The organism is Binatus sp. (SeqCode), assembly GCF_035272065.1.
In the GTDB taxonomy this organism is placed as follows: Bacteria; Desulfobacterota; Binatia; order Binatales; family Binataceae; genus Binatus.
Window position 1 is genome coordinate 1 of the sequence record NZ_DATEQZ010000009.1, and the last position, 49,795, is coordinate 49,795.

At 61.3% G+C, this 49,795-nt stretch carries 46 protein-coding genes, 1 tRNA gene and 1 pseudogene; 29 read left to right on the plus strand and 19 right to left on the minus strand.

Annotation, left to right across the window (positions count from 1 at the left end):
* From VJX68_RS01200 to VJX68_RS01230, 7 genes are all read right to left on the minus strand, one after another.
* A partial coding sequence (locus VJX68_RS01200) for an iron-sulfur cluster assembly scaffold protein (protein WP_324093810.1) occupies positions 1-327 on the minus strand: 327 nt, incomplete at its 3' end.
* Positions 328-406: 79 nt separating this feature from the next.
* Positions 407-1,624: an IscS subfamily cysteine desulfurase gene (locus VJX68_RS01205; protein WP_324093811.1), complete on the minus strand. Its 1,218-nt coding sequence runs from the start codon at positions 1,622-1,624 to the stop codon at positions 407-409.
* 191 nt (positions 1,625-1,815) lie between these two features.
* Complete coding sequence (locus VJX68_RS01210; RefSeq protein WP_324093812.1) at positions 1,816-2,301, minus strand: GNAT family N-acetyltransferase; 486 nt, start codon at positions 2,299-2,301, stop codon at positions 1,816-1,818.
* Between the two features lie 180 nt (positions 2,302-2,481).
* Positions 2,482-2,787 (minus strand): hypothetical protein, encoded by a 306-nt coding sequence (locus tag VJX68_RS01215; protein ID WP_324093813.1) that lies wholly within the window; start codon positions 2,785-2,787, stop codon positions 2,482-2,484.
* A 6-nt stretch (positions 2,788-2,793) separates the two neighbouring features.
* Positions 2,794-3,735 (minus strand): protein translocase subunit SecF, encoded by a 942-nt coding sequence (gene secF / locus VJX68_RS01220; RefSeq protein ID WP_324093814.1) that lies wholly within the window; start codon positions 3,733-3,735, stop codon positions 2,794-2,796.
* Positions 3,736-3,776: 41 nt separating this feature from the next.
* The gene (locus VJX68_RS01225) at positions 3,777-4,211 is read right to left on the minus strand and encodes a hypothetical protein (protein ID WP_324093815.1); all 435 of its coding nucleotides are present in this window, start codon (positions 4,209-4,211) and stop codon (positions 3,777-3,779) included.
* 23 nt (positions 4,212-4,234) lie between these two features.
* Complete coding sequence (locus VJX68_RS01230; RefSeq protein WP_324093816.1) at positions 4,235-4,405, minus strand: hypothetical protein; 171 nt, start codon at positions 4,403-4,405, stop codon at positions 4,235-4,237.
* 276 nt (positions 4,406-4,681) lie between these two features.
* On the opposite strand from VJX68_RS01230, the gene VJX68_RS01235 reads away from it, so the two are divergent.
* Complete coding sequence (locus VJX68_RS01235; RefSeq protein ID WP_324093817.1) at positions 4,682-5,545, plus strand: tRNA (adenine-N1)-methyltransferase; 864 nt, start codon at positions 4,682-4,684, stop codon at positions 5,543-5,545.
* On the opposite strand, the gene VJX68_RS01240 is transcribed toward VJX68_RS01235, so the two are convergent.
* From VJX68_RS01240 to VJX68_RS01250, 3 genes are all read right to left on the minus strand, one after another.
* On the minus strand, positions 5,542-6,903 hold the full coding sequence (locus tag VJX68_RS01240; protein WP_324093818.1) for a Kelch repeat-containing protein: 1,362 nt from the start codon (positions 6,901-6,903) through the stop codon (positions 5,542-5,544). The genes VJX68_RS01235 and VJX68_RS01240 overlap by 4 nt on opposite strands.
* 153 nt (positions 6,904-7,056) lie before the next feature.
* Positions 7,057-9,435, minus strand: coding sequence for a PBP1A family penicillin-binding protein (locus VJX68_RS01245; protein ID WP_324093819.1), 2,379 nt, complete (start codon positions 9,433-9,435; stop codon positions 7,057-7,059).
* Positions 9,436-9,579: 144 nt separating this feature from the next.
* Positions 9,580-10,062 (minus strand): adenosine-specific kinase, encoded by a 483-nt coding sequence (locus VJX68_RS01250; protein ID WP_324093820.1) that lies wholly within the window; start codon positions 10,060-10,062, stop codon positions 9,580-9,582.
* Between the two features lie 84 nt (positions 10,063-10,146).
* Here VJX68_RS01250 and VJX68_RS01255 point away from each other — a divergent pair, with 84 nt between their 5' ends.
* Together VJX68_RS01255 and VJX68_RS01260 are read left to right on the plus strand one after the other, a co-directional pair.
* Complete coding sequence (locus tag VJX68_RS01255; RefSeq protein WP_324093821.1) at positions 10,147-10,686, plus strand: hypothetical protein; 540 nt, start codon at positions 10,147-10,149, stop codon at positions 10,684-10,686.
* Between the two features lie 92 nt (positions 10,687-10,778).
* Complete coding sequence (locus VJX68_RS01260; protein WP_324093822.1) at positions 10,779-11,246, plus strand: hypothetical protein; 468 nt, start codon at positions 10,779-10,781, stop codon at positions 11,244-11,246.
* Here VJX68_RS01260 and VJX68_RS01265 read toward each other — a convergent pair whose 3' ends face one another.
* The 3 genes and pseudogenes from VJX68_RS01265 to VJX68_RS01275 all read right to left on the minus strand — a co-directional run bounded on the left by VJX68_RS01265 (position 11,247) and on the right by VJX68_RS01275 (position 13,672).
* The gene (locus VJX68_RS01265) at positions 11,247-11,555 is read right to left on the minus strand and encodes a hypothetical protein (protein WP_324093823.1); all 309 of its coding nucleotides are present in this window, start codon (positions 11,553-11,555) and stop codon (positions 11,247-11,249) included.
* Between the two features lie 2 nt (positions 11,556-11,557).
* Positions 11,558-12,313: a sugar phosphate nucleotidyltransferase gene (locus tag VJX68_RS01270; RefSeq protein ID WP_324093824.1), complete on the minus strand. Its 756-nt coding sequence runs from the start codon at positions 12,311-12,313 to the stop codon at positions 11,558-11,560.
* 4 nt (positions 12,314-12,317) lie between these two features.
* A pseudogene (locus VJX68_RS01275) lies at positions 12,318-13,672 on the minus strand (phosphomannomutase/phosphoglucomutase).
* A 47-nt stretch (positions 13,673-13,719) separates the two neighbouring features.
* Here VJX68_RS01275 and VJX68_RS01280 point away from each other — a divergent pair.
* The 13 genes from VJX68_RS01280 to budA all read left to right on the plus strand — a co-directional run bounded on the left by VJX68_RS01280 (position 13,720) and on the right by budA (position 29,727).
* The gene (locus VJX68_RS01280) at positions 13,720-14,457 is read left to right on the plus strand and encodes an SDR family NAD(P)-dependent oxidoreductase (protein ID WP_324093825.1); all 738 of its coding nucleotides are present in this window, start codon (positions 13,720-13,722) and stop codon (positions 14,455-14,457) included.
* Positions 14,458-14,483: 26 nt separating this feature from the next.
* Complete coding sequence (locus VJX68_RS01285; RefSeq protein WP_324093826.1) at positions 14,484-15,365, plus strand: CPBP family intramembrane glutamic endopeptidase; 882 nt, start codon at positions 14,484-14,486, stop codon at positions 15,363-15,365.
* A gap of 146 nt (positions 15,366-15,511) precedes the next feature.
* Positions 15,512-15,589: transfer RNA gene (locus tag VJX68_RS01290), tRNA-Asp, on the plus strand.
* A gap of 26 nt (positions 15,590-15,615) precedes the next feature.
* Positions 15,616-16,062: a 50S ribosomal protein L13 gene (gene rplM / locus VJX68_RS01295; RefSeq protein WP_324093827.1), complete on the plus strand. Its 447-nt coding sequence runs from the start codon at positions 15,616-15,618 to the stop codon at positions 16,060-16,062.
* 37 nt (positions 16,063-16,099) lie between these two features.
* Complete coding sequence (rpsI, locus tag VJX68_RS01300; protein ID WP_324093828.1) at positions 16,100-16,498, plus strand: 30S ribosomal protein S9; 399 nt, start codon at positions 16,100-16,102, stop codon at positions 16,496-16,498.
* 250 nt (positions 16,499-16,748) lie between these two features.
* Complete coding sequence (locus tag VJX68_RS01305; protein ID WP_324093829.1) at positions 16,749-17,459, plus strand: FecR family protein; 711 nt, start codon at positions 16,749-16,751, stop codon at positions 17,457-17,459.
* A gap of 15 nt (positions 17,460-17,474) precedes the next feature.
* A complete protein-coding gene (locus tag VJX68_RS01310) occupies positions 17,475-18,245 on the plus strand; it encodes a hypothetical protein (RefSeq protein WP_324093830.1) in 771 nt (256 codons plus the stop codon).
* A 108-nt stretch (positions 18,246-18,353) separates the two neighbouring features.
* A complete protein-coding gene (locus tag VJX68_RS01315; RefSeq protein WP_324093831.1) occupies positions 18,354-20,570 on the plus strand; it encodes a CHASE2 domain-containing protein in 2,217 nt (738 codons plus the stop codon).
* An 80-nt stretch (positions 20,571-20,650) separates the two neighbouring features.
* Positions 20,651-21,706: an N-acetyl-gamma-glutamyl-phosphate reductase gene (gene argC, locus VJX68_RS01320; RefSeq protein WP_324093832.1), complete on the plus strand. Its 1,056-nt coding sequence runs from the start codon at positions 20,651-20,653 to the stop codon at positions 21,704-21,706.
* Between the two features lie 569 nt (positions 21,707-22,275).
* On the plus strand, positions 22,276-23,979 hold the full coding sequence (locus VJX68_RS01325) for a hypothetical protein (protein WP_324093833.1): 1,704 nt from the start codon (positions 22,276-22,278) through the stop codon (positions 23,977-23,979).
* Between the two features lie 281 nt (positions 23,980-24,260).
* Positions 24,261-27,446: an efflux RND transporter permease subunit gene (locus VJX68_RS01330; RefSeq protein ID WP_324093834.1), complete on the plus strand. Its 3,186-nt coding sequence runs from the start codon at positions 24,261-24,263 to the stop codon at positions 27,444-27,446.
* Between the two features lie 3 nt (positions 27,447-27,449).
* Complete coding sequence (locus VJX68_RS01335; protein WP_324093835.1) at positions 27,450-28,595, plus strand: efflux RND transporter periplasmic adaptor subunit; 1,146 nt, start codon at positions 27,450-27,452, stop codon at positions 28,593-28,595.
* Positions 28,596-28,974: 379 nt separating this feature from the next.
* The gene (gene budA / locus VJX68_RS01340) at positions 28,975-29,727 is read left to right on the plus strand and encodes an acetolactate decarboxylase (protein ID WP_324093836.1); all 753 of its coding nucleotides are present in this window, start codon (positions 28,975-28,977) and stop codon (positions 29,725-29,727) included.
* A gap of 84 nt (positions 29,728-29,811) precedes the next feature.
* On the opposite strand, the gene VJX68_RS01345 is transcribed toward budA, so the two are convergent.
* Entirely contained in the window at positions 29,812-30,396 is a 585-nt protein-coding gene (locus VJX68_RS01345; protein ID WP_324093837.1) for an LOG family protein, read from the minus strand.
* Positions 30,397-31,233: 837 nt separating this feature from the next.
* Between VJX68_RS01345 and VJX68_RS19245 the strand changes: the two genes are divergently transcribed.
* Both VJX68_RS19245 and VJX68_RS01350 read left to right on the plus strand, forming a co-directional pair.
* Positions 31,234-31,527 (plus strand): hypothetical protein, encoded by a 294-nt coding sequence (locus tag VJX68_RS19245; RefSeq protein ID WP_414643443.1) that lies wholly within the window; start codon positions 31,234-31,236, stop codon positions 31,525-31,527.
* A gap of 31 nt (positions 31,528-31,558) precedes the next feature.
* A complete protein-coding gene (locus VJX68_RS01350; RefSeq protein WP_324093838.1) occupies positions 31,559-32,530 on the plus strand; it encodes a hypothetical protein in 972 nt (323 codons plus the stop codon).
* Between the two features lie 97 nt (positions 32,531-32,627).
* On the opposite strand, the gene VJX68_RS01355 is transcribed toward VJX68_RS01350, so the two are convergent.
* Both VJX68_RS01355 and VJX68_RS01360 read right to left on the minus strand, forming a co-directional pair.
* The gene (locus tag VJX68_RS01355; protein WP_324093839.1) at positions 32,628-34,481 is read right to left on the minus strand and encodes a S8 family serine peptidase; all 1,854 of its coding nucleotides are present in this window, start codon (positions 34,479-34,481) and stop codon (positions 32,628-32,630) included.
* Positions 34,482-34,976: 495 nt separating this feature from the next.
* A complete protein-coding gene (locus tag VJX68_RS01360; protein WP_324093840.1) occupies positions 34,977-36,215 on the minus strand; it encodes a dienelactone hydrolase family protein in 1,239 nt (412 codons plus the stop codon).
* A gap of 998 nt (positions 36,216-37,213) precedes the next feature.
* Here VJX68_RS01360 and VJX68_RS01365 point away from each other — a divergent pair.
* From VJX68_RS01365 to VJX68_RS01375, 3 genes are all read left to right on the plus strand, one after another.
* Positions 37,214-38,227, plus strand: coding sequence for a PQQ-binding-like beta-propeller repeat protein (locus VJX68_RS01365; RefSeq protein ID WP_324093841.1), 1,014 nt, complete (start codon positions 37,214-37,216; stop codon positions 38,225-38,227).
* Positions 38,227-39,594 (plus strand): choice-of-anchor D domain-containing protein, encoded by a 1,368-nt coding sequence (locus VJX68_RS01370; protein WP_324093842.1) that lies wholly within the window; start codon positions 38,227-38,229, stop codon positions 39,592-39,594. Before VJX68_RS01365 ends, VJX68_RS01370 begins: the two co-directional genes overlap by 1 nt.
* Positions 39,595-39,687: 93 nt before the next feature.
* Complete coding sequence (locus VJX68_RS01375) at positions 39,688-41,022, plus strand: MFS transporter (RefSeq protein WP_324093843.1); 1,335 nt, start codon at positions 39,688-39,690, stop codon at positions 41,020-41,022.
* An 8-nt stretch (positions 41,023-41,030) separates the two neighbouring features.
* On the opposite strand, the gene VJX68_RS01380 is transcribed toward VJX68_RS01375, so the two are convergent.
* Positions 41,031-41,516, minus strand: coding sequence for a gluconokinase (locus tag VJX68_RS01380; RefSeq protein WP_324093844.1), 486 nt, complete (start codon positions 41,514-41,516; stop codon positions 41,031-41,033).
* A gap of 579 nt (positions 41,517-42,095) precedes the next feature.
* Here VJX68_RS01380 and VJX68_RS01385 point away from each other — a divergent pair.
* The 7 genes from VJX68_RS01385 to VJX68_RS01415 all read left to right on the plus strand — a co-directional run bounded on the left by VJX68_RS01385 (position 42,096) and on the right by VJX68_RS01415 (position 47,962).
* Complete coding sequence (locus VJX68_RS01385; RefSeq protein ID WP_324093845.1) at positions 42,096-43,337, plus strand: amidohydrolase family protein; 1,242 nt, start codon at positions 42,096-42,098, stop codon at positions 43,335-43,337.
* 13 nt (positions 43,338-43,350) lie between these two features.
* On the plus strand, positions 43,351-44,220 hold the full coding sequence (locus VJX68_RS01390; protein ID WP_324093846.1) for an alpha/beta fold hydrolase: 870 nt from the start codon (positions 43,351-43,353) through the stop codon (positions 44,218-44,220).
* The gene (locus VJX68_RS01395) at positions 44,217-44,762 is read left to right on the plus strand and encodes a HEAT repeat domain-containing protein (RefSeq protein WP_324093847.1); all 546 of its coding nucleotides are present in this window, start codon (positions 44,217-44,219) and stop codon (positions 44,760-44,762) included. The genes VJX68_RS01390 and VJX68_RS01395 overlap by 4 nt, the downstream gene beginning before the upstream one ends.
* An 87-nt stretch (positions 44,763-44,849) precedes the next feature.
* Positions 44,850-46,124, plus strand: coding sequence for an acyl-CoA dehydrogenase family protein (locus tag VJX68_RS01400; protein ID WP_324093848.1), 1,275 nt, complete (start codon positions 44,850-44,852; stop codon positions 46,122-46,124).
* 21 nt (positions 46,125-46,145) lie between these two features.
* Positions 46,146-47,150: a phosphotransferase family protein gene (locus tag VJX68_RS01405; RefSeq protein WP_324093849.1), complete on the plus strand. Its 1,005-nt coding sequence runs from the start codon at positions 46,146-46,148 to the stop codon at positions 47,148-47,150.
* A 27-nt stretch (positions 47,151-47,177) separates the two neighbouring features.
* Positions 47,178-47,534: a DUF6285 domain-containing protein gene (locus VJX68_RS01410; RefSeq protein ID WP_324093850.1), complete on the plus strand. Its 357-nt coding sequence runs from the start codon at positions 47,178-47,180 to the stop codon at positions 47,532-47,534.
* The gene (locus VJX68_RS01415) at positions 47,519-47,962 is read left to right on the plus strand and encodes a hypothetical protein (RefSeq protein ID WP_324093851.1); all 444 of its coding nucleotides are present in this window, start codon (positions 47,519-47,521) and stop codon (positions 47,960-47,962) included. The genes VJX68_RS01410 and VJX68_RS01415 overlap by 16 nt, the downstream gene beginning before the upstream one ends.
* Before the next feature lie 27 nt (positions 47,963-47,989).
* On the opposite strand, the gene VJX68_RS01420 is transcribed toward VJX68_RS01415, so the two are convergent.
* Both VJX68_RS01420 and VJX68_RS01425 read right to left on the minus strand, forming a co-directional pair.
* Positions 47,990-48,412, minus strand: coding sequence for a hypothetical protein (locus VJX68_RS01420; RefSeq protein WP_324093852.1), 423 nt, complete (start codon positions 48,410-48,412; stop codon positions 47,990-47,992).
* A gap of 279 nt (positions 48,413-48,691) precedes the next feature.
* Positions 48,692-49,546: a hypothetical protein gene (locus VJX68_RS01425; RefSeq protein WP_324093853.1), complete on the minus strand. Its 855-nt coding sequence runs from the start codon at positions 49,544-49,546 to the stop codon at positions 48,692-48,694.
* Between the two features lie 24 nt (positions 49,547-49,570).
* On the opposite strand from VJX68_RS01425, the gene VJX68_RS01430 reads away from it, so the two are divergent.
* Positions 49,571-49,795 (plus strand): hypothetical protein (locus VJX68_RS01430; RefSeq protein ID WP_324093854.1); only part of this gene is annotated, 225 nt, incomplete at its 3' end.

Consider the following 49,795-nt stretch of genomic DNA (forward strand, 5'->3'; position numbering starts at 1 on the left):
CAGCACCGAGCAATGAATCTTGACGGGAGGCAGATTGAGTTCCTTGACGATGACGGTGTTCTTAATCGTCATCGCCTCCTCGATATGCTTGCCCTTGACTAGTTCGGTGACGTAGCTCGAACTTGCGATCGCACTGCCGCATCCGAAGGTCTTAAAGCGCGCATCCTCGATCACACCGGTGTCGCTGATCTTCAGTTGCAGCTTCATCACGTCGCCGCATTCCGGCGCGCCGACGACGCCCGTGCCGACACCCGGCTCGTCCTTGGCGAAGCTGCCAACGTTGCGCGGATTGTTGTAGTGCTCGATTACCTTATCCGAGTAAGCCATGGTTTTTTCCTATTTCAATGTATCCTGATGATACGCTTGGTTCGCTTTCCTTGACGGCGCGCGTCGATAGAGCGTCGTGTTACGACTTCCAATTGACCGACTTGAGATCGATTCCTTCTTTCGCCATCTCGTACAGCGGCGACATTTCGCGCAGCCGCTTCACTTCCTTGCTGACCCTGTCCGTCACGTAATCGACTTCTTCCAGCGTGTTGAAGCGGCCTAGGCCGAAACGAATCGAGCTGTGCGCAAGTTCGTCGTCGATACCCAGCGCACGAATTACATACGACGGCTCGAGCGTCGCCGACGTGCACGCGGAGCCCGAGCTGACGGCGATATCGTTGATACCCATCAGCAGCGACTCGCCTTCGACGTACGCGAAGCTCACGTTGAGGTTGCCGGGGAGCCGCTCGGTAGGATGACCGTTGACGTAAATCTCGTCGAGGCGCTCGAACAGTCCAGCCTGCAGCTGACTGCGCAACTGGATCAGACGCTGCGCTTCGTCAGGCATTTCCCTGCCGGCGATTTCGCACGCCGCGCCCAGCCCGACTATTCCCGGCACGTTGAGCGTGCCGGAGCGCATCCCGCGCTCATGCCCGCCGCCATCCATCTGCGGAGTCAGGCGGACGCGCGGTCCCTTCGAGCGGACATAGAGCGCGCCGATTCCTTTGGGCCCGTAAATCTTGTGCGCAGTGATCGACGCGAGATCGACGCCCGCCTTCTCGAAATCAACCGGCACCTTGCCAATCGCCTGGACCGCATCGCAATGAAAGACAATGCCTTTTTCTTTCGCGATCTTGCCGATCTCGGCAATCGGATGAATCGTGCCGATCTCATTGTTGGCCCACATGATCGTGATGAGCACGGTCTTGTCGGTGATCGCGCGGCGCACCGCGTCGGGATCGACCATTCCGTACTTGTCGACCGGGAGATACGTGACCGTGGCTTTACCTGCACGTTCGAGCGCGCGGCAACTGTCGAGGACGGCCTTGTGCTCGGTGACGCAACTGATGATGTGGTTGCCCTTGTCTCTGTAAAACTCGGCGACGCCCTTGATTGCGAGGTTGTCGGACTCGGTGGCGCCGCTGGTGAAAATAATCTCCTTGGACTTGGCGCCGATCAGCGCCGCGATCTGGTTGCGCGAGCGATCGACGGCCTCTTCCGCCTCCCAGCCGAAGCTGTGGTTGCGGCTGGCGGCGTTGCCGAACTTCTCGGTGAAGTATGGCAGCATCGCATCGAGCACGCGCGAATCGACGCGCGTGGTCGCATGATTGTCCATGTAAACGGGCTTCTTCAGCATTTTCTTCAGTGTCTATTCAAGCACGATCGTAATAGTGGACCTGCTGGGTATAGTATAAGGCTTCCCCGGAGACTGTCAAACGGAAATTAGCCTCATCGGAATACTGGACTCAATCAGTCTAGTAGGGCGATTACGCCCATCTGTCAAGGACAATATGAGCCTTACCGACCGGTCAAACAAGAGCTATCAAGCTATTTCGGGCGCGGTTTCAGGTCCATGCGGCGCTCTTCGCGCCAGTCACCGAAGCCTAGGCGATGCCATGCTGTGGCGCCCACCCAGTTGCGATGCAGAACGCTGAGCGTGATGACTGTGATGTCCGCGTCGCGGAACCATTCGTAGGCTTCCTCCAGCATCGGCTTCATTAGGCCGCATCCGCGGAAGTTCTCGTCCATAAAAGCTTGGCTGATGTAGCCGATGGATTGGGGAAGCGCGCCGTCGGCCTGATGCTTGAGGCGAATCCAGAGATGACCGACCAGGCGCACGTCGGAACTGGCAACCCAGACGGCGTGATGCGCGCGATTGAGCACGAGCCTCAGCCAGTTGGGCGCGTCGCGGATGCCGTCCCAATCGAATTGCACGCGCGGGTCGAGCGACTGCTCCCATGCGGCGAGCGCGGCGACGAGCCGCGAGAGTTCGGGGATGTCGGCTTCGGTGGCGCGGCGGATTTCAATTGCCATCGCGAGAGTTATAGCGCGATCTAGAGTGCGGGGAGAAATCACTTGATTGTGAAACCCGCCTGGGTTTCACGCTTCCTTGGGCAGGGGTGACCCCTGCACCCGGTACAAAAGATGAGGATGCGGGACTTCGTCCCTGTTGGAAGTAGTTTGGGGGGAGAAGAGATGGGGCGTTGGCGCTGGCTAGGCGAACGGGCCTGGGCGTGCGGCGTCGAAAGAGATTTCGAATAGCTTGCGCTCGGTGCGGATTGATTTCAGTGCGGCTTCACGGGTTTGCTCGAATTCGCGCTCTAGCCATGGCGAGATTCGCTCGATCAGTTTTTCAGGAGAGTCGGTAGCGCCGATCAACGCGTTTGCGATGCGGAACCTGAGCGCGACCTTCTCGATTCCGTCGGCGCGCTCGAGGCTTAGCGTCAGCACGACCGCATCCTCAGTCCGCTCCAGCGGCCGAGCGATCGCGATCGCGTAAATGCCGCGGGCGGTGTTCAACGAAAATCAGGCGGCGCGAGAGGAACCGGCGCCCTTCTGTGTGCGGCCGGCGCCGCCTTCCCAGAACAGCACCACCGGCCCGGCGATGTAGATCGAGGAATACGTGCCGGTGATGAAACCGATCAGCAGCGTGAACGCCGACGGGCGCAGGATCGGGCCGCCGAACGCGAGCAGCGAGAGCAGCACGACGATTGCCGTGCCGGAAGTCAGGATGGTGCGCGAGAGAGTCTCGTTGATCGCGCGATTCATAATCGATGCGATCGGCTCGCGCCGGCGCTTGGTCGAATCCTCGCGGATACGGTCCGAGACGATGATCGTGTCATGCACCGAGTAGCCGATAACCGTCAGCACCGCGGCCAGTGTCGTCAAATCGAACTGGTACTGGCTGATCACGAGCGCGCACATCACGACCAGCACGTCGTGTATGAGCGCAATCACGGCGCCCGCGCCAAAGCTCCAGCTCACGTGGCGGAACTGGATCGCAATGTAAACGCCCATGAAGATGGTCGCGATGATGACCGCGGCGAAGCCCTTGCGGCGGAGGTCGCTGCCGACCTTGGCGCCGACGCTCTCGACCCGCACCACCTTCGCGACGCCGGGGCCATAGGCCTTGTCGAGCGCGGTCTCGAGCTTGGGCCCGATGCTGCCGATGTTCTTGATCGTTTCGAAGCGCGCCAGGAACGACTGCCCCGCCTTGCCGAAGTCCTGCACCGTAATTTCGCCGAGATCGAGCGGCGCGAGCGCCTTTTGAATCGCGTCGCCATTGGTGCGGCTGGTGAATTCGATTTGCGCGACGCTGCCGCCGACAAAGTCGACGCCGTAGTTGAGGCCCTTGGTGAAGAGCAGCACGATCGCCAGGATGTTGATCGCGGTCGAGAGTGCGACGAAGAAATAACGCTTCCCGACGAAATCGAGATTGATGTCGGGACGGATGAGCTGTAAAGGCATCGGCCCTGTTTAGCTTTTCGCTGTCACGCGCACAAGCACGGTCAGCTCGCGGCCGCGCGCTTGCGCCTGGATTTTGCCGGCCGCCGCGACGAGCCACCGGTTTCCTTGGCCGCAGCGGTCGCGGCCGCGGCGGCGTGGCTGGCGGCAGCCTGGGCCTTGGCGCATGCGCCGCACAGGTTGTTCTGATTAGCCGGGTCTTCGGCGAAGCCGTCGTCAAGCGAGTGACATACTTTCATGCACGACGCGCAAATGAAGTAGATGCCCTCGATGGTCTTGTTGATTCGTTCGCGATTCAGAATTCTGCCGCGCAGCTTCTCGATGCGGATGCCGAGCAGCTCACCGTATTGGCGCTTGATTTTTCGTCGGCCGGCTTCGTCCTTGGGAAGGTCGGCATCTTCGTCGGCCTCATCCGCCATATCGCCGAACGAGGCGTACTTGTCACGCTTGGAGGTCTTGCTCTTGCGCGCTCGGCCCATCGCGAATACCCCCCCGTGCCCGCTTAGCGCGTGCGTCCGACGAAGCCGCAGGCCTTCTCGCAGACGAGGTAGAAGCCCTTGCGGCCGAAGCCGGCGAACTTGGTCACCTTGCTCTCGGCGCCGCAACTGGGACAGATGTGTTTCTGCTGGAGGCCGACGTTTTTCTCGGCGGTTTTAGCTTTTTTCTCTGCCATGACGTGGAATGCTCTCGAGTTGGATTAACGGTTCGCAGATTTTGATTTGGAATCGGATCAACGATTACGCAAAACGACCCGGCCACTGGATGCTACCATCTGACCGGGTGCATTCTCAAAGGTAAGGTCGCAGGGTTGCATAGTCAATAGGCGGTCGCGGGGGAAGGGCAAATCACTTGATTGAACTTGAAACCCACCTGGGTTTCACTTTCAATTTTGTGAATCGTGCGACCGCGTGTTGCCCGCGCGCTCGATGCGTGCAAGCGTTGAAGCATCTTGGACTCGCGACTCAAAGAAAACGATGCCGTAATTTTTATCGATCGCAAGGGGCGCCGCTACATGAAGATGCTGCGGGCGGGCAAAAAACTGCTCATCCGCGGCGAACTGCGCGCCGACGATTTGTTCGGCGTCGAAGAAGGGTCGCACGTCAAGTTCTCGACCGGCGAGGCATTCCTGGTGCTGCGGCCGACCTACGCCGACCTGATTCCGCATCTGCCGCGCGCGTCGCAGGTGATTTATCCCAAGGACACCGGGCCGCTGCTGATTTGGGGCGACGTGTTTCCGGGCGCAACGGTGATCGAAGGCGGCACGGGCGCGGGCGCGTTCACGATTGCGCTGCTGCGAGCGGTGGGTCCGGCGGGGCGCGTGATCTCGTACGAGTTGCGGGAGGATTTCGCCGACGCCGCGCGCAAGAACGTCGCCGCATTTTTCGGCGACGCGCCGAACTGGACGATCAAGGTGCACGACATCTACGCGGGCTTCGACGAAACCGGCGTCGATCGGATGTTCCTGGATCTCGCAGAGCCGGGGCGCGCGATCGGCGTTGCGGCGGCTGCGCTTCGGCCCGGCGCCGTGCTGGTCTGTTACGTGCCTACGGCGGTGCAGCTCAAGGACACGGTCGAGGCGATTCAGGCGCGCAGCGATTTCGGCGAGATCGAAAGCTTCGAGACGCTGCTGCGGCATTGGCAGGTAAAGGGGATGAGCGTGCGGCCGCATTTCAGGATGATCGCGCACTCGGCGTTTATCATCGTGTCACGCAAGCTGGCCGCTGACGCGTCGCGTCCGCACGAGACTTTCGTGGCCACCGACTCGACTGAAGCCGACGGCATTGAACCGGATGCCGACGAGCCGTTCGATTAATGAAGTAGCGTTGCCGTGTGGAGAGCGCGCGCGGTGGCCATCGAGCCCGTCGCGCTGAAGCTGCCGCCGTCCGCGGGATTGAACAACTCCGCGCTGCTGAGAGATCTGCCGTGGGCGGCGGGATCGGCGCCGCCGATTCCACCGGCGATCAGCACGCGATGAGGCGTCGGGCCAGTCGCGAGCAGCGTTGCCGTATGCGCCGCGCGCGCGACGCTCATCGATTGATTACATCGCAGCGTTTCGCTGTTGAATCCGCTGACGCAAGTGAAATCGCCGGTGTTCGGATCGAACGTCTCGGCCGAGTTGCTGATCAATCCCGACGCGCCTGAGAGCACGCCGCCCGAGACTGCCACAGTGCCGCTGAATCCTCCCGCGAGCAGCACGATCCCGTTGTCTAGCAGCGTGGCGGTGTGGAGAGAGCGCGGCTCGTTCATGAAGCTCGAGAGCAGAGTGAATTCTTGCGAGGCGGGATCGTAAAGCTCGGCGCTGCTGTCCTTGAAAAAAAAGCTCGAGCCGCCGACGCCGCCGGTAATCAGCACCTTGCCGACCATCGGGCCGGTATTGAACAGCGTCGCGGTGTGCGCGGCGCGCTGGTGGTCCATCGGGAAGGTCGCCGCGGTGAACGAGTTCGATGCCGGATCGTAAATGTCGGCGGAGTTGGTCGTGTCGCCGGACATATTGGTCGCGCCGCCTGTTAGCAGGACTTTGCCGCTGAGCAGCAGGATGGCAGTGTGAAACATTCGGCGGTCGCTCATCGCGTTGGCGACGGCGGTGAACTTGTGCGCGGCGGGATCGTACAGCTCCGCGGTATCGAGGACGTTGCCGAGATTGTCGAGACCGCCGACGACGAGGACCTTGCCGTTGTTCAACTCAGTCGCGGTGAAACCCATCCGCGGCGTGGCCATCCTGCCCGCGGGCGAGAATGCGCCGGTTGTCTCGTCGAATATTTCCGCGCCGCTCAACACGTTGCCTTCGAGCGTGAGCGAAAAATTCTTGATCGTGGCGCCGCCGCTGAAGCCGCCCGCGAACAGCGCCTGGGTCGCCGAAAGGGCAGCCGCCGATGCGCTCGCGCGACTCAACGCTGCGATTCCCGTCGCGACGAACTGTCCCGACGACGGATCGAAAAACTCCGCGGTCGCGAGGCTTCGATTCGAAGCGTCGGCGCCGCCCGCGATCAACACGTCACCCGCGGCGGGAATCGCCGCTTTGACGCTGTGTGTAGCGATCTGACGGCGTACAGCGGCGCCAGAATCCTCCGCAGATCCGCGTTGGGACGGCGATTCGATACTAACGCCGTTGACGCATCCGCTGGCCGTGAGCAGGCCGACGAGTCCCGCGACGCTCAACGCTGCGAGCACGATTCGCGCCCCTAGGAGGCGGTTATTGGGATACTTCTGCAAACGAGCTCGGCTCCAAAGCTCATTGTACGGGATTGCACGCGCGGGGATTAGACGAATTTCGGGCGAAATAGTTTCAGATCAAAAATTCCGCGATCGAGACGCTAGTACGAATTAGTGCAAAAAAATCCCCTTAAAAAATTTTCCGACTGCGTCAAAAACGTCGGATGACGACGGGCTCGCTGAGGCGACCGGCGCAGGTGGTGCGAATGGCGGCGCTGGTGGGATCGTCGTTGACACTGGCGCGGGCGCCGGCGCGCTCGCGAACATTCCGCCGTGCAGCGTACACATCTGCGTCGGCTCGGTGCCGATCAGGAATGGCAGCGCGACCTGCTTGGGGCACGACGGGGTCGCAAGGCCGCCCGAGTCAGGATCGATCGTCGCCATCGTGATGCCCGACGGCTCAGGGAAGTCCTCGGGATCTGCCGGCGCCGCGTCCTGCATGAACTGAACCCAGGCCGGCAGCGCCGCCTGCGCACCCGTCAGGCCAAGACTCTCGGGCTCATCGAAGCCGACCCAGACGCCGCAAACAATTGCCGGCGTGTAGCCGATGAAGTACGCGTCCTTGTAGTCCTGCGTCGTGCCGGTCTTGCCCGCCGCCGGAAAATCGAGGCCGAGGCGGCCCGCGCTCGCGCCGGTTCCGTAGCGCAGAACGGCTTTGAGTGCGCCCGTGATCAGATACGCGACGGCGGGACGAATCACGCGATTCTCTTCGTCCTCGTGATGGTAAATCTGATGGCCCTTCGCATCGACGACCGCTTCGACCGCGTACGGCGGCGATTGCAAACCCTCGGTCGCAAAAACCTGGTACGCGGAAGTGAGCTCGAGCAGCGTGGTCTCGTCGGCGCCGATCGAAATCGGCAGCACCGCGGGAAGATCTTCGTGGATGCCCATCTCGTGCGCGGTCTTCACAATCGTCGCGGGGCCGAGATTGTTGCCGACGTATGCGGTCGGCACGTTGAGCGACTCGTACAGCGCCCGTACGACGGTCACTTGCGGTTGATAGGTGCGCTCGTAGTTCGCGGGCGTCCATCCGTTGTACGTCATCGGCTCGTCGGGCAGCGTGGACGCGAGCGTGAGCGGCGGCGAGAAGGGAGCGCGGTCGGGATCGAGCGCCGCGAGGTAAACAATCGGCTTGAACGCCGACCCGGGCTGGCGCTGCGCGTTCGCCGCGCGATTAAACTGGCTCTCGGAGTAATCGCGCCCGCCAACCATCGCGCGAATCGCTCCGCTGTCGGCGTCGAGCGCGACCAGCGAGGTCTGCAGCTTCTCGTCGGTCTTCGTGCGACGCAGGCGGCGATGGTTCTTTTCGAGCTGCGCGATATTGTCCGTGACCGCGTCGACGGCGTCGCTCTGAAGTTCGGTGTCGAGCGTCGTGTAAACCTTGAGGCCTTCGAGATGGCCGTCGAAGCCGGGAATCTTGGTCACAAACGCGGTCACATAGTCGGTGAAGTACGGCGCGCGGCGCAGTCCCGGCGGCTTGGTGATTTGAATCGGCGTCGCGACGGCCGCGGCGTAGGTAGCGTCGTCGATCGCGCCCGCCCGTTTCATCACGCCGAGCACGACGTCGCGCCGCTTGCGGCAGGTATCGGGATGACGGCGCGGATCGTACAGCGTCGGCGCCTGGATCATCCCGATCAGCGTCGCCGCTTCCGCCGGCGTCACCTCAGCCAGGTCCTTGTTGAAAAAATATCGCGCCGCCTGCGGCATCCCTTCGATTGGCGTGCCCTCGTACTCGCCCATCGGCACGTCGTTGATGTAGCGCTCGAGGATTTCGTCCTTCCTCAGCCGAATCTCGAGCACCGCGGCGACCGCCAGCTCGCGGAACTTGCGGCTGAAGCTGCGCTCGTGGCGTTCCATAAACGTTCGCGCGAGTTGCTGCGTGAGCGTGCTGGCGCCCTGCGCGAGGCGATGCGCGCGCAAATCGGAAATCACAGCCTCGACGATTCGGATCGGATCGATTCCCGGATGGTAGTAGAAAAAACGATCCTCGTTGGCGAGCAGTCCCTTGACCAGGTACGGCTTCAGCTCGGCCAGTTGCACCTCGACGCGTTCGGCGGGCGCGCCGGGCAGAAGGCGGCCGATCACTTCAGGCTCGAGCATCGCGTCGGACTTGGCGACCCCGAACGAGTCGCCGACGACCGCGATTCGCGTGCCGTCGAGGCCGACACGCACCATCTCGGCCGGATACTGCTTCGCGCCAACATAAAAGGAGCGTAGGTAAATCGCGATTGCGTTCTTCGCCCTGGTATATTCTCCGGGAGTATTGGCCGACGCCACCTGCGAATAACTCAACTGCGCCAGCCGATCCAGCAGGCCACTGCGATCGAGGTCGTCGCCGGCGCGGATTGGAAACGGTGCGGAGAAAATCGCGGAGGTCAGCGCGGCGCGGCGCTGCTCGATCAGCGCGGAAATCTCGCCGTACAGCTGCGCGAGATAAAATCCGAGCGCGAAGAATACGAGCAGGAATCCGCCGGCGGCGAGATTTCGCACGCGCCATCCGCGTATTCGCCACTCACGGCGTTTCTTTTTCGCCGGATTTGCTTTTGCTTTCGTTGGCGCCTGCCGTCCACCGCCCATCAGCGTCAATGCCTCAGCTACAAGGTTAGCCCCGTCTCGACGCCTGATCCATCTAAGTCATTTTTTGTAGCCGAATCGGCGCAGCATCGCGTGCCGCTCCGCCTGATCGCTCGCGCCCTCGACGCCCTTGGGCGAACTGCCGTCGATCACTCCGACGACGCCACGCCCGTCTCCTTCTTCTACGACAACCACGCGCAGCGGATTCGCCGTCGCGCAAAAGACCGTGCAGACTTCAGTGACCGACTTGATTTGATTGAGCACGTTGACCGGAAAAGCGTTGCCGAGAATCACGACGAACACGTGCCCTGCACCAATCGCCGCCGCCGCTTCGACCGCCGACTGCTCCAGCGCCGGCTCGGTGCCCGTATGTCGAATCAGGCATGGCCCCGACGCCTCGCAGAACGCCAGCCCGAACTTGATCCCCGGCACCGCCTGCACTAGGGCCTCGTAAACGTCTTCAACAGTTTTAATGAAGTGCGACTGGCCGACGATCACGTTGGCGTCGGCGGGTTTCGCGATTTCGACAATACTCAGTTGCATAGTGCTTGCCCCTTGTGACTATTGCGCGGATGATACTTGCGTGGATGCGGCGCCGGAAGTGAGTATCCGGCAATGGAGGCTGTGGTGGCTAGCGGCCTGACACTTCGCACGAGTTCCGAGACGCGGCTGCCGTCGTATTTCTATCGGCTCTCGTCGCGCGCACAGCGGACTTACCTGAAGAGCGACAGCGTCGAGCGTTTCGATTTTGTGCCCAACATTGCCGCGCGCAACTCGCTTGACGCCCTGATGCGCGTGCTCGAGTCCGGCCACCTCGCCGCTACCGCCACCTGCGCGCGCGCGCTGACCGCCGAGATTTGCCGGGGCCTTGCGACTTCCCCCGTCATCGTCGAGGTCCGCGGCGTGCGCCCTCGCAACACGCGCGGCGAGCTGCATGGGCTGTTCTATCCTTACGATCCGCGGATGCGCAGGCAGCCGTATATCGTGCTCTGGATGCGCACGGCGCAGCGCCACGACGTCGTCAAGCCGAAGACCTTTGTGCGAACCTTGATGCATGAAATCGGGCATTACCTGGATTACTCTCTGCTGCGGCTCGAGGATTCATACCACACGCAAGGATTCTTCAAGCGCGAATCGTCGCTGGTGCGCGCGCTGTTCAACTCCTAGCGCTCCCTTGACAGCGGCATATTCGATGCCGATAGCTATTGTCGCGATGCGCCACGCGTCTACATAACAACAACGGGCGTCGGGTGGGGGAGATGGCTACTGGCATGGGATTTTTGCAGAGATTTTTTACACCGGCATCGGCGCGAGCGGAACTGCTCGAGGAACTGGCTGTAATCGCCGGCCACAACCAGGGGCTCGTCGAACGCCTGAGGCGCCACGCCGCGCTCACGGGTGCGAGTATCAAGCCGGGGGTCGAGGCGCTCGCAGAGGCGGAAGCCGCGCACGTCAAGGTGCTCAACTCCATTCTCGCCGACCACAATGTCTGGGCGAAGCTGCCGGAGCCCGCGCTGCATGACGGCTCGAACAACTGGGCGCGGCTCAGCGGCGACCTGGCAGTGCTGGCCGGGCTAGCGTCCGATCTGCGACTCAACGCGATGAAATGGGAATCGGTCGACGAGGAGATCGTCGGCAAACTGCGTCAACTGGCGATTGAAGATGATGATCACGAAAGCGAACTCCGCAAACTGGCGACGAAGTGCGACGCCCTCGCGCTCGATTGACTACAAGTAGCGTTTCAGGCCGCGCCGCTCGAGCTCCTTGGTGACCCGCCCGACTTGCGGCGACATCTCGCGATGCGCAATCAGGATCGCATCGCCCGTATCCACGACGATCAGATCGCGTACACCGAACAGCACCATCAAGCGCGAATCCGGATACGCGAGCACCCGCTCCGAGTCGAGTGCGATTGCGTTGCCGCGAATCACGTTGTCGTCCACGCCACCGACCGCGTCCCACAGCCCGTCCCACGAGCCCACGTCATGCCACGAAAATCGCGCGCGCACGCCGAGCACGTTGGCGCTCTTCTCCATGATCACGCGGTCGAACGAATCGTACCGCAGCCTGCCGTAAGCGCGGGCGAGTTTCGTCCGCGGTGTCCGCGCGAGCTTTTCCGCCGCGATGCCGAGCGCGGGGCTATGTGCCGCGAATTCCCGCGCGAGCGTCCGCGTGGACGCCACGAACATCGAGGCGTTCCACAAGTAGCGCCCGCTGCGACCATCCGGCGAGCCGTTGCGAGTGGCGGCTTCTCGACGAACTTCTCGATTCGGAATCCGGGGCCGACTTTTGCGCCGATCTTCTGATAACCGTAGCCGGTCTCGGGCCGCGTCGGTGGAATTCCGATCGCAACGATCGAGTCGTTCGCCGCGGCCAGGCCGATCGCGTCGGCGAGCGTGCGGCGATACTGCTCGGCGGTCGCGATGTAGTGATCGGCCGCGACTGAAGCGATGACTCCGTCGCCGAGCCTGCGCTTGATAATCGCGGCGCCGTAAGCGATCGCCACCGCGGTGCCGCGCGCATCCGGCTCAACGATTAAATTCTGCGACGGAATCAGGCCGCGGATCGCACGCCGAAACGGCGCCTGATGCGCCGCCGCCGCCAGCACGAAAATTCGCTCGCGCGGAACGAGTGGTAGGTGACGCGCGATCGTGTCGGCCAACAGGCTGGTCTTGCCGTCGATGGAAAAGAGCGGCTTGGGCTTTGCCTCGCGGCTCGCGGGCCAGAAGCGCGTGCCGCGGCCGCCCGCGATTATCAGGACCGACGCGCGATGCAGGGCGGAACTTCGAGCCATCGGGTCAGAGCGCGCCGGGTTCGCGCAGTTTGCCGTCGAACAGCGCGCGAATTTCGGCCAGGCGTTTTTCGCTGGTCGTCTCGAAACGCATCACCAGCGCCGGCTGCGTGTTCGACGCGCGCACGAGGCCCCATCCGTCCGCAAAATTCACGCGCACGCCGTCGATGTCGATAACTTCGTAGTGCTTGCGGAAAAATTCCGCTGCGCGCCGCACCACTTCGAATTTTCGATCGTCGGGACAATCGACGCGAATCTCCGGCGTGAAATGGCTCGCGGGAAGATCGGCCAGGATCGCACCGAGACCGCGCCCCTCGCGGCTCAAAATTTCCAGCAGGCGGAACGACGCGTAGATCGCGTCGTCGAAGCCGAAGTAGCGGTCGGCGAAAAACATGTGCCCGCTCATCTCGCCTGCCAGCGCCGCGTGCTCCTCTTTCAACTTGCTTTTGATGAGCGAATGCCCCGTCTTGCACATGATCGGCCGCCCGCCGTGGCGCGCGATATCATCGTACATCCGCTTCGAGCATTTCACGTCGCCGATAATCGTAGCTCCGGGAAGCTCGCGCAAAATCGCCCGCGAGAACGCCACCATCAACTCGTCGCCCCACACGATCTTTCCGTTCTCGTCCACGGCACCGACGCGGTCGGCGTCGCCGTCGTACGCGATACCGATCGCCGCATGGTCTTTTTTAACCGCCGCGATGAGGTCACGCATGTTCACCTCGACCGTCGGGTCCGGGTGATGGTTCGGGAAGCGCCCGTCCATCGCGATGTAGAGCTCGGTAGTGTCGAGCCCGAGCCGCTTCATCAGCGGCGCAGCGACCACGCCGCCGCATCCGTTGCCCCCGTCCACGACGACCTTGAGGCCAGGCTTGAGCTTGAACTGCGACATGATGAAAGCGTTGTAGTCGGGAATCACCGCGCGCTCGGTCAGCGTGCCTTTCGCGCCGGTCGTGACGAAATCGCGCCGCTCGATTATTTCGCGCAGCCGCTGAATCTCCGCGCCGTAAATCGTCGTCGGCCCCACGCCCAGCTTGAAGCCGTTGTACTCGGCCGCGTTATGACTGCCGGTGATCATCACGCCGCCGTCCATCTTCCAGCTCAGCACCGAAAAATAAAGCAGAGGTGTCGGCACCACGCCGATGTCAATCACGTTGATACCGGCGCCGAGCAGGCCCTCGGCCAGCCGATCGCGCAAGTGGTCCGATGAGAGCCGGCAATCGCGGCCGAGCGTGACGTTTTTTTTCCCCGCTTGATGCAGGGCGCGGCGTAGCCGCGACCGAGATCGAACACGAACGCGTCGTCGAAATCGTCGGCGACGATGCCGCGGATGTCGTACTCGCGGAACACTTGCGAATTCATTATCGTCAGTCTGTGCGAGCGATTACGTCAGTGCAAGATGGCTGCGAATGAGCGCCCCTGAGGCATCGCAGGGCCGCGTGGCGGTCATCACGGGCGCCGGACGCGGCATCGGACGCGCGGTCGCGCTCGTGCTCGCGCGCGCCGGCTACTCGCTATGCCTCGCCGCGCGATCGCGCGACGAACTTGAGGAAACCCGCTCCCAGAGCGGTCTGTCACACGAACGCGCATTGATTGTTCTCGTTGATCTGGCCACCGAGGATGCGCCCGACCTGCTCATCGGCGCCGCGCTCGACTGCTACGGGCGAATCGACGTGCTCATCAACAACGCCGGATGGGCCCCGCCGCGAACACCGCTGCTCAAGATGCGTCCCGTCGACGTGGACCGCATGATCGCCGTGAACCTGCGCGCGCCAATCGCGCTTACGCGCCTGGCCGCCGCCGCGATGACTGCGCAAGGTGCAGGCACGATCGTCAATGTCGCATCGACGGCCGCGAGCAAGGCGCCCTCCGGCGAAGCCGTTTACGCCGCGACCAAGGCCGCGCTAATCGCATTCACGCGCGCGGCCTTCCACGAGATGCGTCTTAGCGGCCTCAAGCTCTCTGTGATAGTTCCGGGCCTTGTCGACACCGCGCTGATACCGAACAACAAGCGGCTCGCTCGCGCGGCGATGCTTTCGACGGCGGACGTCGCGCACGCCGTTATGCAAATCGTGAACTCTCCAGCCGGCGCATGCCCGGTCGAAGTGATGCTCGAACCGCAACTCGATCCGGAGCGCCCGCGCTGAGTTCCGAAGTTCACGCGCGCCAGCCGATGTCATTCACGGCGCGATTCGTGCTGGTGCTGATCGCGGGGATCGTCGTCGCCGTCATTCTCGCACCGCTCGCAGCGGTCGCAGTATCGGCTGCGGGATGGCGCTTCCCGCTTCCCCGAATCTTCGATCGCACCGTGATGGCGACGCTGCTGATCGCGATGCTGTTTGCCGCGCGCAGCTTGAATCTCGGCGCGCTGCTGAGCCGAGGCTTCGGTCATCCGCCAGCGCCGAGCATCGGACGCGCAATTCGCGGTTTCGTCGTCGCGATGCTCGCGATTGCGATTTTATTCGGACTCGCACTCAGCGTCGGCGGCGTCGGAGTCGGCGATCACGAAGCGGCCGTGGCGCTGATACCGAAATATTTTCTCTCGGCGATAGTGATCGCATTCATCGAGGAAGCATTCTTCCGCGCGTTCCTGCTCGGCGGCATGAAAACAGACTTCGGCAACCCCGTCGCGCTGATCGCAAGCGCCGCAATCTACGCCGTCGCGCATCTTGTGCGCTCTCCGGCGCGCTTCTACGTGACCGGCTACGAGCCCGCGGCCGGATTGATCACGCTCGCGCACAGCATCGACCAGTTCACCGATCCCGCGATCGCGATTCCCACGCTGATCGGCCTGTTCCTCCTGGGGATAGCGCTTGGCGAAGCGTATATCCTCACGGGCAGTGTGTATTTCTCGATCGGCCTGCACTGCGGCTTCGTGCTGGGCGCAAAGATGTGGCCGAAAATGATCCTGAACCGCGGCGCAATCCCATGGTGGATAGGAGGCGGCGGAGCGATCCCGTTAATCGGCGGAGTCGCCGCATGGACAATTGCGATAGCTATCCTGATGATGCTCCGCCCTATCACAGGTGCGCGCCGAACAGCGCCCGACTGCTAGTTCCGACGCCGACAGTGGCTTCGCATGCTTTCGGTGCGGCCTCTCCCCGATAGAGAGACGCTAGGAAGGAACCTGCTATCAGAGGGCGAGTGCGCGATGCGTTGTTGCTACGGGCGGTGGAAAATGTAACAAGAGATGGTTCGGGCGGGGTCGTAGTTCAGCCCGGTTAGAACGCCGGCCTGTCACGTCGGAAGTCGTGGGTTCAAATCCCATCGGCCCCGCCAAAATTTGACTTTTTAGAGGCATGAACTTGAAGCTGACCGAACAAACCCGCAGCATCTCGCGTGAGAGTGGACTGCGCGACCGCCAATGGGTCGTGATCGATGCAAGCGAGCGAGCGCTCGGAAGAGTCGCCTCGCGCGCGGCGAGCCTGCTGACCGGTAAGACACGGCCCGATTACACCCCCAACCAGGATACCGGCGACTTCGTCGTTATTATCAATGCCGCCAAAGTTCGCCTGACGGGATCGAAGCCGCTGAGCAAGCAGTACCATCGGCATACCGGATGGCCCGGTGGAATCCGGACGACCTCGGCGGGCAAGATGCTCGAGGCGAAACCCGAGCGGCTGCTTGAAATAGCGGTGAAGGGGATGTTGCCGAAGAGTCGGCTCGGCCATCAGATTTTCAACAAGCTTAAAGTCTATCGCGGCGCCGAGCATCCGCATGCCGCGCAGAAGCCCAAGAGCGTAAACGTATAATCAGGACCGTAAGCGTCTAACAGGTACGATCGTCACAATGGCAGAAAAGAAAAACATCATCTGGACTACGGGGCGGCGCAAGACTGCGGTGGCGCGCGTCAGGATGCTTCCCGGCAGCGGCACGATCACGGTTAACGAGCGCACACTCGAGGACTACTTCCCGCGCCCGACGTCGCGTATGCGGATACTGGAGCCGTTCGAGGCGACCGAGACCGTCGGGCAGTACGATGTGCTGGTGAGCGTCGAGGGCGGCGGAATCGCGGCGCAGGCTGACGCCGTCCGTCACGGGATTTCGCGCGCGCTGGTCAGCGCGACCGAGACGCTGCGGCCGACACTGCGCAAGGGCGGGATGCTGACGCGCGATCCTCGTGAGGTCGAGCGCAAGAAATACGGGCGTCACAAGGCGCGTAAGCGGCCGCAGTACTCCAAGCGGTAGGACGATCGAATCCGCGCGTACCACGCGTCGTGATTTCATTTTGGAACGACAGGGGCGTGAGCGCTGCTCGCGCCCTTCTTCATTTGTATCGCAATTACAAGTACTTAACGGTGGCATTTGACAAGTCCCAATCCGCACAAATACAAGGTAGGCGCTAGCGTCAAAGGACCGCCATTAGATGCGTCCAGACCGATTACATTATAGCGCCGGGGTTGCAGCGGGGTTGTTGCTCATCAGCGCGCTGTTGCTTGTGGTATCCGGGCCGGCGCTAGCGCAGACCGCCGCGGGATCTTTCCTGTCGGTGAACGGTCCGGTGCAGATTCAACGCAGCGGCGGTGCGACGATCGGAGCGGCGGCCGGCGTCGGCGTAAACGTGGGTGATCGAATCGTCACCGGCGCCAACGGTCATGCCGTCATCGTGCTCAACGACCAGAGCCGGCTCGAGCTTGGGCCCGCCAGCAGCATCACGCTCGATCAGTTCACAGTTAGCGGAGGAGCCGCAGCAACGCGCGTCAGCTTGTTTTCGGGCGTGATGCGATCGCTGGTCAACGCCGCATCGGGCGGCGCTGCGGCAGACTACCAGGTGCATACTCCGAATGCAGTCGCGGCGGTCCGCGGCACCAAGTTCGATACCGCTTACAGCGAGAATGTAATCAGGCCCGGCTACCAGGGATGCGAAAAATATACTGACGTCTCCGTGTACCAGGGGACCGTCAACCTCGCGCCTGTCGGGACTCCCAACGCGGGTGAGGATGTCCACGCGGGCTACGAAGCGACGCTGCCATGCGACAAACCTCCAACCGGTGGCGGACCGTTGTCGATGACCGGCGCAGTGTCGCTCGAAAGCGCCAACGCAGGCGGCGCAAGTTTCGCGGGAGCGGCGCCGGGATCGAGCGCCGCACCTGTGCCGGCATGTCCGGTATGCGTGAACACGACGACATCGACTGGGACGACCCGGTAGAGGAGGAGGCGAGACGTGGCGAAGAATCGAATGTCCCGGGTTTGCATCGCGCTAGCACTCGTAGTGGCGCTCAGCGCGTTCTCGATAGTTCCGGCAGCACATGCGCAATGGTTTGAAGACACTTATCCGGGATTCTTCTCACTTCAAACGCCCGGACTCCTCCAAGTGACCGGCTTCGGCGGCGGCTTCGTCAGCGACAAATACGGCGACTTGCAGGAGGGCGTGCAGGTCGAGCAAAGCGTCACGCCGTACATCGGATTCTTCGGCCGCGCGACCGGCTACCAACTGTGGATCGGCAACGGCTTCGAGAGTCCGCTGGCGCCGGGCAGCGGCAGTTTTCCGCGACTCAACTTCGGCCGCTTCCAGGGTGGCGCCGATTTCACCCTTTTCCCGGGGACGCATCTATACATCTCTGGCGGCCATGACGTGGCCGATAGCGACGCCAGCATCATCGAGGGCGATTTCTCGAGTTGGGTGTTTCTGCACAGTCAGCATCCGATAAATGGATCTTTCAGCACGATCTACGACTATCAGAACGGTGTCGAAAGCAGCGAGATCGATCTGCAGGCAATCCTGCTCTCGACCGAGAAGTACATGATCCTTGGTGGCGTCGGCGGCGCGATGTACTTCGGCGGCTTTCTGACCAACGCGCAGGGTCAGGGTGGCCCGGATCTCGGCTTTTACTATCGACCGTGGCAGCTCGGTGTGAGCGCGCAGGCGGGTTACGGCAACGCTCATCAGTACGGCCAGATCAGCATGTACAAGCAGCTAAGCTGGTTCGAGTAGGCGCGACGTTTCACGCGCATACCGCAAACATCGTGTGAGGGTGTTCGCCGCGACGGTCGGCGGGGTTAGCGGCGCCCGCGCGGGCGAGCTAAGCTCGAATCGCTAACGATGGCGAGTGCAAAAACGTCACACCGATTCTCGTGGCGCACCTTCCTGTTCGGAATCGTGCTGCTGGGATTCCTCTTCGTCGCACACGATCGCTTCCACGGCGCATTCGAGCGCATGGATCTGATCGCGTACGACCTGCGGATCAATACCGTCGCTCCGCATCCCTCCGCGGGCCTGATCGCGATCGCCACCATCGACGACCGCAGTATCGCGCAACTTGGGCAATGGCCGTGGCCGCGGATCGTGCTGGGTCGCCTGATCGATGCGCTCAAGGACTACAAAGTCAAAGTCATCGGCTTCGACGCGATCTTCAGCGAAGCCGACAAGAGCGACGTGGCGCGCGGAGATATCAGCCAGAAGCTCGCGCAACTTGGCCTTACGGGGCAGTCGATCCGCGACGTCCTCGGTCCCAGCAACGACGAGGCATTTGCGAAGGCGATGAAATCGCAGGGTCAGACCGTGCTTGGGTATGCGTTCCAGACCCACCATCTGAAGGGCCATGTTGGAGTCGCCAAAACCGCCGGCTTCCTCGACCAGATTCGACTCCCCGGCCCGCTGACCTACGGAATCATACGACAGGCTCCGGGCACGCCCCACGATTTGATCGAGGCGCGCGCGTATGAGCCGCCCACCGGACTGCTCAACGATGCGGCGCACTCGATCGGATTTTTCGATGTCGATGCGGACGCGGACGGTGAGATCCGCACCGAGATGACGGTCATCAAATTCGACGGTCATTACTGCGCACCGCTGTTTATCGGTATCGTTGACACCTTTGCCGGTGGGGCGACGATGGTATTGGGGCTCGATCAGGAAGGAGTCTCGGGCCTGTCGCTCGCTGGGGTGCGGATACCGGTCGATGACGACGGCCGGATGCTCGTGAATTTCCGCCGCGGCGCCGAGCCGTTTCCGTACTACTCGATCTCCGACATCATCAATCACAAGATTGCGCCCGAGAAACTTGCGGGCAAGATCGTCCTCGTCGGCGCGACCGCTCACGGGCTCGGCGATCGTGGCGTGACGCCCGTCAACCCCGACATGCCGCGGGTCGAGATCCACGCCAACGCGATCGACAACGTGCTGCAAGGCGACTTCCTGCGCCGCCCGATCGAAGCCCAGGAGATAGCGCTCGTGGCCACGCTCCTCATAGGCATCGCGATGTCGCTCGGCGTCGCGTGGCTGTCCGCGATGTCGTCGGCCGCGTTGGGCGTTATCCTGCTGGTCGGCTATTACGCTTACGCTCAGCACCGGCTCCTTCACGACGGTATTGTAGTCGGGATCGTGTTCCCGATGTTCGCCGCGATTCTCGTGTATATGTTCCTGGCCGGCTATCGCTACATCACCGAAGGCCGCGAGAAGCGCTACTTGCGCACTGCCTTTGAGCACTATCTGAACCCCGACGTTATTACCTCGCTGCTCGATTCGCCCGAGGGGTTGAAACTCGGCGGCGAGCGGCGCCATCTCGCGATCATGTTCGCCGATATCGTCAGCTTCACCAAGCGCGCCGAGAAGACCACGCCCGAGGACCTGCTCGCGCTGCTGAACACCTACATGACCTCGATGATCGACGTGATTTTCAAGACCGGCGGCGTGGTGGACAAGTTGATGGGCGACGGCATCATGGCGTTCTGGGGCGCGCCCAACGATCTCGAAAATCCGTCGCGCTCAGCGATCGATTGCGCGCTTAGGATGCTCGAGAATCTCCACGAGCTCCAGAAGAACGATCCGCGCTTCGCGGACCTCGATATTGGCATCGGCATTTCGACCGGCGACGTCGTGGTCGGCAACCTCGGCGGCGAAAACCGCTTCGACTACTCCGTCATCGGCGATACCGTAAACTTTGCCTCGCGGCTGGAAGGCCTTACCCGCCACTTCAAGGTGCATCTGCTGGTCAGCCGCGAGACCTACAACGAAGCCGGCGCCGGTTACATCGGGCGCGAGCTGGGGCTGGTGAAGGTCAAGGGCAAACAGCTCTTCGTGCCGATCGTGCACGTCGCCGGACGCGAAAACGACAGCGTCGATCCTACGTTCTATCGCCACTTTGGCGACGCGCTCACGATGATTCGTGCGGGCGACAGTTTTTCCGCGCGCCAGGAGCTCGAGCGGCTCGGCGAGACGCGCCCCGATGACACTCCCGTCCAGATTTACCTGGAAAAACTCGCCGCCGACCCCGAGCATCCGCCGACCGAGATGGTTTTCGAGTTCGAGACCAAGTAGCCCCAACTGGCTCGGCGTACGCAATCGTGATACTTGAATTTCTTCGGTCGCAACTAGCAAAGGAGCATTAAGTTCCCCAAGTGGCTACGCACGACAAGGTCAAGGTGGCCGTGGTCGGCGCCTCCGGATACTCGGGCATCGAGGCCGTCCGCATCCTCGCCAGCCATCCGTTCGTCGAGCTGAGCGTGCTCACGTCCGAGCACTACGCCGGTCGCGAGGTCGCCGACGTTTACCGTCACATGGCCGGCATCGACTTGCCGCCGTTCGAGGAATTGCGCCCCGACCTCGTCCCGGGCCGCGCCGAGGTCGCGATCACCTGCCTGCCGGAGACGGTCGGCACCGCGCATACCGCTGAGCTGATCAAGGCGGGCGTGAAGGTGGTGGATCTGTCGGCGGACTTTCGCTTCAAGGATGCGGCGCAGTTCCGCGCCACTTACGGCATCGAGCATCCCGCGCCGCAACTGCTCAAGGAAGCGGTTTACGGTCTCAGCGAGTTTCATCGTCACGAACTCCGCGAGGCGCGCCTCGTCGCCAACCCCGGATGCTTCCCGACCGGCGCGCTGCTCGCGCTGCTGCCGCTGATACGGCGCGACCTGATCGAACCGTCGTCGATCATCATCGACGCGAAGTCGGGCACGACCGGCGCGCGCCGCGCCGCGTCGATCGAGCAGCTCTTCGCCGAGGTCAACGAGAATTTCCGCGCCTACAAGGTCGGCAACCATCGCCACGTCCCCGAGATGGAGCAGGAAATCTCCGCCGCACTCGGCCGCGACATCGCGCTGCTGTTCGTACCGCATCTGCTGCCGATCACGCGCGGTCTGCTGAGCTCGATCTTCATGCGCCCGCGCGCCGGCACGACCGAGAGCGACGTTCACGCCGCCTTCGAGGCCAGCTTCGCCAAGTCGCGCTTCGTGCGAATTTTGAAGCCCGGCGAGTTGCCCGAATTGCGCAATGTACGCGCTACGAATTTCTGCGAGTTGGCGTTCATCCTCGATCGCCGCAGCGAGACTCTGCTCGTGATAACGGCGATTGACAACCTGGGCAAAGGCGCGTCGGGCCAAGCCGTCCAGAACATGAACCTGATGCTGGGCTACGACGAAGCCGCCGGCCTACTCGGCGCCGCCCCGGTTCCATAACTCTCGCTGCACTCGCAATCCTTCGCGCGATTGTTTCTTCCCCTCGAGGGAAGGCGTTAGGGGTCAGGATTGCAAGCGGCCACTCGCTTTTTCCCATCATCCGAGGGCGTGACGAACATCAACGCCACAACCGACGGAATCCTTGTCAGAGGTGTATCCGTTCGGACCAACGAACGCAGAACTGACTCCGATCGAATCAAGCTATGTCCTGACTCGACATAACCTTCACCAGATAGGTCAGCGCCCTAACAGTCGTTAGTCGGGTCATTTTTCTGCGATCGTTGTCCGATCGGCGAGAGTCTTCCGCCGATTTCATGGTGATTCCGTGAAACTACGTGCTGCGCGACTCAGCCACTAGCCTGCAGAATAACGGCATCCCTTCTTGCTGAATGACTCCCGCGCATGCGGCGTCAAAGCTGCTTGTAGAAAGAGATTTTCGTGAACTGTGGGAGGGAATCTACATATGTCCAGAGAGCTTGTCTCAACAACGTGCTCGAACCAAACGCTGCGCTTCATTGCGTGCGATTTTTGCAGCCGTTCTGATCTGCGCATTCGCTGGATTGCCGAAGATGTCGTGGGCAACAGATCCGTTGGTGACTGCCGCGGAAAGCGCGCCAGCAGCCGCGACGCTGAGTGTGAGTGTGCTCGCCAAGGCTGCGCCCGACGAGTGTTTCGATCATATCGGCAGTCCTAACAACACCTATCCGGCCACGCCGCCATGCGCTATCGGAGTGCCCAAGGTCAACCAGGCGTACATTTGGGGATTGACAAGTGCTGGTAAGAATCTGTGGTACGGAACGGTCGCCAACACGCTATGCACCGTGATCAGTGGATTTGAAACCGAAGTCGGGATTACCCCGATACCGTTCGAAACGGATTCCTATGTCTGCGAATTCGGCGATAGCAACTTCATCAATAGCGATCCGTCGCTGCCCGGCGAACTGGGCGACTGGCGTCCGCCGCAGATATTCACTTACAACACCTCCACCGGAGTGGTGACTAATCGCACGCCGAATGATCCGCTGATCAACCAGACGCTTGGTCTGCGTTCCGCCGGTTCGATGGGCGATCTCGTGATCGTTGCCGGCCCGGCGCTGGCCCCCTTCGGCGAGACCCCACCGGGTATCAACCTCTTCGCTTTCCAGAATTCGACGGGAGCATACCTGGGCTCGACGACGCTGCCGCAGTTCTCTGACATCCGTCAGTGGACGACACTGCGGGTCACCGCGCCCAACAACCCCCTCTACCTCTACACCGGCGTGCAGAATGCGGACAGCACCGGCAGCATCCTCAAATGGACCGGCACGGTGAAGAATCCGTTCCAGTTCAGCATAGTTGGAAATCTGGATGCCGAACCGGCCAATCTTGCGCCGTTCCGCGGCCATTGGCTGCTCGCAACCACTTGGGGCGGAGTGAACTCGAAGACCGGGAAGTTGACCGGCCTATGGTCGAGTCCGCAGATCGACGCAAATGGCCTCACGCCAAAGAACGCCGCCCAATGGAAAGAGCTCTGGAGCATCGGACAGTACGAAGCGGATCCAGTCACCGCGCAGAGCATTTTCGGCGGCGCGATCAGCTCATACAACGGTTCCATCTACTGGGGAACGATGCAGGTGCCGCTCTCAGGGTTGGCCACCCACTACCTGGCTTACCCACCTATGGGAATTCCCGAGGTCACCGACGTAGTGGCCTCCACAGTCGACACCACGCGGCCAATTGCGATCTTTCAATGCTGCGGATTCAAATTTCCCAAAAAATTCGCCGCGACCCTGCTGTACGGCGACTCGCTGATGGGCGTGTATAGCCCCTATAACGGCTGGCAGACGCGTCCCAACAATATGAACGTCGAGCCCCAATTTGGCCCGGCAGGTTTCGGCAACCCGTTCAATACCTATGATTGGGCGATGGCGGCCTACAATGGCAAGCTCTATGTCGGAACTTTCGATTGGAGTTTCGTCCTGGTCGATCTGGTCGCGCAGCTCGTTCCACCGATGCTCGGCGATCCCGGCGATGTGATATCGATCATCGCGGAACTCTCCCAGGGTTTCGGACAGAACATCACTTATGGAGCCGACCTCTGGAGCTTCTCGGGTAACAGCGCTGCGACTCCTGAAAGTCAGTACGGTGTTGGGAACTATCTGAACTATGGAATCCGCACGATGCTTGCCACGGGCGGTACGCTTTACGTGGGGACTGCCAACCCAATGAACCTGCGGACCGATCCGAACAATCCTCCACTCGGAGGATTCGAACTGCTCGGACTCCATCCGTAACAAATTGGTCGCGCAAGAAAAGGGGCGTTCCACGTTAAGTGGGCGCCCCTTTCACGTGCTGTTCGGCCTGAGACCTCGCTCACTCGCACCCCTGTTCCTAGGTTTGCTCGCATCCTCACCATCCACGCGATCCCACTGACTGTCCGCAATCCTCCGTTCATTGGATCAAACTTGCCTTGCCCGACGCCGTCCAATATTTTGAAATTTGCTCGCTGGCGTAATCGTTGCCCGTTTCCACGACCGCGAATTTAACCAGTTAACCACGGTCTTCGGCACACCTTATGTGGATTGTCCGCCTCGCGCTTCGCCGGCCGCTTTCCGTAGCCGTGATGGCTCTGCTGATGCTCGTCCTCGGCGTGCTGAGCTTCGGCCTCATGAACGTGGACATTTTTCCGTCGATCGATCTGCCCGTCGTCATGGTGGTCTGGAATTACCCGGGCCTCTCCGCCTTCGACGTCGAGCGCCGCATGGTCTTCATCTCGGAGCGCGCGTTTTCAACCACCGTCAACGGCATCGAGCACATCGAATCCGAATCGATCAACGGCATCGGCATCCTCAAGGTATATTTTTACCCCGGCACCGAGATCGGCAGCTCGATCGCTCAAATGAACGCCGTGTCCGAGAGCATTCTCAGCAATCTGCCGCGCGGCATCCAGCCCCCGCAAATAATTTCCTACAACGCCAGCAACGTCCCGGTCGCGCAGCTCAACGTTTACAGCGACGTTCTTTCGACCAACAAGCTCTTCGACTACGGCCTCAACTTCATCCGCATCCAACTCTTCACGATTCCCGGCTTTTCCTCGCCCGCTCCGCTCGGTGGGGTCAGCCGATCGGTGATGGTCAACCTCGACCCCAGTGCGCTCTATGCCAACGGGCTCTCCGCCTTCGACGTCGGCAACGCCCTCGCCGCGACCAATGTCGTCATCCCGTCCGGCACCGCCAAGATGGGCAATTACGAATACAACATCGACTTGAACATGTCGGTGCCCAAGGTCTCCGAGTTCAACAAGCTGCCGATCAAGTACATGAATGGCGCGCCGGTTTTCCTCGGTGACGTGGCGCCCGTCACCGACTCGCATCAGCCCGAAACCAACGTCGTGCGCTTCAACGGACAGCAGGCCACCTACCTGCTCGTGGTCAAGCACGCCGACGCTTCCACGCTGACCGTCGTCGATGCGGTCAAGAAGAAACTGCCCGACATCCGCGCCACTGCGCCCAAGGGCCTGAACGTGATGCTAACGTTCGACCAGTCGCAATTCGTGCGCGCTGCGCTGCGCGACGTCGTGCAGGAGGCCGTCACCGCCGCGCTGCTGGTCGCGATCATGGTGCTGCTGTTCCTGGGCTCGCCGCGCAGCATGCTCATCGTCATCACGTCGATTCCGCTCTCCATCCTCACCGCCATCATCGGCCTCAAGCTCACCGGCCAGACCATCAACACGATGACGCTCGGCGGCATCGCGCTCGCGGTCGGGATGCTGGTCGATGACGCCACGGTCGAGGTCGAAAACATCCACCGCAATCATGCGATGCACAAACCTTTGCTGGTCGCGATTCTCGACGGCGCATCGCAAATCGCCACACCCACCTTCGTCGGCACGCTCGCCATCTGCATCGTCTTTTTTCCGGTCGTGCTGCTGACCGGAGTCGCGCGATTCCTCTTCACGCCGCTTGCGCTCGCTGTCGTCTTCGCGATGCTGACATCGTACCTCCTTTCGCGCACTCTGGTTCCGACCATGGCGCGCTATCTGCTCCCGGACACCCACGAAGAACACCTGGGCACCGGCCTTTGGGCTCGTATCGTCAGCGCCTTCGACCGCCGCTTCGAGCATGTCAAGGAGTCGTATCGCTTCGCGCTGGCCAAGTTCATCGCGCGCCGCACATTCTCGCTCGTCTGCGTCGCCGTCCTTGTCCTGTCCTCGTTGGCGATGCTGCTGGTCGTCGGCGAAGATTTCTTCCCGCGCATCGACGCCGGCATGATGAGCTTGCACTTGCGGATGCCGACCGGGACCCGCGTCGAGCACACCGAGTACATGGTGGACAACATCGAGCGCGCGATTCGCACCGTCGTCCCGGCCGACGAGCTCGAGGGCATCAGCGACAACATCGGACTGCCGATTTCGTACGACCTCGCGTTCTATCACACCGATTCGATCGGCCCGCAGGACGCCGACCTGCTGATCCAGTTGAAGCCGGACCATCAGCCGACCGCCGACTACCAGAATAGAATTCGCAAGCTGCTCGCGCGCCAATTTCCGAACGTCACCGCCTATTTTCAAGCCGCCGATATCGTCAGCCAGGTGCTGAATTTCGGCCTGCCCGCCGCCATCGACGCGCAGATTAACGGCAACAATCTCCAGGCCGACTACGACATCGCGCTGCGCCTGCAGGATCGCATGCGGCAGATTCCCGGCGTCAGCGATCTGCGCATCGCCGAGCCGCAGGACTATCCGACCTTCGGCGTCAACGTCGATCGCGCCAAGGCGCTCGAACTCGGCATCACGCAGCAGCAGGTCGCCTCGAGCATGCTCTCCACGCTCTCCGGCGCCTCGCTCTTGCAGCCGAACTTCTGGCTCGATCCAAAATCCGGCGTCAACTACAACGTGGTCGCGCAAGCGCCGCAGCATCTAATCGACTCGGTCGCGACGCTCTCTAACATTCCACTGAGCACTCCAAACCAGGCCGCCGGCAAGCAGAGCCAGGCTCAACTGCTCGGCAATCTCGGCACCATCACCCACGGATGGGATCCCGCTGTCGTCGCGCACTACACTGTCCAGCGCGTTATCGATGTCGACGCCGCCGTCGAGGGCCGCGATCTCGGCAGCGTCGCCTCCGCGGTGCAGCACGAAATCGACAACCTCGGCCCGCTGCCCGCCGGCACCCGCGTCGTCATCCGCGGCCAGAGCCAGGCGATGCACGATTCCTTCGCTACGCTCGGCGAGGGCCTGATTCTCGCCATCATTCTCGTTTACCTGCTGATGGTCTCCAACTTTCAGTCGTGGCTCGAGCCTTTTATCATCATGATGGCGGTGCCGGGCGCGCTGGCCGGCGTGCTCTGGATGCTCGCGATTACGGGTACGACTATCAACGTCGAATCTCTAATGGGCGCGATCATGGCGGTCGGCGTCGGCGTCGCCAACGGCAACCTGCTGATCACGTTCGCCAACGAGCTGCGCGAGGAAGGTTACAGCCCGCTTGCCGCCGCGATCGAAGCCGGCCGCATCCGCTTCCGTCCGATCATCATGACCGCGCTCGCGATGATTCTCGGGATGCTGCCGATGGCGCTCTCGCTTGGCTCGGGTTCCGAACAGAACGCGCCGCTGGGCCGCGCCGTCATCGGCGGGTTGATTGCCGCGACGTTGATGACGTTGTTCGTGGTGCCCGCGGTCTACTCGATCTTCAGCCGCAGCCTTATCGGCAAACATCATCGCGACCTCGAGATCGAGGCAATCACGCTCCCCGGCGCATAATATATGTCCGAGATGGAAGACGATCCAAAAAATTTCAGCGTGCCCGCGCCGGGTGGAGTTTTCTTCGCCGGATGGATCGTCGCGATCGGCGTCGCTCTGATCGCGACCGCCGGCCTCGTGCTCGCGCGCGAGTTGTGGATCGGCCGCCAGACGTCGGAACTCGAGCAGGAAAATCAGGCCGGCCCGCACGTGCTGGTCACAGACGTTTTACAAACGCCGCCGACGCGCGATCTCAAGCTGCCCGCGACCATTCGCGGCTTCGACGAAACCGACATCTACGCCAAAGTTCCCGGCTACCTGAAGACCATCAAGGTCGACAAGGGTGACCGCATCCACAAGGGCCAACTGCTCGCCATCCTCACCTCGCCCGAACTCGATCAGCAGGTCGCCAATGCGCGCGCTAACTACAATCTCGCTGTCGTCACCGACAAGCGCAACCAGGCCCTCCTGCACGCCCAGGTCATCGCGCCGCAGATGGCCGATGAATCCCACGCCGCGATGCTCCAGGCGAAGGCCACCCTCGCGCAGGACATCGCCAATCAGCAGTACGAAACGATCACCGCGCCCTTCGATGGCATCGTCACCGCGCGCTACATCGATCCCGGCCACCTCGTCCCCGCGAACACCACTCCAGCTACGCCCGGGTCCGGCGCGATCATCAGTATGGCCCGCTCCAAGCCACTGCGCGTGTTCACCTACGTGCCCCAGAACGTCGCGCCATTCATCAAGGACGGTGACGCTGCCACAATCACGGCTATAGGTTATGCCGGACAAAAATTTACCGGCACTATCACGCGCCATCCTGAAGCGCTCGCCGCCGACACGCGCACGATGCTGGTAGAGGTAGACCTACCCAACGAAAATGAAGCCCTATACCCCGGAATGTACGCCACCGCCGAATTCACCGTAGCGATGGGCACAGGATCCCCGATGGTCCCCGACGACGCCTTGGTATTTCGCGATGGCAAGGTCTACGTCCCTGTAATCCGCAATAATCAGCTGCACCTCGCCGAAGTAACCCTGGGCTATGACAACGGCCAGACAGTAGAAGTCCTAAGCGGCATCAACCGGAGCGATAAGGTAGCAGTCAACGTAGGCCAGGCCGCCCGCGACGGCGAAAACGTCCAACCCGTAGAGAACACCAAGTAGCCTGTCACGCAACTGCGATTGCCTTCCCACTAGGGGAAGGGGTTAGGTCCCGACGAATGCGACGCTCCCGCCTTCGGGAGATTTACTGGCGCTCGTCCTTCACTGTTCCGCGGATAACAAAGTTGTATCTCGCTACGTTGACTTCCCACGCCCGCCCGTCATACAACCCGATCAAAGTCAACTTGATGTTTACGCATCGCCCACTAACTGTCGCGCTGGAACTCTTCGCTGCCGGCGCTCTGGTAATCTGGATCGCCACCGGATGCGTGCTGCTCGCAATCAACGGCGCACCACCATAATCGGTTCGCGACGGGAAGGGTTAGGGGGTTAGGGTTTCCCGGCAATACCAACCAGCTCGCGCCTCCGATAAACTCCCACAATGCCCAAACACCTCACGCTGCGTGTACATCTGCCGCCCGCGCTCGCCGGCCAGCTTGGCGCGCGCCGCAAACAGACCGGACAGACCCTCTCCGCCATCATCATTCAGGCCCTCGAGCGCCTGCTGGGAGACGAAGACCAGACCGTATACCAAACCTCGACCGTTAACGCCCTGATGGAAGGTGCGTCCACCGGCGACATGACGATGGGTGAGCTCAAAACTCACGGCGACTTTGGCTTGGGCACCTTCGACGGACTCGACGGCGAGATGATCGAACTCGACGGCAAGGTCTTCCAGGTGCGCGCCGACGGCCACGCGCATCCCGTCGAGGATTCGGCGCGCACGCCATTCGCGACGGTGAGCTTTTTCAAGACGGACGAAAGTGCTCGGCTCGATCGCCCCTCCGATCAGCCCGCGATGCTCGCAGCCGTCGCCGCGATGCTCCCTTCGCAGAACATTTTCCACGCGGTGAGAATCGAGGGGCGTTTCGATTACGTAAAGACTCGCGCCGTCGCCAAACAGGACAAGTCAGTCGGCGTCGAGGACGCCACGCGCGACGAGCCAATCTTCGAGTTCCACGACGTCGAAGGCACCATCGTCGGATTCTTCACGCCCGACTACCTGCGCGGCGTCAACGTCCCCGGCTATCACCTGCATTTCATCACCGCCGACCGCTCGGCCGGCGGCCACATGCTCGGTTGCCGCACTCGGGACGTGACGATCAAAATCCATCACACCCCCGATTCGAACTAGGCACCCCCGGCACCGAAGAATTCCTGAAAGCCGATCTCTCCCACGACCACACCGCCGCCATTGCGAAGATCGAGCGTTAGCAGATCAGAGCGCGGCGAAGTTGCGGTTCTCATGCGGCCACGGCGGCGCATCGGCGATCGCGCCGAGTACTTCCTCGGGCTGCTCGACCAGCGACCACATTTTACGATGACGCTCGTCCATGAAGCGCCGCTCGATGCAGCTCTCCAGGAACGATACGCACGGCGAATAGAAGCCGAGCGTGTTCACCAGCACGATCGGACCGCCGAACAATCCGAGCCGCTTCCACGTGATCGCTTCGAACAGCTCCTCGAGCGTGCCGCATCCGCCCGGCAGCGCGATCACCGCATCGACTTCCTCGATCATCATCCGCTTGCGCTCGTGCAGATCGTTCACGATCAGCAGTTCGCTCAACCCGCGATGACCCCATTCGAGGTCGTACATAAAGCGCGGCAGCACGCCGATCACGCGGCCGCCTTCGGTCAGAGCCGCATCCGCCAGATGCCCCATCGAGCCGACGCTGCCGCCGCCGTAGACCAGCGTCACCTTGTTGCGCGCCAACTCGCGGCCCAGCCGCGCGGCGGAGTCGTGATAGGCGGCGTCGCACTGCCGGCTCGACGCGCAATAAACGCAAACTCGCTTGATAGCCATCGCGCGATCGTATCCGACCAATCCGCGCCCATCCAGACTGCCCGCGCTTTGGCCCTTGGGCCTCGCTATGCTGAGCAATAGCGGAGTTACTATTTGAACGACGGCATCATTCAGGGTTCTGACTATTCCCGCGCCGATACCAAACAGCATCAATTAGCTACAGATAAGTACAATTCCATTACATAGTGAATAGTTTATCTACTAATAGTGTATTACTACTCATTATTGACACGGAAGCGTGAAATGACTAATCAATACTTATCTGTGAGAGGCTAAGTTGGTCTAGGCGGGGTTGGGGTTGGCACAGATGAGGCAATTCTGTCACAACGCTGGTACAACCGCTTCAACCTGCTTCTTTTCGTATTGGCAGTTTTGGCATGCTCAGCCTTCGCTGAACGCCAAGCCTCGGTTGCGACCACTCCAAGCGGCACCGCCTACGTCTCGTCCAGAGCGCCCGACGACCTAAAGGACGCTAAGCCCCGGCATCGTGTCGCCTCCGTCCAGACATACGTAGTCATCGGAAAGCGCCAGTCCCGTCCGGGCCTCGCGCCCGCCTGGTTCGTTCTGATTGCGCTGCCTCACACGCCTGCGGCTCCGCAACCATCATATATTCTGGGCCGCGTCCTGTTTTCTGATTGGACCGCGCGCGCCCCGCCTTCAAGCCCGACTCTCGAAACGCACTGAAGTTTCCCAACAGCTAGCGAGTCCAGCAATCCAACGGGGTGGGCCGCCTGCGGGAATTTCGACAATTCGAATTCCAAGACGGACAACTTCAAAATCAAGGGTGGAACCCCACCTAGTCTCGAAAGCGAGCTCGACATCTTCAAGTTTTGCGACCTGAACGGCGATGGCGTGCTCGATGACGATGAGTTGGCGTTCGGATTAAACGGCTGGACCATAAACGTCACTCAGGGTGTCACCACGGTATGCACCGGAACAACTGGCACCGACGGCCAGGGTCTCAAAGTATGTTCGCCGCTTGACCCCGGAAGTTACGCTGTTTCGGAAGTCCCTCAGACTGGGTACACCCATACCGCCACCTGCTTCGGCGGCGGCTGTGGCGTCTGTGGTGTTTCGGGCACTGCCCAACATGGACTTAGACTGTACTCTGTTTCCGGGCAATCCTGCTGACACTTGCGACCTCTGGGATGGACTGAATTCGGTGCCAATAACCCTGGCAGCCGGGCAAATCTCGGAGGTGGACTTCGGCAACGTCGGGGCCATCAAGGGCCGTAAATTCTCCGACCTAAACGGCAACGGCGTTGACGACAGCGAGCCGGGAGTACAGGGTGTCCAGTTCCTGCTGACGGGGACTGCGCTGGATGGAGTCACACCCATAAGCCTGTGCACCAACACCGACGCCAACGGCAATTACTCGTTCCCGCTGACTCCGGGCGACAAACTGCTCGTGACCGAGGTGCCGCCGCCCAACTCGATCGCGACCACGCCGCTGACCTGTAGCGGCTCGTTTGGCGATCCCGCAACTCCGTCGACCTGCGCCGGTTTCAGCTGCGAGTTCGGCAACGCCTGCCTCGGCGGGAATTGCGCGGCGAAGACGCTTGGATGGTGGAAAAATGCCGGCAATTCCTCGATCACTGGCGCCGATCTGTGTGCTCTCTCAGCGCTAAACCTGAGAGATGCTAAGGGCACCCATGTGGTCTTCATCAGCCCCACAAATTGCGCCGCTTACGGCGGTCCGACTGTTGCGCAGATCACGGCCGGTCGGAAAGCGTTCACCACTTGGCTGGGCAATGCGACGGCGACCAACATGGCCTATATGCTGTCAGCACAGCTCGCCACGATGACGCTCAACACGCGCCATCCGAACGGGACTTGCAGTCTCGTCGGCGTGAGCATCTATGTCGGAACTCCACCGACCACCACGCCGAAGTGTTTGGGTCAGGGCACTATGACGCCATTGGTTAACTCAAACGGATTCATTACCCTTAGCGCTCTGATGAGCGACGCCAACAGTGAGTTGGGTTCGTATGGGCTTACGACTTCGGGCAAGACCGACCGCACTTGCCAGGGGTTCAAGGAAACGGCGCTGGATAACGCCAACAACAGCGAGAGCACCACGGGGGTGATTGACGTGCAATGTCCGGCCGTCAATAATCCGTGCCCCACGGATTGACGGGTATCTGCACGTGGACTGACTGAATGAGCAGAGGGCCGCCGGTTTTCAGCCGGCGGCCCTCTTGATTTGCGCTCATCACGGAACGGTTCAGTTCTTACTTGGTCACGCTTACCGGCGCGCTCGTTCCCACCTTTCCATTGGCGGCAGATGCCGTCGCCGATATCATGTGCGTGCCGTTGGAGGCTTTCTTCGTGTTCCAGTTGAAACTTCCCGAGCACGAGGTTGACGAACACGTTGACGAGCCGAGCGAGTTGCCGTCGACGAACGCCTGCATCTGCGTGAGCGATGAGGAGTCGCTGGCCGACACTTGTATCTTGACCACGCCGGACACCACGCTGCCGTTGTTCGGCGACATGACTGACACGGAGGGCGTGACGGGCGCTGGGGTAGAGGTAGATGTCGGAGTTGCGGTCGCTGTTGGCGTCTGCGTCTGCGTTGCGGTCGGTGTTGGCGTTCGCGTCGGCGTCGCAGTCGGGGTTGGCTTTGAGGTCGGCGTCGCAGTCGGGGTCAGCGTCGGGGTCGCCACCGGATTGCTCACCGTCACACCGACCACTGCCGACGCGCCCTGGTTGCCGGCCGCGTCGTAGGCGATCGCTTCCAGGCTGTGACTGCCGTTGCTCACTTGCGTCGTATCCCATGCAAACGAGAACGGGGTCGAAGTGTCGATACCGAGTGAAGTACCGTCGACGTACAACTGAACCTTCGTGACGCCGACGTTGTCGGATGCGGCCACGTCGATCGTTGTCGTTCCCGATACGGTTGCGCCGGCCGACGGAGAAGTTATCGAAGCGGTCGGCGGCGTCGTGTCCGGAGGTGGACCAGCCGTGCCGGTTGCGGCCAGCACCGCCTTGTAAGCGTTCACGCGGCCCCAGCCGTAGTATTCGTCGTAACCCGGCGTGCCGAGGTCGTCAGCGCTCTGCTCGATGATCGAATTCACCTGCGCGTTCGACAGTCCCAAATTTGCGGACATCACCAGCGCCGCGACGCCTGAAACCACCGGCGCTGCGATCGAGGTGCCGCAGGAGCCGCCATAGCCGCCGTTGTTGTAGGTGGTGTAGATGCCGCATCCAGGGGCTGAAACGCTGATCCAGTTGCCGAAGTCAGAGCTGGACAAGAACGAATCAGTGCTCGTGGTAGCCGATACGGCGAGCACGTTGCTGTATGCGGCGGGATAATTCGGTGTCGACGAACTCGAGTTCCCAGCCGCCGCGACCAGCACTGCGCCCTTGTTCCACGCATAGCTGATCGCGCTCGATTCCCCGCTGCACTCGCTGGTCCCAGAAAAACTCATGTTGATGACGCTGGCGCCGTTATCCGCGGCCCAGATGATTCCATTGTCCACGGCAGAGCAGGTGGTGGTCCCTGTGCTGTTGAAGATCTTCACCGGCAGGATGTCGTTGAGCCACGCGATGCTCGCCACCCCAATCGAGTTATTGCTGGAGGCTGCGGCGACACCCGCGACGCCGGTCCCATGGTTCAAGTCGTCTTCGGTTCCAGTTGAATCGATAAGGTTGGTGCCCGGCAGCAGCTTGGCCGCAAGATCTGCGACTGGTGACACTCCGCTGTCCACAATCGCGATAACCACATTGGGATTACCGATCGTGATGTCCCACGCTTGCGGGGCCTCGATTATCGGCAGATGCCACTCGCCCGGATACCAGTAATCGTTGGGGATCAGCTGCAGTCGGCGCGCAAAATTCTTGCTGACCGACTTGAACTGAGGTTCCCTTGCGAGCGCGCGGCGAACCGAGTCAAGCTTTTGAGCTGGCACACTGACGACGTAAGTATGGACCGCGGGGATCGTTTCGATAATGCTCGCGCCGTGTTTCGAGAACACTCGCGCTGCCCATTTGTCGGACACGCCGCCGCGGGCCTGCACGAGCAGTTGGTCCGCGATAAAGTCGTCGCCGGCCTGCGCCACTCGTGCGCCGGTGGAGTCATGCACCATCGCGGACCGGCGGCAAGACTCCGCGCGCCCGGCGCGATACAAGCGATCGCGATAATTATTCCGAGCAAAGCACGGCGATAGATTCTGCGATCAGCTGGCATGTCGGTCCTCCTCCGCCCCAGGCCCGGAACCAATACGGCACATGCCAGCCCGGATTGGGTCATCCGGTGCCGCAATACTGCATAAATTCACTACAAATTGTTAATACGCAAGACGCGTGCCCGCGAACGCGGCGAAGAGGGGGCGGACCGGCCCAAAACTTGAGCAGCAGCTAATCGCGCGCCGATAAAGCGCTTTTGGTTGGCCCAACGCTGTCAACTGCGATGTAGCGTGCCCCGGCGGCAACCCGCGATGAGCGCTGCGATGTTGCGTATCAGCAACGCCGGCCCACGCGTGCGGGAGCCAAATCGGCGCAAAAACCGACAAACTGAATGATATTGCTACAACGCTTGCACCGCGCCGGCCCGCGCGCTGTGAGCGATGTTCCGGCGCTGTCTAGCTTTTGCCCTCGCTGCTCTTCCACGCCGGCATCATCGCGTTCGACGGAACCGGTTCGCCCCGAGCCTTGCGCGCGCTTTCAATTCCCGCGATCGGCAAGCCTTTAGCGTCGAGCGCGCCGAGCTGCGCGAGCATCGACGCCTGGTCCCAGTAGATATGCTCGTTGTAGAGCTTGTCGCCGTGAAATTCGATCACCACGATCAGCGGCACCTCGACGTATTTCCCGGTCGGCGCGACGCCGGGCGCCATGAAGTCGATTTCGCATGTGTGCGTAAAGCAGAAGATCACTTCGTCGACGACGCGGTCGGCACCAATCGTGCGCGACACCGGCACTACCCTGGTGTCCGCGGGCAAGCGCGGGATGAAATGGTTGTTGTAGAAGCGCCGCAGTTCCTTGAAGCCGTAGCCGCCCGTCAGCGTCGGGACGTGATTGACGTAGGCCTCAGGCGTCATCGTGGCCATCGTCGCGTCGGTATCGCGATACTTGAATTCCTGATCGGAGTGATTGTCCCACAGCGCACTCAGGTCGTAGCGCGGACCGAGCGTGCGCCGAAACAATCCGATTGATCGCGAGCGCGCGAGCTGCGCCGCGAACGGATCGTAAGCCTCGGCGCGCCGATCGTTGTTGAAGGCGTGGCCGGCGTCCGCATAGACGTAAAACTCGGCATCGTCATGCGCGCTGAATGCGGCGCGGATCCTGTCGCGCGTTTCGGGCGGCACCGCGGCGTCCTTTCCGCCGAAGTGGAACAGGATTGGGCATCGCACTGACTTCGCTTCTTCGAGATGGCCGTCCATGCGCGTGCCGTAGTAGCTGACCGCCGCGTCGACGCCGAGCCGAGCCGCGGCCAGGAAGGCGAGGCGTCCGCCGAGGCAATAGCCGACCGCGCCGGCCTTGCCCTTGAACTCGGTCCGCGCCTTCATCGCCGCGAGCGCGTCGCCCATATCGCGCACGCCCTGATCGATATCGAAGCGGCCGCCAAGCTCGCGCGCGGTTTTGACGTCGTCGGGGCTGAAGCCGAGATCGACGCCGGGTTTCAGGCGCCAGAACAGATCTGGCGCGAGCGCGACGTATCCTTCTTCGGCCCAGCGGTCGGCGACCGAGCGGATATGGGCGCTGACGCCGAAAATCTCCTGGAGCACCAAAATCCCCGGACCCGAGCTTGACGCAGGCGTCGCTAGGTAGCCGCTGAACGTTCCGCCGTCGTGCGCCCTGATCGTGATGTTCTTGCCGCTCATCTGAAGAACTCCTTTGTCGATTCCATATATCACTGGGTCGGGTCGAGCGGCACCATCCGTCTGTATGAATCAGGGCACATAGAGGCGGGGTTAGGCTGGGGAACGATCGCGCTGAGCGGGGCCATCGCGACGCCGACTTTTCACCGGGGAGTCTGACTCAACCAGATTGGCCGCGTCGGGCGAAACTCAGCCGAAGATCGATTTGAAACGAAGTGCAGCGGTGCAACGTTTTTTGACAGCAATGCTACAAATGGGAGGATGATCAAGACACCGAGATCCGATCTGTGAAGGTGAAGATCGGCGAAAAATCCCTTGACCAAAGGAAAAAATTCACCTTATCGGGTCATGCAGTTCTTTTTCGACACTACGCGCCACAATGGTCCAACTCTTGCGATGACAACTCTTGTGATGGTGCGTTGCGCCCCTGAGGCGAACGCTCCGGGAGGGTTCGATGCGAGTCAACGGAAGAACGATACTTAGGTCATCGCATGATCTGATTCTCATAGTTGGCGCACTGATTGCTCTAGCGATGATCGTTTCGAAGATGGTTCACAACTGGCGAAATCTGCCGCCAAGTCTGGGGATGGACAATGCGGCGGCGGTGATGGTAGCGAACAGCCGAGTAGTGCCTCGCTGATTGAGTTTTCGTTCGCGGTCGCGATGCGGGCTGAGGGGAGACGCATCGCGACCAAGCCCCGCGAGCAGGAGCAGGCCCGGAATTCCGGGCCTGTTTCCGTTCTGGCTCTGCGTGCGCCGGGTTCAAGCTGGATATTTTCCGTAACTGGCTTTTGTGGCATAGACGTACTGCGCTTACGTCAGTAAAATGCGTCCGCAAAAGGAAATTAATATTCGGCGGGGACAGTGACAGGGCGAGTGTTGCGAGGGTTGGTGCTGGGTGCGGCGGCGCTCGTCGCGATTATCTCAGGCGCGGCCGTCAATGGACGTGCGGCGGGCGCGCTGGGGAATCGCGCTCGGCGCAGCTTGGCGCCGAGCGCGCGTTGGAGCCGGGCTTCAACGGGACGTTTCTTTACCGCAACGATAATTTCCGCACCGGGCAAAACCTCGCCGAGAGCGTGCTGACTCCCTCGACGGTCAACGCATCGCAATTCGGCCTGCAGTTCACCGACGCTCTCGACGGCGCTGCCTACGCGCAGCCGCTCTACGTTCCAAACGTGACTATCGCGAGCCAGGGGACGCACAACGTCGTCTACGTCGCGACCGAAAACGACAGCGTCTACGCATTCGACGCGGACAATGCGGGACCTGCGCTCTGGCATACGAGCTTCATCAATCCGGCGAGTGGGATTACCGCGGTGCCTGCGTCCGACCTCGGATGCGGCGACCTGGTGCCGATCATCGGGATCACCGCTACGCCAGTGATCGACCCTGCTACCGGGACGCTCTACGTCGTGTCCAAGGTCAAGCTGGGGCCCGGCAGTTATCAGCAGCAACTTCACGCGCTCGATATGACGAACGGTCTGGAGAGGACGAACAGTCCGGTAACGATTACCGCGAGCGTGCCGGGAACCGCACCGGATGCGGTCGACGGGATAATTGCCTTCAATCCGCTGTTGCAGCACGATCGCCCGGCGCTGACGCTCGCGAACGGCGTGGTGTATTTGAGCTTCGCGTCGCATTGCGACATACAGCCCTACCACGGATGGATTCTCGGCTACGACGAGACCTCATTGGCGCGGGTGGTCGTGTACAACACCACCCCCAACGGCGACGAAGGCGGCATCTGGGAGGCGGGATGCGGTCCGGGCGTCGACACCAACGGCGATTTGATCACGATTACCGGCAACGGAACTTTCGATACTGGCGCGTCGCCAGTCAACTACGGCGACAGCTTTCTCCGGCTGACGCCCGGCGTCGGAACAACCGGTACGATGTCAGTCAGCAGTTCTTTCACGCCGCTGAACGAACTCATTCTCGATGACGACGACCTGGACATGGGGGTTCGGGCGGCAACCTGCTGCTGCCCGATCAGCCAGGGCCGAATCCACATCTGATGGTCGGCGCTGGCAAAGTGGGCAACCTCTATCTTGTGAATCGTGACAGCATGGGCGGATTCAATGCGGCCATGGATCAGATGGTGCAGGAGCTTGACAGCGCGGTCGGTGGAATGTTCAGCACGCCTGCGTACTGGCAAGGAAACGTGCCGGGTGTTGGCCTGCAGAACATGATCTACACCGTCGGTGTATCAGATGAGCCCAAGATGTTTGTAGTCTCCAATGGACTGATCCAGACGCCGCCCATCTCAGCAGGGGCAGCCTTTTTGTTTCCGTCCCCGGGCGCGTCGCCGGTTATCTCCGCCAATGGCACGACCGGCGGTATTCTGTGGGCGATCAACAGTGGGGCATGGAACTCAGGTGGAACCGCAGTTCTTTATGCCTTCGACGCGGCCAACCTGAAGACCGAGTTATACGACAGCAACAAGTTCAGCGCTGATAACCCCGGTCCGGCAGTGAAGTTCACTGTACCGACCGTAGCCAACGGTTCGGTCTACGTGGGAACGCAGACCCAACTTGCGGTGTTCGGATTGTTCCCCGGTGGAACAAGGGGAGGCCCGACCCCGACTGCAACCGCCACCGCAACCGCAACTGCGACGCCCTCGGCGACCGCAACCGCCACTGTGACGGCGACGCCGACGCCGAGCGTCACAGCTACGCCGACGGTGACGCCAACGCCGACCGCGACCAGCACGGCCACGCCCACAGGGACGCCGATGCCGACCGCCTCACCAAGCCCGGTCTTCGCGACGCTCGAGGCCAACCCCACGTCGATTTCTTTCTCAAATCAGGTGGTGGGCCACCAGAGCAAGGCCGCAAAGGTAACTGTGATCAACACTGCGGCGACGACGCCGGTCACGATGTGGGAGCCGACAGTGAGCAGCGGATTCGTCGTAACCTCGAGTAATTGTCCAGCGGTGCTGCAGTCGGGCGCCTCGTGCACGATCGGTGTCGCATTCGTTCCGAGCGCGAAGGGCAAACGAATCGGGCAGTTGCAGTTAAACAGCAACGCCTCGTACGGAGTCCGCACAATCAAACTGAAAGGCAAAGGCCTCGCACCGAAGCTGAAGACGCCAAAATCGATAAGCCTCGGACAAGTGTCGGCTGAAGCGGTCAGTTCCGCGCAGAGCGTTACGCTGGTCAATGACAGTGCTGCGCCGATCTCGTTCACGACGGCTCCCGCAGCCACTCCGCCATTCAACGTGACCGCCAACACCTGCGACACGATCGCGCCGAACGGGGGCACTTGCACAATCTCCGTCGAGTTCACTCCGCATAAACGCGGCAAGTACGTGGGGACGCTCGAACTTCGGGACGACGCGGCAAATAGCCCGCAACACATAAAACTCTTCGGCAGTTCCAGATAGGCAGTCGCGATGCGGAAGACCCGGCTTGCCGGGGGTTTCGCGATCTGAAACCCTTAGCGAATCGACGTGCGCCTCGCGCGCGCAAGTTCCGCGATGCAGGCCGCTCAACCAAACAGCCCGACAGAACAACCAAAACCAGCCACCTGGATTCCGCGGCCGCGCCGCTACCTGGCGGCGCTGTTCGCAATGCTGATGTCGGCCACGATTTTCGAAGGCTACGATATCACGATCTTCCACCTGGCCACGCCCGAAATCGCGCGGACTTTTCACCTCGCCGATCCGGCCATCGGGCTGATGGCGACAATCGTTCGGTTTGGCGGGATGCTGTCGTTCTTCGTGGTAATCCTCGCCGATCGTTACGGCCGAAAACCGATCATCTCCGTGACCGTGCTCTGCTACACGATTCTCACGTTGTTCACCGCGCTTTCGAGAGGCGTGGGCTCGTTCACGATCTTTCAAAGTGCGGCGCAGATATTCCTTGCGGCCGAGTTCGGGGTCGCGGTCACCATGATCAGCGAGGAATTTCCCGACGCACGGCGCGGGCGCGCCATCGCGGCGCTGCACATGGTGGCGTTTCTCGGCGTGACCGCTGCCGCCCTTACCTACGCAATCATGGCGGAGTCGCGATGGGGATGGCGCGGCATGTACCTGCTCGGGATCGCGCCGCTAGTGATGGTTTGGTATTTGCGGCGCGGATTGCGCGAGACGGCCCGCTTCATCGCACTCGAGCGGGTGCGCACGGCGGCAGGTCTGGCGCGTCCCGCCTTCTGGACCTCGATTCGCAATTGCCTGACTCCCCTGGCCGGGCCGTACCGCTCGCGCCTGCTGGTCATGGCCGGGCTGTGGAACTCGATCGGATTGATCGGCGGCCCGACGGTTACATACTTCAGTCTCTACGCCCGCCGCGATCATCATTGGAAATCGCACGAGGTCGCGGCGGCGATAATTCTGGCCTACGCGATGGGCACGATCGGCAGCATGCTGAGCGGATACCTGATGGACCGGCTCGGGCGAAAGTTTACCACCAGTTTCTTCTACCTGATGTCGGCGGCCGCGATGTACGTGCTGTTCACCAGCGACTCACACGGCGCGATCCTCGCGGCTGAAGTCGTCACGATGTTCGCCTATCAAGCGGCGCGCACCGCAACCTCGGCGCTCTCGACCGAATTGTTTCCGACTGCGATTCGCGCAACCGGCTACAGCCTGTGCGTGCAGGTGATCGGGCAGATCTGCTGGATGCTGTCTCCCGTCTTGATCGGCCTGCTCTCAGCCCCGCTTGGTGGATTGGGCAACGCGGCGTCGCTGTTCGCCGCCGGTCCACTGATAGGCATCGTGATCGTCCTGTTCTTTGTCCCCGAGACTCGCGGCAAAACGCTGGAAGAACTCTCGCCAGGCATCGAAGAAACACCGCCCGCCACGACTGAGTAATCGCCAGGCTACCGCCCGAGCCGCGCTCTGATTGCGCTCACAATGGCTTCCGGAACCGCCGAGACATCGATGACGATCGCGTCGCAAGGCTCCTCGAGCGTGTCGAGTTGACTCTGGAGCAGATCCGGATTCATGAAATGACCGGTGCGATCGCCAAGCCGTTCGGTGATCACCTGTTTCGATCCCTTCAGGTAGACGACTTTCACCGCGTTCGGATCCACGACGATCTCGTCGCGGTACGATTGCTTCAGCGCGGAGCATGCGACGACTCCATCGTGGCCTTCCAGGAGCATCGCCTCGATCAACTTTCGAATCGCTCTCAGCCATGGCGCCCGATCGCCATCATCGAGCGCGATCCCCTTACGCATCTTGCGCTTGCTCGCCTCGCTATGCAGGTTGTCGCCGTCGTGGAACTCCCACCCGAGCGACTCCGCGAGCGCGCGCCCGATCGTCGTCTTGCCCGCGCCTGTGACCCCCATGACGATTACAACCATGACACTCCGCTCTGGATGGGCAACCTTTACACAACTAATCTTCCCGCGAATGGTTCGCCATCACACGGGGAAATGGGTTAGGGGTTGGGTCTCCACTCATCGTTCGCGACTCCGCGACGTCATTTTCTTTTGTCATCCCGAGCGAAGCGAGCAAAGCGAGCGCAACGAGGGATCTCGGACAGCTTCGCGCCAACGAAGCCGGTACCGGTTTCGAGTCGCCGCCTTCCATTTCGTTTTCAATTCTGGGGGATGAACTATTCAGCCTGACCCTGCTCGATTCGGTGTGCTAAGCATAACGGTATGGACATACAGTCAAAATGCTCTTCGCGCTCTCTCGAAATCGCGCGAAGCTTGCTTTCTTCAGAAACAACTTTTGACGGAACGAAACTACCCTTGGTGCCGCGAACGTCCGAGAACCACTACCGCTGGTATAGATTGTTCTTTCCGCGGTTTCCGATCTCTCGGAATTGCCGGCTCCTTTGACCTTCGCGCACCACATCAGCGTTTCCTTGACAGTTTGCAATGTCCGTCTAACATACGACTGTTAGCGAATCGAAGGGCCCCCGCGGAGGTATCGTAATGTCAGGCGCAAATATAAACGAAAGCGAGATCAACGAACCTAACCGTTGGCGACTGGAGACTCCCGGACATGCCGGATGGAAGCGCACGGCGCGACCCGACGACCCGGACAAATACCTGATGATCTCGGCGGACTGTCACTGCAATGAGCCGTCGAATCTTTGGGTCGATCGGATCGATCGCAAGTTTCGCGATCGGCTGCCGCGAATCGAAGTCGATGAAAACGGCGTCAAGTGGGCAATCTCGGAGGGATGGGCGCGGTCGCGCCTGCTCGACAGCCGCCTCGAAGGCGAAGATCATCTGCGCTCGAAGGCGGGCGCGGATCCCGAGCAGCGTTTGAAAGATCAGGTTCGCGACGGGGTCGATGCGGAAGTCATCTTCCCCAACAAGGGCCTCACGATGTGGGCGACGCCCGACGCCGACTTCGCGCATGCGCAATGCAAAATCTACAACGACTGGGCGTGGGAGACGTTCGCCAAGTACAACGATCGCATGTCGCCGCTCGCCGCCATCGCGACGGCCGATTTGCCCGGCTCGATAAAGGAAGTCGAGCGCGTCGCGAAGATGGGATTTCGCGGCCTGACGCTGCCGTGCAAGCCGATCTTCGGCGCGCACGATGCGCGGCATCCGAACTACAACCTGCCGATTTTCGATCCGATGTGGGCCGTGATCCAGGAAGCGGATTTGCCGATCACGTTTCACGTCTCGACCGGACGCGATCCGCGCGCAGCGCGCAAGGACGGCGGCGCGGTCATTAACTACGTTTCGCATTCGCTCGTTCCGACTATCGAGCCGGTCGCAAATCTCTGCGGCTCCGGGGTGCTCGAGCGTTTCCCCGGACTCAAGTTTGCCGCCATCGAGTCGGGCATCGGATGGGTCGCGTGGGCTCTGGGAGCCATGGACGAGGCCTATCACAAGCATCACATGTGGGCGCTGCCACGGCTGAAGATGTTGCCGAGCGAGTATTTCCGCAAGCACGGATACGCGTCGTTCCAGGAAGATCCGGTCGGCCTCGATCTCGCGGTGAAATACAACCTGACCAACAACTTCTTGTGGGCGAACGACTATCCGCATCACGAGGGAAGCTGGCCGCATTCGGCCGAAGCGATCGAGCGCGAGATGGGCGGTCTGCCCGAAGACGCGCGCGCGAAGATTCTTGGCCTGAATGCGGCGCGCCTGTTCAAGTTCGACGTGGACGCGCTGACAAAGTCGCGCCGCGACCGGTTGGCAGCATCGAACTGAAGTCGGCTGATTGATGCCGTCGGAATTTTCGCATCACTACGCCAACCTCGAAGGCGTCAGGATCCACTACGTCACGATGGGGCAGGGCGCGCCCGTCGTGTTGCTGCACGGATGGCCGCAGACCTGGTACGAGTGGCGCCGCGTGATGCCGCTGCTGGCGGACAGGTACTCGCTCGTGGCGCCCGACATGCGCGGCCTCGGCGATTCCTCGCGGCCAAGTACCGGCTACGACAAGAAAAGCGTCGCGAACGACATCTGGTTGCTCATGCACAGCCACTTCGGGCACACGCGCTTCGCCGTCGTCGGTCACGATTGGGGCGCACCCGTCGCGTTTCGCCTCGCCGCGGATCATCCGGCAGAAGTGACGCATCTGGCGATGCTCGATGTTCCCGTCCCCGGCGATCAACCGGCGGGCGGCACCGCAGCGGACGCAATCGGCCGCGGCGCGCGATGGTGGCATCTGTTCCATCAGGTGCCCGATCTACCGGAAGCGCTCGTGTATGGCCGCGAACGGCTGTATCTGGAATTCTTCTACATGAACGGATGCGACGTGGCTGGCGCGATCGGCGACGCCGATATCGCGGAATACGTACGCACCTACTCGCAGCCGGGCGCGATGCGTGCCGGATTCAACTTCTACCGCGCGCTGTCACAGGACGTCGCGGACAATCGCGCCACACTCGCAACCGGATTCAAACTCCCGATGCCGACGCTGGGGCTCGGTGGCGGAGGCCCGCGCGGCCGCGGCGATCTCGTAGTCGAATCGCTCCGCCGCGTCGCAGTTCACGCATCGGGCGGCTCGATCGCCGATTGCGGCCACTTCATTCCAGAAGAGAAACCCGCGGAGCTCGCCAATCAGTTGCGCGAATTCCTCGCGAAGTGAAATCGCATGTGGTGAAGCGTCTCAATGTCGCGCGGGCTTTCGACGCGGTTCGAAATGCTGAGCCGGTGGATGCCTTCGAAGCTGCGAAATGGCTAATGAAGCACGACCGGGTCGTTCCGGCCGAACGTCTGATGGAGATTGCGAACGATAAGAAATGCTCAATGTGGAATAGGGTCGCCGCGATTCACACCATAGGTTTCCTTCGCCGCAGACCGTCTATCGCTCCTGGACTAATCGCACTGCTGGCGGACCAACAGGAGAAAATGAAGGTCAGGGGACAGGCGGCGGAATCTCTTGCCTACTATCGGGAGAAATCGGCCATACCGCTGTTGCGCAAGATCCTGTTATCGAGCGAACGTCCGGGATTGAAGGTCGATTGCATCTTCGCGCTCTCGAAAATGTGGGAGTTTAGCGAGGACCTCAAAACATTTGACTCCAATGCTCGCAAGGCTTTGAACAAATTTGCGCGGACGCACCCGACCGGCAAAGCGGGCCGAGAGTTAAAGCGATCGATGCGCGGAATTCGCCTTGGCTGGATATAGTCGAGTAAGCGCGAGCCAAGATGCTTCCGTTCGCAACCACACTCTGGTACGCCTCGCACATAACGTCATCGCTTGAGGAGAAACGCCGTGGATTTTAATATTCCTGCCGACGTAACAGCCTACCTGGCCGAGCTGGACGCGTTCATCGAGAAAGAAATCAAGCCGCTCGAACGCGAAAACGACAACATCCGCTTTTTCGACCATCGCCGCGAATGGGCGCGCACCGACTTCGAGCGCGACGGCCTGCCGCGCCATGAATGGGAAGCTCTGCTCGGCGAGATGCGCCGGCGCGCCGACAAGGCGGGGCACTATCGCTACGCGCTGCCAAAAGAATACGGCGGCAAGGACGGCACCAACCTCGCGATGGCGATCATCCGCGAATACCTGGCGGCCAAGGGCCTCGGGCTCCATAACGATTTGCAGAACGAAAGTTCGATCGTCGGCAATCTGCCGACGGTGCTGATGTTCCGCGACTTCGGCAACGAGCAGCAGAAAAAGGAATTCATCCCCAAGTTGCTCGACGGCTCGATGCGCATCGCGTTCGGACTCACCGAACCCAATCACGGCTCCGACGCGACATGGATGGAGACGCGCGGCGTTCGCGACGGTGATCACTGGCGCATCACCGGCGCCAAAATGTGGAACACCGGCCTGCACGTCGCCACCCACGATTTCGTGTTCGCGCGCACCAGCGGCAAAGACGGCAGCCCACGTGGCATCACCTGCTTCATCGTCCCGACCAAAAGCGCCGGTTTCAAGGTCGAAGAATATTTGTGGACCTTCAATATGCCGACCGATCACCCGCGCGTTTCGCTCACCGACGTCGCGGTGCCGGCCGATTCGATCCTCGGCGATCCGGAAAATGGACTGGCGGTGGCGCAGCATTTCGTCCACGAGAATCGCATCCGCCAGGCGGCGGGTTCGCTCGGTGCCGCGCAATACTGCATCAACGAGAGCGTGAAATACGCCAAGGAGCGCAAGCCGTTCGGCAAGCCGCTCGCGAGCAACCAAGCGATTCAATGGCCGCTGGTCGAGCTCCACACCGAGGCCGAGATGATCCGCAATCTAATCCACAAGACCGCGTGGCAGATGGATCAGATGTCGAAGCCCGAGGTCGCGCTGAAACTCTCCGACAAGGTCGCGATGTGCAACTACCGCGCGAATCGGTTGGTCTGCGAAGCGGCGGACCGCGCGATGCAGGTGCACGGCGCGATCGGATACTCGCGGCATAAGCCGTTCGAGCACATTTTTCGGCATCACCGGCGCTATCGGATCACGGAGGGCGCGGAGGAAATCCAGATGCGGCGCGTCGCGCAGTACCTGTTCGGATTTTTCAAGGACAGAAAGCCGGCGGAAGAGTAGGGCGCTGCGCGCAAGACAAACATGAGCAGCGAAGATTTCGCCGCGCGCCTGCAAGCCGCGATCGCGCGTCATGTCGGCGCGCCGGGCACAGTACACGATCTGCAACGGCTGACGGGTGGCGCGAACAAAACGACGTGGTCGTTCGATGCGGACGCCGCCGGCAGGCGCGGGCAATTCATCCTGCAACTGGCAAGCGCTCGCGCCAACGACGAAAGTAATCCGCTGGCGGGAGTCTCGCCGCATCTGACCGCCGACGAAGACGCGCGGCTGATGATAGCGGCGGTGAAGGCTGGCGTTCCGGCCCCGCGCGTACGCGCAATCCTGAAAGATGAAGATGGGCTCGGCGCCGGCTACGTCACTGAAAGGGTGGCAGGCGAGACGCTCGCGACGAAAATCCTGCGCGAAGAACGCTTCGCAGGTGCGCGCGCGACGATGGCAAAGCAGTGCGGCACCATCCTCGCCGCGATTCATCGCATCCCCGTCGCCGAAGTCCCGTTCCTGATGAAACTGACGCCGGCGGAACACATCGCGGCGCAGCGCCGAATCATCGAGTACTTCGGCTTTCACTCACCGGCTATCGAGCTAGGCCTCAAATGGGCCGAGCAGCACGCTCCACGCAACACGTGCCACACCGTTGTGCACGGCGACTTCCGCGCCGGCAACTTCATCGTCGGCGAGGAAGGAATCCGTTGCGTGCTGGATTGGGAAATAGGGCAGAGCGGCGATCCGATGCAGGACCTCGGCTGGGTCTGCGTCAAGACGTGGCGATTCGGCGGCAAGAAACCGGTCGGCGGCTTCGGCACGCGCGAGGACCTGTTCGAGGCTTACGAAAAAGCAAGCGGACACTCAGTCGATCCGGCGCACGTGCGCTTCTGGGAGGCCTACGGCAGCGTGCGCTGGGGCATCGGATGCTTCAGCATGGGCGCTCGCGGAACCGAAGAAGTGGGCATAGAACGCTGCGCGATCGGCCGGCGCGTCGAAGAGCCGCTCTGGGATTTCCTCAATCTGATCGAAGGCCGCGATTGACTATCCGACTGACTAAAGGACTGACTAATGCCACAGAGTACCCCGAAAGCCGCGGTCCTGCTCGAGGCCGCGGTCAAGTACCTTGAATCGGAGCTGATGCCGACCCTTGAGGGCTATCATCGCTTCCAGACGCGCGTCACCGTCAACGTGCTGAACACAGTTCGCCGCGAGCTCGAACTGCGCGAGGCGCAGGCCGAGGCCGAGCGCTCGCGCCTGGTAGCGATGCTCGGCCACGATGGCGAGGTCGAGGCGCTAAGTGTTGAGCTGGCGGAGCGCATTCGCGCAGGAACAATTGCAATCGACGATCCCAAGCTGCGCGCCCATGTTCGCCAATCGCTTGCCGACGCGCTCGCGATCAACAACCCAAAATGGCTGACCCGCTGATGGCTGGCGACGGCGATCGCTGGCCGCGCGACTTCCGAATCTTCGCCGGCCTCTGCATTCTCTGGTCACTGGTTCTGTTCGCGCGCTCAATCTTCAACCTCTCCGGCGGCGGCGCGCAGATTGAAGACGTAATTTTCGGCGTGAAGTTCCACGGCGACGAGGCGCGCGTCACGATGGCTCTGCAAGCCATTATAATCGCCGCGTTCGGAATCGGAATCGTGACGCGCCAGCGCTGGGGCCCAGTCCTCGCACTACTCTACATGGCGCAAGTGGTAGCGGGCCACGTGATCTTCATCATGTCGAACCTGGGAGTAGATGCGCAACGTGTCCACGTGAAGATCGCCGCGATCGAAAGCCCTGTCGTGCTGCTGATAGCGCTGTATGTCTGGTACCGCGCCCGCCCGCTCCTGCGCCAGCCTTCTTTCTGATTCGAGCCCGACTGCCGGTCGCGGCGGTCAGCGCTTGAGAAACGAGTAGTTCCTCGGTGCGTGCTCGTTAAGGTATTTGCGCAGCGATTCGACACCACTGTCGCGGACCGTGGTTTGCAAACCCGTCGCGGACTTCTCTTCGATCCACCATTCGTTGGTACCAAGCCGTATGTGGGCGAGCTTATTGCGTCCGACCTCGGCGCTGCCGCACCCGCCAAAATGCTGCAAACTCAGGCCGAACTCTTCGAGTGCTTCCCGCCAGTAAGTCCAGTTCAAGCGAAAGGTTGTCGATGGAGCCCCCTCAGGAACATCCTGAGCCTTGATCGCGTAGCGCTCCATCAGCACCTTCTGCAAGCGGTGCGCAGTCTCCCGCTCCGCCGCCAGGGCTCCTTTGTCGGTGCTGATCCTGCGCAACAGTGCGATCTTTCGCAGTGCGTCTTCCACCGTCATCGAAACTTCGCAGTGCCCCCTTAGCTTGACGAGTCTTGATGGGCAATAAAACTAATTGTATCATGTATTGCTGTCAACAACCCAGTCAAAAATCTTGATGACAAGTCTAAAGGCGAACCTGTTCGCCGCGGGGCCGTCAAGTGGCGCAAAACCGAGACTCAGCCCCTGTTGTCATGGCCATATAATGGACCGTGGTGGCGGCCTCAGGCGGCGCGCTTTGCAGTTGCTTTGCAGGCGCGGGTCCTGAAAGCTACGGTTTGGGTATGTTCGCGGGTAAGTTCACGAACGCTCTGACGGTTGTGCGGCTGATGGAAGGGGAGTGCCGGGGGAACTGGATGAGCCATTCCACGGCGCTATGATGATCTCCGTCCGGTTGTCTTCGCCCGTGAATATGGACGGCGACCAGTCATACGCGGCTTTCACCTGGGTATACTTTCCCATCGGAAAAAAGACCCACCCTTCACCACCCATCGCGGGATCATGGTGGAGCTGGGAAATTCCTGATCCGATTGGACACCCATGGGCCGCCTCCAGAGAAGGGGGGCATTCCGGGATTGTAACTTCCGTGAGTCTCATCTTTTCAATTGTCTCGGCGGGCTGCGTTCCCAAAGATGCCGCTTCGGCGAAAGCGAAGGGGACCGCTAGTATTGCGAATATGCCACTGGAGGTATTTTGGGCCTCAAAAGACGATTCTCGCGCGATAGTGATTGCGTGGCTCTCGCGTGCATTTACCGCATCGAGCAGCTTTTGAGTGCCTCCCGCAAGCTTGGCTGCGTCATCCGGGGGAATTGCCTGCACGTATTGGCCTGATTCATTCAGCGCCGCGACTTGTTGACGGGTCAATGGAGAACTTGTCGAACCGCAGTTCGCGGTGCACTGGCGCCTGACAAGTACGGGAATCGTGCCGCCGACCGGCGCCAACGCGCTCGCGGATAGTTCCACCGTCGGTAACTGACCATCGACCGCTCCCGCGCACCCGCTGATGATGAAGGTGAGCAGGACAGCGGCCGAGAATGCAGGCAAGCAGCCGAGTCGGCGGCTTGGTCGAGTTCGATAGCTGTGCTTCACGCCAAAGAAAAAGCAACAGCCATGCCACCCGCGAATGTACAACAAATCAAACAGGTGCGCATTCAATTAATCCGATAGCGAGATCGTGGAATGCATCCTTTGGAGACACGGCGACAAAACGAACGGGCAAAGCGGGCCCTGCCCTCGCCGCCGGGCAGGAACGCGGCACTGATCAACCAGGACGGCGAGCTCGAAGCCGCAACTTTATCTGCCAGGCAAACAAAAGAGAACGCGTATGCCGCGAGAGAAAAAACGACGAGCTTCTACAAGCGCGTCGAAGCGTACTGGTTGAGATTCTTGCTTGATCTTATTGGT

Coding starts and splice junctions, on each gene's coding strand:
- VJX68_RS01205 (WP_324093811.1), bottom strand. CDS start 1,624: ATGCTGAAGAAGCCCGTTTACATGGACAATCATGCGACCACGCGCGTC.
- VJX68_RS01210 (WP_324093812.1), bottom strand. CDS start 2,301: ATGGCAATTGAAATCCGCCGCGCCACCGAAGCCGACATCCCCGAACTC.
- secF (WP_324093814.1), bottom strand. CDS start 3,735: ATGCCTTTACAGCTCATCCGTCCCGACATCAATCTCGATTTCGTCGGG.
- VJX68_RS01225 (WP_324093815.1), bottom strand. CDS start 4,211: ATGGGCCGAGCGCGCAAGAGCAAGACCTCCAAGCGTGACAAGTACGCC.
- VJX68_RS01230 (WP_324093816.1), bottom strand. CDS start 4,405: ATGGCAGAGAAAAAAGCTAAAACCGCCGAGAAAAACGTCGGCCTCCAG.
- VJX68_RS01250 (WP_324093820.1), bottom strand. CDS start 10,062: ATGCAACTGAGTATTGTCGAAATCGCGAAACCCGCCGACGCCAACGTG.
- VJX68_RS01260 (WP_324093822.1), top strand. CDS start 10,779: ATGGCTACTGGCATGGGATTTTTGCAGAGATTTTTTACACCGGCATCG.
- VJX68_RS01265 (WP_324093823.1), bottom strand. CDS start 11,555: ATGGAGAAGAGCGCCAACGTGCTCGGCGTGCGCGCGCGATTTTCGTGG.
- VJX68_RS01270 (WP_324093824.1), bottom strand. CDS start 12,313: ATGGCTCGAAGTTCCGCCCTGCATCGCGCGTCGGTCCTGATAATCGCG.
- VJX68_RS01280 (WP_324093825.1), top strand. CDS start 13,720: ATGAGCGCCCCTGAGGCATCGCAGGGCCGCGTGGCGGTCATCACGGGC.
- VJX68_RS01285 (WP_324093826.1), top strand. CDS start 14,484: ATGTCATTCACGGCGCGATTCGTGCTGGTGCTGATCGCGGGGATCGTC.
- rpsI (WP_324093828.1), top strand. CDS start 16,100: ATGGCAGAAAAGAAAAACATCATCTGGACTACGGGGCGGCGCAAGACT.
- VJX68_RS01315 (WP_324093831.1), top strand. CDS start 18,354: ATGGCGAGTGCAAAAACGTCACACCGATTCTCGTGGCGCACCTTCCTG.
- VJX68_RS01325 (WP_324093833.1), top strand. CDS start 22,276: ATGTCGTGGGCAACAGATCCGTTGGTGACTGCCGCGGAAAGCGCGCCA.
- VJX68_RS01330 (WP_324093834.1), top strand. CDS start 24,261: ATGTGGATTGTCCGCCTCGCGCTTCGCCGGCCGCTTTCCGTAGCCGTG.
- VJX68_RS01335 (WP_324093835.1), top strand. CDS start 27,450: ATGTCCGAGATGGAAGACGATCCAAAAAATTTCAGCGTGCCCGCGCCG.
- budA (WP_324093836.1), top strand. CDS start 28,975: ATGCCCAAACACCTCACGCTGCGTGTACATCTGCCGCCCGCGCTCGCC.
- VJX68_RS01345 (WP_324093837.1), bottom strand. CDS start 30,396: ATGGCTATCAAGCGAGTTTGCGTTTATTGCGCGTCGAGCCGGCAGTGC.
- VJX68_RS01355 (WP_324093839.1), bottom strand. CDS start 34,481: ATGGTGCATGACTCCACCGGCGCACGAGTGGCGCAGGCCGGCGACGAC.
- VJX68_RS01360 (WP_324093840.1), bottom strand. CDS start 36,215: ATGAGCGGCAAGAACATCACGATCAGGGCGCACGACGGCGGAACGTTC.
- VJX68_RS01370 (WP_324093842.1), top strand. CDS start 38,227: ATGGTCGGCGCTGGCAAAGTGGGCAACCTCTATCTTGTGAATCGTGAC.
- VJX68_RS01375 (WP_324093843.1), top strand. CDS start 39,688: ATGCAGGCCGCTCAACCAAACAGCCCGACAGAACAACCAAAACCAGCC.
- VJX68_RS01380 (WP_324093844.1), bottom strand. CDS start 41,516: ATGGTTGTAATCGTCATGGGGGTCACAGGCGCGGGCAAGACGACGATC.
- VJX68_RS01385 (WP_324093845.1), top strand. CDS start 42,096: ATGTCAGGCGCAAATATAAACGAAAGCGAGATCAACGAACCTAACCGT.
- VJX68_RS01390 (WP_324093846.1), top strand. CDS start 43,351: ATGCCGTCGGAATTTTCGCATCACTACGCCAACCTCGAAGGCGTCAGG.
- VJX68_RS01405 (WP_324093849.1), top strand. CDS start 46,146: ATGAGCAGCGAAGATTTCGCCGCGCGCCTGCAAGCCGCGATCGCGCGT.
- VJX68_RS01410 (WP_324093850.1), top strand. CDS start 47,178: ATGCCACAGAGTACCCCGAAAGCCGCGGTCCTGCTCGAGGCCGCGGTC.
- VJX68_RS01415 (WP_324093851.1), top strand. CDS start 47,519: ATGGCTGACCCGCTGATGGCTGGCGACGGCGATCGCTGGCCGCGCGAC.
- VJX68_RS01420 (WP_324093852.1), bottom strand. CDS start 48,412: ATGACGGTGGAAGACGCACTGCGAAAGATCGCACTGTTGCGCAGGATC.